Origin of the sequence: Streptomyces sp. MB09-02B, assembly GCF_033794485.1 — a bacterium.
In the GTDB taxonomy this organism is placed as follows: domain Bacteria; phylum Actinomycetota; class Actinomycetes; order Streptomycetales; family Streptomycetaceae; genus Streptomyces.
In genome coordinates this window covers 1-48,734 of sequence record NZ_JARGEE010000012.1, presented here as the reverse complement: position 1 = coordinate 48,734, position 48,734 = coordinate 1, and the positions used below count along the sequence as shown (strand labels likewise).

At 70.2% G+C, this 48,734-nt stretch carries 41 protein-coding genes; 16 read left to right on the top strand and 25 right to left on the bottom strand.

The genetic code is table 11. The annotated features are described in order from the left end of the window. Positions 1–77: 77 nt before the first annotated feature. From P1P70_RS03795 to P1P70_RS03785, 3 genes are all read right to left on the bottom strand, one after another. A complete protein-coding gene (locus tag P1P70_RS03795) occupies positions 78–248 on the bottom strand; it encodes a hypothetical protein (protein WP_319234557.1) in 171 nt (56 codons plus the stop codon). Between the two features lie 550 nt (positions 249–798). Continuing rightward, entirely contained in the window at positions 799–1,827 is a 1,029-nt protein-coding gene (locus P1P70_RS03790) for a LacI family DNA-binding transcriptional regulator (RefSeq protein ID WP_319234555.1), read from the bottom strand. A gap of 272 nt (positions 1,828–2,099) precedes the next feature. Next, a complete protein-coding gene (locus P1P70_RS03785; RefSeq protein ID WP_319234554.1) occupies positions 2,100–3,920 on the bottom strand; it encodes an RICIN domain-containing protein in 1,821 nt (606 codons plus the stop codon). Between the two features lie 470 nt (positions 3,921–4,390). Between P1P70_RS03785 and P1P70_RS03780 the strand changes: the two genes are divergently transcribed. From P1P70_RS03780 to P1P70_RS03760, 5 genes are all read left to right on the top strand, one after another. Beyond that, the gene (locus P1P70_RS03780; protein ID WP_319234552.1) at positions 4,391–6,391 is read left to right on the top strand and encodes a DUF4978 domain-containing protein; all 2,001 of its coding nucleotides are present in this window, start codon (positions 4,391–4,393) and stop codon (positions 6,389–6,391) included. 108 nt (positions 6,392–6,499) lie between these two features. Continuing rightward, the gene (locus P1P70_RS03775) at positions 6,500–8,245 is read left to right on the top strand and encodes a substrate-binding domain-containing protein (protein WP_319234551.1); all 1,746 of its coding nucleotides are present in this window, start codon (positions 6,500–6,502) and stop codon (positions 8,243–8,245) included. Between the two features lie 269 nt (positions 8,246–8,514). After that, the gene (locus P1P70_RS03770) at positions 8,515–9,642 is read left to right on the top strand and encodes a Gfo/Idh/MocA family oxidoreductase (protein WP_319234550.1); all 1,128 of its coding nucleotides are present in this window, start codon (positions 8,515–8,517) and stop codon (positions 9,640–9,642) included. Then, positions 9,635–10,558, top strand: a complete 924-nt coding sequence (locus tag P1P70_RS03765; RefSeq protein WP_319234549.1) for a PmoA family protein — start codon at positions 9,635–9,637, stop codon at positions 10,556–10,558. Before P1P70_RS03770 ends, P1P70_RS03765 begins: the two co-directional genes overlap by 8 nt. Next, positions 10,555–11,280, top strand: coding sequence for a cupin domain-containing protein (locus P1P70_RS03760; RefSeq protein ID WP_319234547.1), 726 nt, complete (start codon positions 10,555–10,557; stop codon positions 11,278–11,280). The genes P1P70_RS03765 and P1P70_RS03760 overlap by 4 nt, the downstream gene beginning before the upstream one ends. Positions 11,281–11,509: 229 nt before the next feature. Here P1P70_RS03760 and P1P70_RS03755 read toward each other — a convergent pair whose 3' ends face one another. Further along, positions 11,510–12,169, bottom strand: coding sequence for a response regulator transcription factor (locus P1P70_RS03755; protein ID WP_319234546.1), 660 nt, complete (start codon positions 12,167–12,169; stop codon positions 11,510–11,512). Beyond that, the gene (locus tag P1P70_RS03750) at positions 12,166–13,350 is read right to left on the bottom strand and encodes a sensor histidine kinase (protein WP_319234545.1); all 1,185 of its coding nucleotides are present in this window, start codon (positions 13,348–13,350) and stop codon (positions 12,166–12,168) included. The genes P1P70_RS03755 and P1P70_RS03750 overlap by 4 nt, the downstream gene beginning before the upstream one ends. Positions 13,351–13,720: 370 nt before the next feature. Between P1P70_RS03750 and P1P70_RS03745 the strand changes: the two genes are divergently transcribed. After that, the gene (locus tag P1P70_RS03745) at positions 13,721–14,155 is read left to right on the top strand and encodes a nuclear transport factor 2 family protein (protein ID WP_319234543.1); all 435 of its coding nucleotides are present in this window, start codon (positions 13,721–13,723) and stop codon (positions 14,153–14,155) included. A gap of 386 nt (positions 14,156–14,541) precedes the next feature. On the opposite strand, the gene P1P70_RS03740 is transcribed toward P1P70_RS03745, so the two are convergent. Then, positions 14,542–15,003: a nuclear transport factor 2 family protein gene (locus P1P70_RS03740; RefSeq protein ID WP_319234541.1), complete on the bottom strand. Its 462-nt coding sequence runs from the start codon at positions 15,001–15,003 to the stop codon at positions 14,542–14,544. Between the two features lie 87 nt (positions 15,004–15,090). Here P1P70_RS03740 and P1P70_RS03735 point away from each other — a divergent pair, with 87 nt between their 5' ends. The 3 genes from P1P70_RS03735 (at position 15,091) to P1P70_RS03725 (ending at position 17,330) form a co-directional block, all read left to right on the top strand. Continuing rightward, positions 15,091–15,657, top strand: coding sequence for a TetR/AcrR family transcriptional regulator (locus P1P70_RS03735; protein ID WP_319234540.1), 567 nt, complete (start codon positions 15,091–15,093; stop codon positions 15,655–15,657). A 372-nt stretch (positions 15,658–16,029) separates the two neighbouring features. After that, positions 16,030–16,260, top strand: coding sequence for a hypothetical protein (locus tag P1P70_RS03730; protein WP_319234538.1), 231 nt, complete (start codon positions 16,030–16,032; stop codon positions 16,258–16,260). A gap of 101 nt (positions 16,261–16,361) precedes the next feature. Next, positions 16,362–17,330 (top strand): hypothetical protein, encoded by a 969-nt coding sequence (locus tag P1P70_RS03725; protein ID WP_319234536.1) that lies wholly within the window; start codon positions 16,362–16,364, stop codon positions 17,328–17,330. 105 nt (positions 17,331–17,435) lie between these two features. Here the strand turns inward: P1P70_RS03725 and P1P70_RS03720 are convergent, their stop codons facing one another. Both P1P70_RS03720 and P1P70_RS03715 read right to left on the bottom strand, forming a co-directional pair. Next, positions 17,436–18,002, bottom strand: coding sequence for an NAD(P)-dependent oxidoreductase (locus tag P1P70_RS03720; protein WP_319234563.1), 567 nt, complete (start codon positions 18,000–18,002; stop codon positions 17,436–17,438). 2 nt (positions 18,003–18,004) lie between these two features. Beyond that, the gene (locus tag P1P70_RS03715; protein WP_319234534.1) at positions 18,005–18,580 is read right to left on the bottom strand and encodes a MarR family winged helix-turn-helix transcriptional regulator; all 576 of its coding nucleotides are present in this window, start codon (positions 18,578–18,580) and stop codon (positions 18,005–18,007) included. Positions 18,581–19,036: 456 nt separating this feature from the next. On the opposite strand from P1P70_RS03715, the gene P1P70_RS03710 reads away from it, so the two are divergent. Continuing rightward, a complete protein-coding gene (locus tag P1P70_RS03710; protein ID WP_319234532.1) occupies positions 19,037–20,797 on the top strand; it encodes a S8 family peptidase in 1,761 nt (586 codons plus the stop codon). Positions 20,798–20,939: 142 nt separating this feature from the next. On the opposite strand, the gene P1P70_RS03705 is transcribed toward P1P70_RS03710, so the two are convergent. Continuing rightward, complete coding sequence (locus tag P1P70_RS03705; RefSeq protein WP_319234531.1) at positions 20,940–21,665, bottom strand: alpha/beta hydrolase; 726 nt, start codon at positions 21,663–21,665, stop codon at positions 20,940–20,942. Between the two features lie 194 nt (positions 21,666–21,859). On the opposite strand from P1P70_RS03705, the gene P1P70_RS03700 reads away from it, so the two are divergent. Further along, a complete protein-coding gene (locus tag P1P70_RS03700) occupies positions 21,860–23,023 on the top strand; it encodes an ATP-binding protein (protein ID WP_319234529.1) in 1,164 nt (387 codons plus the stop codon). Between the two features lie 138 nt (positions 23,024–23,161). Here P1P70_RS03700 and P1P70_RS03695 read toward each other — a convergent pair whose 3' ends face one another. Both P1P70_RS03695 and P1P70_RS03690 read right to left on the bottom strand, forming a co-directional pair. Further along, positions 23,162–24,730, bottom strand: coding sequence for a S1 RNA-binding domain-containing protein (locus P1P70_RS03695; RefSeq protein ID WP_413471413.1), 1,569 nt, complete (start codon positions 24,728–24,730; stop codon positions 23,162–23,164). Further along, on the bottom strand, positions 24,681–25,283 hold the full coding sequence (locus P1P70_RS03690; protein WP_319234527.1) for a recombinase family protein: 603 nt from the start codon (positions 25,281–25,283) through the stop codon (positions 24,681–24,683). Before P1P70_RS03690 ends, P1P70_RS03695 begins: the two co-directional genes overlap by 50 nt. Before the next feature lie 825 nt (positions 25,284–26,108). On the opposite strand from P1P70_RS03690, the gene P1P70_RS03685 reads away from it, so the two are divergent. From P1P70_RS03685 to P1P70_RS03670, 4 genes are all read left to right on the top strand, one after another. After that, a complete protein-coding gene (locus P1P70_RS03685) occupies positions 26,109–26,759 on the top strand; it encodes a (2Fe-2S)-binding protein (protein WP_319234526.1) in 651 nt (216 codons plus the stop codon). A 12-nt stretch (positions 26,760–26,771) separates the two neighbouring features. Then, entirely contained in the window at positions 26,772–27,752 is a 981-nt protein-coding gene (locus P1P70_RS03680; protein WP_319234524.1) for a xanthine dehydrogenase family protein subunit M, read from the top strand. Further along, the gene (locus P1P70_RS03675; protein WP_319234523.1) at positions 27,749–29,962 is read left to right on the top strand and encodes a xanthine dehydrogenase family protein molybdopterin-binding subunit; all 2,214 of its coding nucleotides are present in this window, start codon (positions 27,749–27,751) and stop codon (positions 29,960–29,962) included. The genes P1P70_RS03680 and P1P70_RS03675 overlap by 4 nt, the downstream gene beginning before the upstream one ends. Before the next feature lie 133 nt (positions 29,963–30,095). Then, positions 30,096–31,322: an XdhC/CoxI family protein gene (locus P1P70_RS03670; RefSeq protein WP_319234521.1), complete on the top strand. Its 1,227-nt coding sequence runs from the start codon at positions 30,096–30,098 to the stop codon at positions 31,320–31,322. 75 nt (positions 31,323–31,397) lie between these two features. Here the strand turns inward: P1P70_RS03670 and P1P70_RS03665 are convergent, their stop codons facing one another. After that, entirely contained in the window at positions 31,398–32,285 is an 888-nt protein-coding gene (locus tag P1P70_RS03665) for a helix-turn-helix transcriptional regulator (protein WP_319234519.1), read from the bottom strand. 341 nt (positions 32,286–32,626) lie between these two features. On the opposite strand from P1P70_RS03665, the gene P1P70_RS03655 reads away from it, so the two are divergent. After that, positions 32,627–33,253, top strand: coding sequence for a TetR family transcriptional regulator (locus P1P70_RS03655; protein ID WP_319234518.1), 627 nt, complete (start codon positions 32,627–32,629; stop codon positions 33,251–33,253). 86 nt (positions 33,254–33,339) lie between these two features. Here the strand turns inward: P1P70_RS03655 and P1P70_RS03650 are convergent, their stop codons facing one another. From P1P70_RS03650 to P1P70_RS03590, 13 genes are all read right to left on the bottom strand, one after another. Further along, complete coding sequence (locus P1P70_RS03650) at positions 33,340–36,264, bottom strand: glycosyl hydrolase 115 family protein (protein ID WP_319234559.1); 2,925 nt, start codon at positions 36,262–36,264, stop codon at positions 33,340–33,342. Between the two features lie 348 nt (positions 36,265–36,612). Then, entirely contained in the window at positions 36,613–37,314 is a 702-nt protein-coding gene (locus tag P1P70_RS03645; RefSeq protein WP_319234516.1) for a FadR/GntR family transcriptional regulator, read from the bottom strand. Continuing rightward, on the bottom strand, positions 37,305–38,318 hold the full coding sequence (locus tag P1P70_RS03640; protein ID WP_319234514.1) for an aldo/keto reductase: 1,014 nt from the start codon (positions 38,316–38,318) through the stop codon (positions 37,305–37,307). Before P1P70_RS03640 ends, P1P70_RS03645 begins: the two co-directional genes overlap by 10 nt. A gap of 33 nt (positions 38,319–38,351) precedes the next feature. Further along, entirely contained in the window at positions 38,352–39,401 is a 1,050-nt protein-coding gene (locus P1P70_RS03635) for a sugar kinase (protein WP_319234513.1), read from the bottom strand. After that, positions 39,398–40,027, bottom strand: a complete 630-nt coding sequence (locus tag P1P70_RS03630) for a bifunctional 4-hydroxy-2-oxoglutarate aldolase/2-dehydro-3-deoxy-phosphogluconate aldolase (RefSeq protein WP_319234512.1) — start codon at positions 40,025–40,027, stop codon at positions 39,398–39,400. Before P1P70_RS03630 ends, P1P70_RS03635 begins: the two co-directional genes overlap by 4 nt. Then, entirely contained in the window at positions 40,024–40,785 is a 762-nt protein-coding gene (locus P1P70_RS03625) for an SDR family oxidoreductase (protein ID WP_319234510.1), read from the bottom strand. The genes P1P70_RS03630 and P1P70_RS03625 overlap by 4 nt, the downstream gene beginning before the upstream one ends. Further along, the gene (locus P1P70_RS03620) at positions 40,782–41,834 is read right to left on the bottom strand and encodes a zinc-dependent alcohol dehydrogenase (RefSeq protein WP_319234508.1); all 1,053 of its coding nucleotides are present in this window, start codon (positions 41,832–41,834) and stop codon (positions 40,782–40,784) included. The genes P1P70_RS03625 and P1P70_RS03620 overlap by 4 nt, the downstream gene beginning before the upstream one ends. Beyond that, positions 41,831–42,268: an RbsD/FucU domain-containing protein gene (locus P1P70_RS03615; RefSeq protein WP_319234506.1), complete on the bottom strand. Its 438-nt coding sequence runs from the start codon at positions 42,266–42,268 to the stop codon at positions 41,831–41,833. The genes P1P70_RS03620 and P1P70_RS03615 overlap by 4 nt, the downstream gene beginning before the upstream one ends. Next, on the bottom strand, positions 42,259–43,161 hold the full coding sequence (locus P1P70_RS03610; RefSeq protein WP_319234504.1) for an amidohydrolase family protein: 903 nt from the start codon (positions 43,159–43,161) through the stop codon (positions 42,259–42,261). The genes P1P70_RS03615 and P1P70_RS03610 overlap by 10 nt, the downstream gene beginning before the upstream one ends. Continuing rightward, complete coding sequence (locus P1P70_RS03605; protein ID WP_319234502.1) at positions 43,154–44,479, bottom strand: L-fuconate dehydratase; 1,326 nt, start codon at positions 44,477–44,479, stop codon at positions 43,154–43,156. Before P1P70_RS03605 ends, P1P70_RS03610 begins: the two co-directional genes overlap by 8 nt. Before the next feature lie 105 nt (positions 44,480–44,584). Continuing rightward, on the bottom strand, positions 44,585–45,628 hold the full coding sequence (locus P1P70_RS03600; RefSeq protein WP_319234500.1) for an ABC transporter permease: 1,044 nt from the start codon (positions 45,626–45,628) through the stop codon (positions 44,585–44,587). Next, positions 45,621–47,183, bottom strand: a complete 1,563-nt coding sequence (locus tag P1P70_RS03595; RefSeq protein ID WP_319234498.1) for a sugar ABC transporter ATP-binding protein — start codon at positions 47,181–47,183, stop codon at positions 45,621–45,623. The genes P1P70_RS03600 and P1P70_RS03595 overlap by 8 nt, the downstream gene beginning before the upstream one ends. A 46-nt stretch (positions 47,184–47,229) precedes the next feature. Then, entirely contained in the window at positions 47,230–48,294 is a 1,065-nt protein-coding gene (locus tag P1P70_RS03590; protein WP_319234496.1) for a sugar ABC transporter substrate-binding protein, read from the bottom strand. Positions 48,295–48,734 lie beyond the last annotated feature (440 nt).

Genomic DNA, 48,734 nt, shown 5'->3' with positions numbered 1-48,734 from the left:
GAGGAGGGGGGCTCGCGGCAGGGTGGTCGCCTGGCCCCAGCTGCCACTGCGCCTCGCCGGCCGCGACGGTTGTGTCGTTACTTCATTCCCGTGGTGGCGATTCCCTTGAACCGGATGACGGTCTTGCCGCCGTCGCTCCCTGAGGAGCCTCCGGCGCAGCCCGCGGACAGGACGAGCGCGAAGACCGAACAGGTCAGCCCGACCGCACGGAGTCGAGAGCGTCTGCTCGGACGGGACGAGTGGTTCATGGTGGGGCTCCTCTGCTGCCATCACTGGGCGATGCGCACAGAAGGGGGAAACGTCGTCTCAGGAAGCCGGCGTGGGCCGCCGGCCGTCTCGCCGCGTGGCTGCCGACTCACTGCTCAGCTGCTTTGCGGGCCGCGAAAGTTACCTGCGATCCAGATGTCTGCAGCCAGCCCGGTTCGTCGGGATCCCGGGTGGACTGCAGTGGCTCTGACCGGGGTTGTTGTGAACGTCCGCGGGGATCCTCGGGCTGTTGTGCCGAGCTGATCCGCGGGTTGACCGCGAGCATCGCGCCTAGTTGAGGCTGTGTGCGTCAGTAATAGTGAACGTTCACGTGGTGAGCGTAGTAACCCGCCACATCTCGGTCAAGAGTTCTCTACGTAACACTTGGGTACTTGGTGGGACCGCACCGGTACCGGACCGGCGGGGAGGCAGAACGGACCGTGCGGGAACATGCCGGGGCGGCGCGTTCCGCCCGGTGCGCACGGAACGATCGGCCGCCTGTGCCCGCCTGAACGCCCTTTGCAGGACAGCCGGTTGGTGGTGCCGACGGGGCTACAGGGTGTGGTTCGTCCTGGCCGGTCCGGACGACTCGCGCAGCACGAGGCGGCAGTCGAGGTCCAGACGCAGCTCCGGGTCGGTGTCCTCGCGGATGCGGGCGAGCAGGGCCTGCATGGCCCGTCGGCCCATGGCCTCGCGGTCCAGGTCCACGGTGGAGATGGACGGGTTGAAGTACTCGGTGAACTCCTGGTTGTCCCAGCCGAAGACGCTGACGTCCTCCGGGACCCGCCACCCGCGGTCCTGGAAGCCGCGTATGACGCCCATGGCGACGTCGTCGTTGGCCGCGAGAACCGCGGTGACACCGGAGTCCGCGGACAGGCCCTGGGCCGCGTCGTATCCGGACCGTACGGACCAGTCGCCGTCGACGACGGCGTAGTTCTCCAGGCCCCGCTCGGCGACCGTCCGCAGATAGACCTCGCGTCGCTTGCGCGCCGACATCCAGTCCGTGCTGCCGGCGACGTGGACGAACCGCCGATGGCCCAGGGAGACGAGGTGATCGATGATCATGGCAGCCGGTTCGCCGTCAGCCGTGATTCCGTGGGACCTCATCTGGTCGTCGTACTCGCCTATGACCACGGTCGGGGTATGGTCCAGCCCCAGTCGCTCCAGGTCGCCGATGGGGGTGAAGGTCAGCACTCCTTCGGCCTGACCGGAGTCGAGCAGGGAGCGGACGCGGTCGCCCCTGACCCGTTCGTCGCCCTCGAGGCCGACGATGTCCAGCAGGTAGCCGGCCGCCTGTGCCTCCGCGGACGCACCGCGCAGGATCTGCGAGGGCACGAAGGTCGTCATGGCCGGCAGGACCACGGTGACACGGTTGGACTTCCGGGTGCGCATCGACCGCGCCACCAGGTTGGGCCGGTAGTCGAGGTCGGCCACGGCCCGCTCGATGCGGGCGACCGTCTGCGGCTTCATGCCTCCGTTGCCCCGCAGAAAGCGCGAGACGGTCTGATGCGACACCCCCGCGTGTGCCGCGACGTCGAGGATGGTGGGGCGTTTCCTGGCGGGCGGCGTCGGCCGTTTCACGTCCCGCTCCGATCTCTTCGGTCCCGTGTCCGCGTCCACCGTGCCGCCCCCCGCCGCATCCCCACGCCCCGCACGCCCATCGGTACTCTACTGAGTACGTCATGGCAGGCCGGGCCTTTTCCTCTTGCCGTCTCGCCGGAGCCGAGCGCATCGGTCCGTCGATCCCCGTTGTCCCGCTGATCGTCCGGCCCGGCCGGCCGCACGGTTGCTGTCCGGGCCGTGCGGCCGGCCGGGCCGGGTCCGCCGTCGTCGGGCGGTGCGCGTTCCTCATGTCAGACCTGCACGGTCCAGTGCTGGTTGGTGTGCGACTCCTGGTTCCAGCAGGTGTACTGCAGCAGCCGGGCCCCGTCGGTCGTGAAGGCCCGGTCCACGTCGAGGCACTTGCCGGAATGACGGGCGATGATCTCGACGTAGCCGGTGCCGGTGCCGGTGTCGCTCAGCCGCCACTGCTGGCTGGTGCGGCCGTCGCAGGTCTGCTGGACGATCGCCGCCGTGTTCGCCGTCGAGGAGCCGGCCACGTCGAGGCACAGTCCCGAGTGCCGGGAGAGGATCTGGTAGTAGCCCCCGCCGACTTCGTGCAACTGCCACCTCTGTTCGTCACCGGTCGAGCAGCCGGACTGCTCGATCGCGGCCCCGGCAGCGGTCGAGGAGCCGACCGCCTCGGCGCACTTGCCCGAGTGCCGCGCCTCGATCGTCGTCGTGTCGGCGAGCCGGGACAGCCGCGACGTGAGAACGGGGACGTAGAAGTCGGTGATCCCGGCGATGTTCGGGTGCGTGCCGCTGCCGCCGCTGCCCGGGTAGCCGCTCACGAGTCCGTCGAAGGTGTACGCCACCCGCTGGGCGTCGACGCGCGTGTCGAGCGTGGTGTCCCCGAACACGTCGGCCACCGCGACGCCCCACTTCTGGGCGGCCTGCAACTGCACCTGGCGCAGGGCGAGCTGGGTGTCCCAGTCGCGCGAGCCCATCTTGTGGGCGGCCACGTAGACCAGCTGGGCGGTCGGCCATTTCTGCCGCATCGTGTGGATGGTGGTCTCGAGCGCCCCGGCGTAGGTGCCCGGGTCGAGGGTGGCGGGGTCCTGGGAACCGCTGACGGTGCCGACCCCGTAGGTGTGCAGGTCGTGGATCTCGATCGCGTCGTTGGTGCCGCCGTCGAAGACGACGAAGTCCGGCGCGACGGAGCTCGCCGACTTCACCTGGTTCAGGATCTGTCCGCCGCTGGCGGTGGGCGCCGGTCCCACGGTGGCGCCGTTGCGGGCGTACTTCGTCAGCGTCATGCCCTCGCGTTCGGCGACGAAGTTCACGAAGCTGCGCGCGTACTGGTGCCCGTAGACGATGCTGTCACCGAAGGCGTAGACGGACGAGCCGGCGAGAGACCCGTAGGCGGGGTTCGCGGGGCGGGTGAGGCGGAAGTTGTCGATCGACTGCACACCGGTGCCGTAGTAGTTGCAGGCGACGAGCTTCGCCAGGTTCTGCCCCGTGATGCTCTTCGTGGTGGAGACCAGCACCTTCGGCGCGGCCTCCTTGCTGGTGACCGTGTACTGGATCTCGCCGAGGGCGAAGTCCATGTGCAGGTCGACCGTGTACGTCTTGGCCCGGTCGAAGTTGATCTTGGTCCAGGTCGGGTTGAGCGAGTCCGGGGCGGCGGCGGAGTCCGAGTCGGGTCCGGTCGCGGCGTGGCGGAACTCCGCCCCGGTCGCGGCCATGCCGAAGACCAGGCGTCCGGCGCTGTCGCGCAGTTCCAGACCGGTCTTCATCCCGGTGCTGGAGATGGCCGTCTTCCAGTCGAACCGCAGGTCGAGCGTCTTCTCCTGGGTGATCGAGGACGCGAACGGGCGCACGGACGTCGTGTAGTTGCCCATGCCCTTCGTGACCTCCAGTACGCCGTTGCCGATGGCGGCCCCGACCGGGAAACCGAAGTTCGCGGGGGTCGTCTGGGCGTCGAACGTCTCGTTGATCAATGTCGCGTCCGGGGTTTCGGCTGCCGACGCGGCCGGGGGTACGAGTAGGGCCGAGACGACAAGGAAGCCGGCGGTGACGAGACAGCCGGCCCATCTTCGGGGCCGACGAGCCGTTCTGCGCATGACCGTATACACGTGATCTCCCTTGCTCTCTGGTGATACCGACCGGTGCCCGGCGGGGAGGAGGAGGGCCCCGGCTGCGGCTCGGCCCAGGGGGCCGTACGGAAAGCCGCGAAGTACCGGGAAGGATGAGGTGTCCGACAACAGCAGGGGAAACGTAGTGATCGTTCATCTTGGCGGTCAAGATGTCTGCAGGTGATCGTTCACTACGCGAGGACGTGCACGGGTGCGCCTCGGCTGACGCGCTCTGGGCTGCGGACCGACTCTTCCCGTCCACACCATTGACACGCAAGCGTTACAGCCAGTCTTATGTGCGCCATCGTTGGTTTCAGCCGAACCTCTGATAGTCAGGGCCCCGCCATCGCCTGTCGGCTCGATCGCGCCGCGCCCGACACCCCTGCCTCGAAGGTTCCTGACGGGCACCTTCGACCCTCAATCGTGATCGTTCACTATCTGGCAAGTCCGCCTGACACGGAGGTAGCGCAATGAAGTCGAACACCGGCCCCTGGTCGCGCCGCAGATTCCTCGCCACGAGCGGGGCGGCGGCCCTCGGGAGCATGGCGCTGAACCTCGTCGGGGGGCTCCCGCGGGCCGCCGCGGCCGGCGGTGTGGTGTCCTACGTCGACACATCGAGGTCCACGTACGACAAGATCGCCCTCATGGTCGACGGGAAGCCCTTCTACCACAGCGGCGTCCAGTTCCGGTACGAGAAGCACAAGTACACGTACGGCTGGACGGACGCCCAGCTGAAGCCGGTGCTCGGGATGATCCGGGACGACGGGTTCACCGTGGTGAACATCCCGATCTGGTGGTCGCAGATCGAGACCTCGAAGGACACCTTCGACTGGACCGACCTCGACAAGTACCTGGCCTGGTGCGAGGAGTACGGCCTGAAGCTGGAACTGCTGTGGTTCAGCCACGAATCGACCGGTGCCTCCATCGCGGCCCGGATGCCGGCCTACGTGATGAACGACTACCAGTTCGTGGTGAGGTCCGACGGCACCAGGCTGACCCTGAACGGCAACCCCCTCCTGGACAAGACCGATCCGAACCTGCTCGCCAGGGAGAAGTTCGTGCTCGGCCGGCTCATGAGCCGCCTCGCCTCCGTCGACACCGCGCACACCGTGGTCGGCATCCAGGTCCTGAACGAACCGAACGTGTCGAAGCAGCAGGGCGGCCAGTCGATCGCCCGGAGCTTCAGCACCTACAGCACCGACCTGTGGAACAGCGGCGGATACACCGACACGACGAAGTTCCGCAAGGACGTGCTGCTGAACTACCTGACCCAGCTGGGACAGGTGATCAAGCAGTCGGACTACTCGGTGTACACCCGGACCAACATCGCCGGCATCGGGGACACGGTGCCGGTCGCAGAGAACGAGGTCCTCAGGAGCCAGGGAACGGCGACCATCGACTTCTTCGGAAAGGACCCGTACACCAAGAGTTTCGACACGCTCTACAACTACGGGCAGGACGGCACGTGGGCCCAGGGGAAGAACTTCCCCATGGTCATGGAGAACTTCGGAGGATCCTCGACGGCGGACATCGAGAAGTTCAACGCCATCGCCGGCAACGCCGCCCACAATCTGTACGCCGCGCTGGACCCGGACTCCAGCACCGGCATCAGCGACCACGGCCTGTACAACTGGAGGCCCGACACCAAGGTCGTCACCCGCAAGACCCCCTCCCACAAGGTCGCCCGGCTCAACCGCGCGCTGAAGAAGATCCACCGGGACCTCGCCAGCAGGACTCCGGTGGAACGCGGGGGAACCACCCTGCAGACCTTCAACCGGAACGCGACCACGAGCGCCACGACCACCAAGCCCCTGGGCGGCGTCGACATCACCTTCACGACGTCCATCGGTGCGCAGGCATTCGGCGTCCGGCGCGGTCCGGCCGAGTTCGCCTTCACCACCACGACCGAGGCCACGTTCACGTTGCCGGGAACCATCGGCGTCGTACGGTCCGTCGAGGTGGGCCACTACGACGCGAACGACACCTGGGTGAAGTCGGGCACGAAGGCGTACAGCACCGTGTCCGGGAACACCGAGATCACGCTGGCGACCGAGGAGTGCGTACGGGTCGCGTACCTCGTCAGCGGCGCGCGGTACAAGCTGAGGAACACCTCCTCGGGCAAGTACCTCGACACCGACGCGGACGGCGCGGTCATCGTCGCGTCCGGGACCGTCTACGACGACCAGGACTGGATCGTCGCCAAGGACTCGTCCGGTGCCTGGACCATCAGGAACGTGCGAACAGGGCGTCTGTATCTGGAGGCCGTCGCCACCGACAACAACGTCATCTACAACACCGGCACCGTCGCGGACGCCTCGCTCTGGAACCTGGAAGGGGTCGCGGCAGGCGGGCTCCGTGTCAGGAACACCCACACGGGGAGGGCCTACCTCTACGGGAACTCCGCGAATGAGGCGAAGTGGAACACCGGAACGCAGGACGCGAACACGGTCTGGGAGTTCCAGCCCAGGTAGCCGCCCCGTGGCCGTCCCCTCTCCCTCGCCCGTCCCCTCTCCCGCGCCGACCGGAAGCAGTACGCCGGGGGAGGGGACGGCGCAGGGTCCCCGTGTAATGATTGCTGCATGACTCAGGCCGAGGTGTTGCGGGCTCTGGATGCCAGGGCCGCCGGTCAGTGGGGTCTGGTGACCACCGCGCAGGCGAAGCTGGACGGTGTGCAGGGCGTCCAGCTCCTGCGGCTGGAGCGGTCCGGGGCACTGGAGAGCGTCGGCCACGGCGTGTACCGCCTGGCCGCCTCCCCCTCGCCGGAGCACCTGAAGATCAAGGTCGCGTGGCTGCGGCTGGACCCGGGGATCCCCGTGCGGGACCGCCGTACCGACGGCCCCCGGTCGGGCGTCGTCTCCCACACCTCCGCGTGCGCGGTGCACGGCCTCGGCGGCCTGCCCGGCGACCCCGTGGAGCTGACGGTCTCGTCACGCCGTACCACGCGTGACGAGACCGTCGTGCTGCACCGCGCGGCCACGGACGCCGAGGATGTCACCGTCGTCGACGGGCTGCCCGTCACCACCGTGCCGCGTACCGTCGTCGACCTGCTGGCCATCGGTGCCGACGCGGCCCGTACGGGCGTGTTCGTCGCCGAGGCCGCCGCCCGCGGCCTGGTGCGCGTCGACGACCTCGCGCCCCGGGTCGTGGGCTTCGCCGACGCCTACGGGCTGCCCGCAGGGGTGTCCGGCGCGGAGCTGCTGGACTTCCTGTGCGAGCGGGCGGGGCGTCCAGTGCGGGCGCGGAAGGCCGGTCGGCCCGCTCTGAAGCCCGGTGGGGCCGCCGTGCGGGACGCCGGTCCGGGGGCGTCCTCCGGCCCGGAGAGGAAACGGCCGACCATCTGGGAGGTCGCCAAGCGGGCCGGCGTGTCGCACCAGACCGTGTCCCGGTTCCTGAAGAACGACAGCGGCATGAAGCCGGCGACGCGAGAGAGGATCGAGCGTGCCGTCGCGGAGCTGGACTACCGGCCCAACCTCATGGCGCGGTCGATGCGCACGCAGCAGTCCCACCGGATCACCGTCGTGCTGCCCGAGTTGAGCGGCTTCGTTCCGATCCCCCTGTTGAGGGGCGCCTCGGCGGCGGCGCACGAGGCCGGGTACATGACCGACGTCGTCGGGCTGGAGGGCGGCGAGTCTCGGCGCGCCCGCAGCGTGCTGTCCCTGCTGGAGACCCGGCAGGCGGACGGGGTGCTGTCACTGGTGTCGTTGGGAGACCTCGGGGACCTCGCCGGCGGCAGGGGCGCCGGGCAGTGGCCCGTGGTGGTGCTGGGCGAGTACGACGACAAGCTCCAGTCCCGGGGACGGCTGGCCGACGGACGACCCGCGGAGGAGATCCTGCGTCACCTCGCGGACCAGGGACACCGCCGGTTCCTCCACGTCGCCGGCTCGCAGGACTGGGCCTCGGCACGCAACCGGCGCGCGGTCTACGTGGAGGCCGTGGAGCGACTGGGCCTGGAGTCCTACGGCGTCGTCGACGGCGACTGGTCCGTGCGCTCCGGCTACGAGGCCGCCCGGGACCTGCCCGCCCACTCCGGCGTGACGGCCGTGCTGGCCGCCAACGACTACGTCGCCCTGGGGGTACTCCGCGGCTTCCAGGACCGCGGAATGCGGGTGCCCGAGGAGATGAGCGTCTTCGGCTGGGACGACGAGGAGTTCACCCGGTACTTCTCGCCGAGCATCTCGACGGTGCACATCAACAAGGAAGAGGTCGGCCGGCAGGCGATGCTGTCGCTGCTCGCTCTCCTGCGCGGTGAGCCCGAGCCGAAGTCCGAGGTGACGGATCTCTTCCACCTCGTGCCGCGCGGGTCGAGCGGCCCGGCCCCCCGCTGATGCCCTCGGGCGCCCCACCAGGACTTCACGCAAAAAGTGAACGATCACTGCGTAACTCTTGACCGTCCGGGTGATCGTTCACTACGTTCATGCTGCCGCCCGGTTCACATCGGCGCGAGCCGAGTTCGTCCGACAGGGCCGTTCTTCTCGACCGCACGTCAGGTGCGCACGTCCCGGGTCGAGCAGGTCGCCCCGACCTTCTTCGTCAGCGGTCAAGCCACCCCCGGTGCCGCGCCCAGGCACCGCCCGAGCTTCCCCGAAAGAGCCCCATGACTGACTACAGCCAGCCCGTGAGGGTGGCGATCGTCGGCGCCGGAAACATCGCCGACGGCTGCCACATGCCCGCCGTCCAGGCCCAGAGCGGCGAGGCGACCGTCATCGCCGTCGTCGACGTCGACCTGCGGCGTGCCGAGGCCTTCGCCGCCCGCTGGGGCATTCCCGCCGCCTACGACGACCTCGGCGGGATGCTCCAGGAGCAGCACCCGGACCTGGTCGTCGTCTGCACGCCCCCGATCGCCCACGGCAAGGCCATCACCGCCTGTCTGGACGCCGGCGCGTCGGTGTGGTGCGAGAAGCCTCCCACCCTCTCGGTGGCCGAGTACGACGCCGTCGCCGCCCACGAGCGCGAGGGCGGCCCGTACGTCTCCTACGTCTTCCAGCACCGGTTCGGATCCGCCGCCCGAGCCCTGCGGGAGCACATCCGCAGCGGCAGCCTCGGCGCTCCGCTGATCGGCGTCTGCCACACGCTGTGGTACCGGGACGACGCCTACTTCGAGGTCCCCTGGCGCGGCAAGTGGGAGACCGAGGGCGGCGGACCCACCATGGGCCACGGCATCCACCAGATGGACCTCATGCTGTCCCTGATGGGGGACTGGACCGAAGTCCGCGCCGCCATGGGCACGCTGGCCCGCGACGTGGAGACCGAGGACGTCTCCATGGCGATGGTCCGCTTCGCCGGCGGGGCCATGGTCTCCGTCATCAACAGCCTCCTGTCTCCCCGTGAGACCAGCTACCTGCGCTTCGACCTCCCCGAGGCCACCGTCGAGCTGTCCCACCTCTACGGCTACGACAACTCCGACTGGACGTGGACCCCCGCGCCCCACCGGGTCGGCGCCACGGCGGTGGAGCTGGGAGCACCGCTCGACGACGAACCCAGTTCGCACGCCGCGCAGTTGCGCGCGCTGCTGCGGTCGCTGCGCGCCGGAGAACGCCCGGAGGCCAGTGGCGACGACGGCCGCCGTGTCCTGGCCTTCATCGCGGCGCTGTACGAGTCGGCGAGGACCGGGCGCCCCGTCACTCCAGACATGATCACCCCGGCCGACCCGCACTACCACTCCATGAGCGGCCGCCCCGGCGCCGCCCAGGACAACGCCGTCAAGGAGAAGACCGGTGTCTGAGACCCCCTTGCACCTCGAGCACGACGCCGCCGGAACCCAGTTCGTGGTCTCGGCCGCGGGCTCGGACCTCGCCACGTACGTCTATCGGCCGGACGCCCCGATCGAAGAATCCCCCAAGCCCTATGTCCACCCCCTGAAAACTCTCTCCGGTGCGCCCGTGGGCGTGTACCGGCCCTGGGACCACCGCTGGCACAAGGGCCTGCAGATGACCTGGTCGCACCTGTCCGGGGAGAACTTCTGGGGTGGGCCCACCTTCGAGCAGGGCGCGCCCGGCCATGGCTACGTCTGGCGTGAGAACCACGGCCGACAGGTGCACCGCGCCTTCGACCGGCAGGACGTCGGCGCGGGCGAGGTGACGGTCGTCCAGGGCCTGGACTGGATCGCCTCCAGCGACGAGGCCTGGATCGACGAGACCCGTACCCTCCGCTTCCACAGCGCCGACACCGACGACGGGGTCTGGGCGCTGGACTTCACCACCGACCTGACCAACGTCCACCGCGAACCCCTGGAGATGGGCAGTCCCACCACCCACGGCCGTGCCAATGCCGGTTACACGGGACTGTTCTGGCGCGGGCCCCGGGCCTGGACCGGCGCGGACGTCATCGCCGACGGGGGCCATGACGGCGACGCCGTCATGGGCACCCGGGGCGCCTGGGCCGCCATCGCCGGCGAGCACGACGAGATCGACGGAGGCGCCACCGTCCTCGCCTACGCCGGCACCACCAGCGCCTCCACCCCGCTGACCTGGTTCGCCCGCAGCAGTGCCTTCGCCTGCCTCAACCCGTCACCCGCCTTCCACACCGAGATCAAGCTGGAGCCCGGTGAGACCCTCTCCCTGAGGCATCGGTTCGTGTTCATCGACCGCGTGGTGGGGCGCAGTGAACTGGAGCCGATCGTGCGGGAGTTCGCGCTGTGACCCCCCTCCCCGGCCTCCCGGGAGCCGTGGGGCTCAGCCAGCTCGAGGTGTATCCCTGGCCCACGGCGGACGACGAACACGGCGGCTCGCCCCACATGCACCTCGCCTGCGCGGAGTGCTACGTCGTCGTCAGCGGCCACGGCCGGCTGGAGACCCTCGACCACGAAGGCCCCGCGACGACCGAACTGAACCCCGGCGACACGGTCTGGTTCACCCCCGGCACGATCCACCGTGCCATCAACGACGAAGACCTGCGCGTGATCGTCGTCATGCAGAACAGCGGCCTCCCGGAGGCGGGCGACGCGGTCATGACCTTCCCACCCGAGCACCTCTCACCCACCACCTATCCGGAGGCGGCCTCGCTCCTCGGCGCCGACGGCGCTCCCAGCCCTGAACGCGCGCGGGCGCGCAGGGATCTGGCGGTCGAAGGGTTCACCGAACTGAAGCGGCAGTGGGGGAGAGGGAACCGCTCGGCGTACGAGGACTTCTGCGCGGCGGCGGTGCGGCTCGTCCAACCCCGCCTGGACACCTGGGAGAAGACGGTCAACGAGGGCGCACTGGCCGCCGCGCACACGGCACTACGGCAGATCAGCGCCCTGCGGCGGGCCGACTTCACCCACCTGTTCGACGCGGAGGTGTCGCGTATCGCCCGACCTCCCCAACAGACCCTGGGTATGTGCGGTTTCCTGCGCCCCTGCGTGCCGACCGGCACACAGAACTGACGCATGCGGCGCCACACCGCGCGCCCCCTCGCACCTTTCCAGATCCACCACGCACCGTACGAGGGCTTCGTAGGTGACGTTGCCTCCCTTGCGGCACCCGTCCACGGCCAGTTGGCGGGCCTGCGCGTGCGGAACGATATCGGCGTGGACACCGTCGGCCGTCCACGCCGGAGTGCCGGTGCTTGCGCCAAGCGGGCAGCTCTTGCCGGCCCTCGGTGTGCCGCCGGTCCTATCGTTTCCGGACCGTGCCGGACTCCCAGGCCCAGGCGGCGATCTCGACCCGGTTACGGGCGTCGATCTTCTGCTGGATGCTGGCCAGGTGCGACTTGACGGTGGACAGGGACACCACCAGCTGGGCGCAGATCTCCTGGTTGGTGCGGCCCACCGCGACGAGTCGGGCGACGTCGAGTTCGCGGTCGGTGAGCGGGCTGTCGGCGTCCGGGGCGGGCTGTGTGGCGGACAGTTGCTTCAGCAGCCGGACGGTGACGGCGGGGGAGACCAGTGCGTCGCCGCGGGCGGCGGCGCGTACCGCTTCGATGAGCAGGCTGGGCGGGGCGTCCTTGAGGAGGAAGCCGCAGGCCCCGTTGCGCAGGGCGGTGTGGACGTAGTCGTCCTGGTCGAAGGTGGTGATCACGACGACCCGCATGGGGTGGTGGACTCCGGGGCCTGCCAGGGCGCGGGTGACGTCCAGCCCGTCCAGTTTCGGCATCCGGATGTCGACCAGGCACACGTCCGGCCGCAGCCGGCGGGCGAGTTCCACGCAGGCGGCGCCGTCGGCGGCCTCGCCGACCACCTCGATGCCGGGCTGGGCGCCCAGGATCAGCCGGAAGCCCATACGGACCAGTTCCTGGTCGTCCGCGATCAGTACGCGGATCGCCGTGTCGTTCACGCCAGTGATCCTGCCACGTTGGCCAGCACGGGGAAGTCCGCGGTCACCCGCCAGCCGCCGTCGTCGGTGGGGACGGCGGTCAGCGCGCCCTCCACCGCCTCGACGCGTTCACGCAGGCCGACCAGCCCGAAACCGCCGCGCCCGCCCACCGGGCCTGGGTGGCGGACGTCGGGTGCGGTGTTGTGCACCTCGACCCGCAGCCGGTGCCCGTCCACGTCGACCCGTACGGCCACCACGGCGCCGGGCGCGTGCCGGCGCACATTGGTCAGCGCTTCCTGCACCACACGGTGCACGGACGTCTCCACCTCGGGGGCGAGACGTACTTCGAGGGCCGGGGCGGCGATGTGCAGTCGGGTGTCCGCTTCGTTGCCGGAGAAGGCGGAGACCAGCCGGCCGAGTTCTGCCCACAACTGACCGGGCCGGATGCCGTGGTGGTCGTCCTCGCGCAGGACCCGCACCAGACGGCGCATGGAGTCCAGTGTTTCCGATCCGGAGCGGCTGATGTTCTCCAGCAGCGGTCCGACCTGTTCCGGTGCGGTGTGCTGGAGGGTCAGGGCGGCGTTGGCCTGGACGATGATGCCGGTGACGTGGTGGGCGACGAAGTCGTGCAGGTCGTGGGCGAGTTCGAGGCGCTGACGCTGGCGCACGGCGGCGATGTCACGGGCCCGCTGCTCCTCCAGCAGTCGCGTGCGCAGGCCCCAGGCGAGAGCCAGGCCGACGCCGAGCGCCATCAGCAGGAACCAGCCGACGGCCTCCTGGCTGTGCGTCGTCGCCCAGCGCAGCGGGGTCACGATGGCCGCCACAGCCAGTGCGGCCGCCACAACCGCAGCGGTCCTCGGGCGCGGCACCCTCCACACGGCACGGGACAGCAGTACCAGGAGGATGACACCCTCCAGGAGGCCCCAGGTGCCGGCGCCGTCCGGGCCCGCGAACACGCCGATCCCGACCGTGAGGGCCAGGGAGCCGCCGGCGACGAGGGCGGCACGTACCTGCACGCTCGGCCGACGGCCGGACCACAGCAGCGCCGCGCAGGCAAGCGGGCCGGAGATGATCGGCAGCCAGATCGTCCAGCGATAGTGGGGCGCCCGGCCGGCGAACACGTCCAGCAGCCACAGCAGGCCGAGGAGGATCCAGCCGGCGACGATCGGCATCCGGCGGAGCAGTGGAGTCTCGGAGTTCACGCCCCGCAGGATACGGAAGCGGCGATTCTCAGCGGACTCGGCCGAATGGCCGATGCCCAGTCGTCACAGTCGGCCGTCCGGCCGAGACAGCCGACCCCGCTCCCCGAAAGTGGACGGCACGAGCGCGCTGAACACCGCTGCGCCGGGCTGGCCGCCCGATGACAACCTCCTCCGCCGTCTTTTCGCTGGCCTCCCCCCGTCAGTAGTAGGAACGGCGTGCGTATGCGCGAGCGAGGGCTGGGTGACCTTCGTGATCTCGCGGAGGCTGTGTCCGTGCCGGAGTCGTCCTGATCACAACCGACGGGTGACCCCGCCGGCACGAAGGACCGGAGCGTTTCCGGTGCGACCACGAAGTGACGGAGACACAGTGATGACCCACGCAGACACGACAATGACCCGGACGACGCAGCCGACCGGGACCACCGACACGACCGAGACGGTGATCGACCGCTACCTCAGGCTCTTCGACCGTTCGGCCCACGATCCCGCGGCGGTCGAGGAGATCCTGGCGCTCTTCGCGCCGGCCGCCACCGTGCGACTCTTCGAGGGCGGGGAGCCGGTGGTCGGTGTCCCCGAACTCAGGGAGCTCTACGGGGCCTTCGCCCAGGGCATGGTGGACAGCAAGCACGTCTGGACCACCACGGTGCTCGACGACGGCAGGCTCGAACTCCGCTGGCTCCACGCCTCCCGCAGGGTCGACGACCGCCTGGTGGCCCTCAGCGGCATCGAGTACGCCACCCTCGACGCCGACGGACTGATCACGAACCTGGACAATCGCATGGTCACCCCGGACAACCAGTACTGACCGGCCCGCGCGGAACAGGTCCGCCCGTCCGGTACGCGGTGGAGCGTGCGTGTCCGACAGACAGCGACGCCCCCGGCGCACTTCGGAGGCGGTGAACGGCCCTCCCGTCCGACAGACAGTGGACGGGAGGGCCGTTCGCGCGATGAGCAGGGTCGGCGCGGCGGCCGTCAGGGCGGTCGCCGTGCGCGACGACTCGACCTTGTTTCCGCCGTCCACCTGGCAGGACCGCCCTGCCGCTCTTGCCCGCGGCGCTGTCGGAGGCCTGCCGCAGCAGAACCGTGGCTCTGGCCGAGTCGGTGTCCTGCGGGATGGTGGGTCGCGGGGATGTCGCCGTCACCGGGCGGCGGCCCTCGAGCCGCACCACGGGGCCCGGCCCCCGGAGTGCGCTACTGGAGGGGGATGTCGATGCCGTGCTCGTCCACGGGGCGGGGACCGTGGATACGCCTGTCGGCTTCGGTGATGGCGATGTCATTGATGCTCGCCTCGCGGCGCCGCATGAGGCCGCGCTCGTCGAACTCCCACTGTTCGTTGCCGTAACTGCGCCACCACTGGCCGTCCCTGTCGTGCCACTCGTACTGGAAGCGGACGGCGATCCGGTTCTCGTGGAAGGCCCAGAGGCTTTTGCGTAGCGCGTAGTCCCGTTCGACCTCCCACTTCCGCGTCAGGAAGGCGACGATCTCCTCGCGGCCGCTGACGAACGTGTCCCGGTTCCGCCACGTCGAGTCGGCCGTGTAGGCCAGTGCCACCCGCATGGGGTCACGGGTGTTCCACGCGTCCTCGGCGGCCTGGACCTTCCGCAGGGCGGTCTCCCGGGTGAACGGGGGGTGGGGCGGGCGATCTTCCGGCACTGCTTCCTCCCAGAGTTTGAGAACGTGCGTTCTCCAGTGGTGGTGACTAAGGTAGGGAACGATCGTTCTCAACGTCAAGGAGTCCTGATGCCGGCCCCGATCACCGAGGAACAGAGCCGCCTCGACCGCGAGGCGCTGCTCGACGCGGCGGAGCGGCTCTTCTATGAGCGCGGCATCCAAGCGGTCGGAATGGACGAGGTGCGTGCGGCATCGGGGCTCCCGCTCAAGCGGATCTACCGGTTCTTCGCGGCGAAGGAGGACCTCGTCGTGGCGATGCTGCAACGTCGCGACCGGCGGTGGAGGGGAGACCTGGCCGCGCATGTGGAGCAGGTGTCGGATCCCCGCGAGCGCGTACTCGCGGTGTTCGACTGGCTCGCCGAGTGGTTCGCGCGGCCCGGCTTCCGTGGATGTGCCTGGGTCAACGCCCATGGGGAACTCGGTTCGTCCTCCGAAGCGGTACTGGCTGAAGTCCGTTCGCACAAGCGGGCGTTCCATGACCAGATCGCCATGTGGGTCCGCGCGACCGGGGTGCCGGTGGTCGAGCCGGTCTTCCTCCTCGCCGAAGGAGCCATCGTGACGGCCGGAATCAGTGGCGAGTCGGCCCCGGCTGGTCAGGCTCGCGCGGCCGTCGCGACATTGCTCGGAGCGCCTTGATCTCCGTCGCTGGAGGTGGCTGGAGGTGGCTGGAGGTGCTGGAGGCCGTGGAGGTGGTGCGGGCCGGGTGTCGCGAAGAACGGGGTGGAGAGTGGTGAGGGGTTGGTGAAGGTGCTCGACTTTTCGGTTCTCCGCATTCTCGTCCAACTGGCCATGGCTCGCCCAGGCGTTGACTGAATGTCGATCCACCCGCCAATCTTCGATCGGGTCTCGTTGAACCTTCTAAGACCCGCATGGTCTAATGCAGTTCGCGCATTGAGTCATTGAATCGGCGTGGCGTGGTGCGACTTCTAGTTTCCGCACCTTTCCGCGTTTCTCGATTCACCTCTCATGGACGCCATCACTTCCACCCCCCCACCGAAAGGTTCCCCCGTGAGGATCCCTGTGCCGGCCATTCCTGCCGCAGCCGCGAGCGCTGCGGCCATCGCGCTGTTGAGCACGCCCGCCGCCGCTTTCGCCGCCGATCAGGAAAAGGTGACGGAACGACCCGCCTCCTACGCGGCTTCCGACACCGCCTTCCGTGAAGCCCTGACCGAGGGCACCCTCGTCGGCACGATGGACTACTGCGAGCCCGGCGCCAACATCCCGGGCCGCTGCAGCTGACCCTGCCCCCTGATGCCCCTGAAGCCCGCCGGACCGATCGCCACGGTCGGCCCGGCGGGCTGCCCAACCCCGTTGAGCGGAAAGGACGGTGACGTTACGGAATGAGCGCGTCGCACGCCCTCGTGGTGTCGCTGCGGAAGTCGGGAACGCATCTGCTCAAGGAAGTGATGACCCGACTCGGCTACGCCCTCCACGGGGAGGTGTCGGCCACCGCCGACAGTCAGCCGAGGCTGAAGGGCGAGGCGCTGTGGGGGGTGCTGACGACGGTCCTCGACGAGGAGGAACTGCGTCGACTCACCACCAGCGAGGACCGGGCCGCGATCGATGCCGCCATCGCGGAGGCGGTCACCGCGTTCTACGGTGCCTGGCGAATGCGGCTCGGCATTCCCTGGCGGGGCCCGGAGGGCGAGGCCCCACCCCGGGAACTCGTCGCCAGGGTGCTGACGCGGACACCGAGCCGCTTCGCGGACACTCCCCGTGGGGTGTGCTGGTTTCTGCACCAGCTGGACCCGCACCGCGTCGACGAGGGTTTCTTGAACGAATGGCTGGACAGCGGCAACCCGCGTATCGTCTTCAACTACCGCGATCCGCGTGACGTATTGCTGTCCATGGTCAACTTCCTCTCCGGTGAAACCGGCCGCGGAATCGGTTACTTCACCGACCATCGTGTCTACAGCGGCATTCTGCGGAGCGCCGGCAGTTTCGAGGAACGCCTGACCATCGCCCTCACCGACCCCTCGTTCCCCGGTGCCGACGCATTCGAGCGTGGATTGTGGCTGTTGCGCCACCCCGCCGTCTGCAAGGTGTCGTTCGAGGAACTCGTCGGTCCGCGCGGCGGCGGCTCCCGGGAAATCCAGTCAGCGGCGGTCCTCCGGATCGCTGACTTCCTCGGCGCGGAAGGCGACGCCGACGGCGACCCCGCAGGGCTCGTCGACGAACTCTTCAACGACCGGGCGTATTCGTTCCATCGGGGACGGATCGGTGCCTGGCGCGAGCACTTCACGCCGGAGCACGAGAAGCTTTTCGAGGAGCGGTACGGAACTGTCCTGGACGCGTACGGCTACCGATAGCCGCGCGATGCGACCTCGGCTCCGAGTTCACCGCCCCGCCATGCGCTGATGGGGCCGTGTCCAGTGCTGTCAGGCCGGGGAGGTTGATGTGTCTGACCCGGCCGTTCAGTGAGCGACGGTGATGCGGCGGCGGACGGCCCGGCCGGTCTCCAGCTCGTCGATGAGGGCGACGGCGTAGTCCTCGGCGCTGATGAAGCTGCGGCCGCCTTGGTCGAAAAGGAGCTCGTCGCTGCCGAGTTGGAACCTGCCGGTACGTTCACCGGGGGCGATCTCGTCGGCCGGGGAGATGTACGTCCAGTCCAGGTCGGCCCCTTCGGCCCGCAGCAGCCGCAGGACCTCTCGCTGGGCGAGGGACTCCGTCTTGTAGATCGCGGGGAAGTCGGTTGTGTCGACGCGGTCCGCGCCGGAGGCGGTCTTCAGGCTTCCCGCGCCGCCCACGACCACGAGACGCGGCACGCCCGCCGTGCGCAGCGCTGCGGTCAGGCAGCGGTAGATCGTCAGCAGTGGGGCGGCGGGGTCGGTGGCGTCCAGGGCGATGGTGCTCATTGCGGGGTTGTGGGGCAGGGCGTCGGTGCGTCCCGAGCGGGTCGCGGCGGTGACCTGGTGATCGCGGCGCAGTGCTTCGGCGGCTATGCGGGAGCCGATCACGCCGGTGGCGCCGATGAGGAGCATCTTCACGGGGTGTTGCTCCTAGCGCTGGGGTCGGTTTCGTCCGCTTGTCCGGGCGCAGCGAGGGCAGAAGGGGGGAGAGGCTGCGGCTGGGTCGGCCGCCGCACCGTGCCGCGGGAGGAGTGGGTGAGCAGTTTGGTCACCAGCTCCCGCAGGATCAGCCGCTCGACGCGGGTGAGGGGATCGAGGAGGTCCCCGGTGAGCTGCGGGATGTGGGCGCGGAGGGCGCGTGCCAGCAGGTCGCGGCCGTGCGCGGTCGGTTGGAGCAGGACGGCCCGTCCGTCGCTGGGGTGGGGCTGCCGCGCCAGCAGTCCGGCCGCCTCCATGCGCGCGATCAAGCGGGTGAGCCCGCCGGACGTGAAGGAGAGATCCTCCGCCAGGCGGGCGCTGGTCGTCTCGTTCCCCGGGTGGCGGGCCAGCCGCAGCAACACCTCGAACTCGGAACCGCTGAGCCCTGATGCCTCACGGATGATCCGCTCGGCCCGCCCGCCGATCGCGTCCGTCAGTCGCAGCACGTCGCCGTACAGGGTGACCGCTTCGTCGTCCACCAGGCCGCGGATGGCCTCGTCTCCCACACTCATAAACCTGACACTACAGCAATAATTGAGCGTTTGTGATGCTGGATGACGCTAAAATACGGGAAAAACAGGCATAACGACTCACAGGAAACCTTCCCATGCAACTAATTACGAATCGCCCTTCGGCGGGGCTGCATGTATGGAGGGGTTCGGGCGGATTGTGGGACACCCCCGCCAGGCGTCCACGGACGGCGCCAGGCCGGCGGCGCACGCCAGGGCGTTGTCGACGTCGCCGAGCTCCCGGTGGATCCCGCCCCTCGATGCCCGGCGTACGTCGCTTTTCAGCCATGCCCCCATAACGTCCCTGCACGGAAAGGTACTTACGTACAGGGGCACGCGCCTGACATCTTGCATCCACCACTCGTTTCGTACGGCCCGGCCGGTGCCATAAGCACGTCCGGGCCGTCTCCGGAGGACGCATTGATACCCCACATATCCAGCCGACCTAGACGCACGCTGGTGCTGGCGGCCACGCTCGGCGCCGCTCTCGTGTTCGGCGCGCCGGGCGCCCTCGCGGGCACGCTCCCCGTCGCCCCCGCCACCGCGCCGGCCGCCAAGGACCACGCTCCGGCCGCCGTGCCCGCTTCCCAGAGTGCGAACTGGGTGGCCGGCACGCGTGCCTACCTCGTGATCACCGCCCCCGGTGACAGTTCGGGGGTCCGCTCCGCGGTCGAGGCCAACGGCGGCACCGTCTTCTCGCACTTCGACTCCATCGGCGTCATCGTCGCCCACTCGGCGTCCAGCGGATTCGCCGCCACCATGCGCGGTGTCGCCGGTGTGCAGCAGGTCGGCGCCACGCGCACCTCGGACGTCCCGGCCGACGCGTACAACCCGGCGCTCCCGCCCAATCCGTCCCAGGCCTCGACCCCGGCCGGAGAGCCGGTCCGGGCCGACATGAGCCAGATCAAGGCCGACCAGGCCTGGGCCGTGAACCCGGGCTCCGCCTCGGTCAAGGTCGGCATCCTGGACACCGGTGTGGACGACCGGCACCAGGACCTGGCGCCCAACTTCAACGCGGCCGACTCGGTCTCCTGCGCCTACGGCAAGCCCGACACCCGTGCCGGTGCCTGGCGGGACGTCGACACGCACGGCACCCACGTAGCGGGCACCGTCGCCGCGGCCAAGAACGGCAGGGGCGCCGTCGGTGTGGCCCCCGGGGTGACGATCGCCGCGGTCCGGGTAGCCGAGCCGGGCACCGCCTTCTTCTTCGCCGAGAACACCATCTGCGGCTTCGTCTGGGCCGGTGACCACGGCTTCAAGGTCACCAACAACAGCTATTACACGGATCCGTGGCAGTTCAACTGCCCGGACAACATCGACCAGGCCGCCATCATCGAGGGCGTCAAGCGCGCCCAGGAGTACGCCGAGAGCAAGGGCTCCCTCCAGGTCGCCGCCGCGGGCAACGAGAACTACGACCTCGCCCACAAGACGACCGACTCCGCGAGCCCGAACGACTCGACGCCGGTCACCCGCACCATCACCAACGCCTGCCTCGACATCCCGACCGAGCTGCCGGGCGTGGTCACGGTCGCGGCCAACGGCACGGGCGTCACCAAGGCCTCGTTCTCCAACTACGGGCAGGGCGTCATCGACGTCGCGGCACCGGGCAGCAACGTGTACTCCACCGTCCCCGGCGGCGGCTACGGCAGCAAGAGCGGCACCTCGATGGCCTCCCCGCACGTGGCCGGCGTGGCGGCGCTCATCGCCAGCGCCAACCCGGGCATCACCCCGGCGCAGATCCGCGCCAAGCTGGCCACCCAGGCCAACGACATCGCCTGCCCCTCGGACAGCCGCTGCACGGGCACGACCGCCAACAACGCGTTCTTCGGCGAGGGACAGGTCGACGCCCTCAAGGCCGTCGGGGCCACCCCGCCGCCCGGCAAGTACTTCGAGAACCTCGCGGACGTCGCCATCAACGACAACGCGACCGTGGAGAGCCCGATCGCCGTCACCGGCGTGACCGGCAACGCCCCGGCCACCCTCAAGGTGGGAGTGGACATCAAGCACACCTACATTGGTGACCTGAAGGTCGACCTGGTGGCGCCGGACGGCACGGTCTACACACTGCACAACCGCGCCGGCGGCAGCGCCGACAACGTCGCCCAGACCTACACCGTGAACGCCTCCTCGGAGGTCGCGAACGGCACCTGGAAGCTGCGCGCCAACGACAACGCCGCCTCCGACACAGGCAAGATCGACGCCTGGAACCTGACCTTCTAGTGTCCTGCTCCAGCAGCGGACAGTTGCTTGACGTGTGACTTCCGCTGCTGGTGTGTGCGGGACCGGAAGTACCGCCGATCGTCGCGGTCGGGGACTCCAGACAGGCTGGCGGGGGTACCGGCCTGTCGTGGAGCACTTCCGGTCAGGCGAGGTTCTTGGTGAAGAACTCGTCGAGCTTGCCGAAGGGGATGATGTCCTTGCGGTCGTACAGGTCGACGTGGTCCGCGCCGGGGGCGACCAGGAGGTCGATGGTGTCGGGCGCCATCTTCTGGACGTCCTCGGAGTAGTAGCGGGAGTGCGCCTCGGATCCGGTCACCAGAAGAGCCTTGCGGGGCGCGAGCATGTCGATGTTCGTCATCTGCTGGAAGGCGAAGAACGACATCGGCGTGGTCCCGGTCCACGCGGTGGTGGAGTTGATCGAGCGCGGGTGGTAGCCGCGCCTGGTGCGGTAGTAGTTGAAGAACATCGTCGTGATCGGGTCGGCGTCCGCCGGGAGGGTCTCGGGCAGACCGCGGTTGGAGGGGGCGACGTTGCCGTTCTCGTCGAAGGGGACCTCTGCGGAGAGCCGCGCGTAGGTGCCCCTCTCGGCGTCGATCCAGCGCTGCCGGCTGAGGTGGTCGATGACCTTCTGGCGCTGCTCACGCGTGTAGTAGTCCTGGTAGCCGCGGGACATGGCGCGCGACATGTCGTACATCGCGGCCGTGGCGACCGCCTTGATGCGACTGTCGGCGGCCGCCGCGGTGAGCGCCGTGCCGCTCAGGCCGCATATGCCCTGCGCACCGATCCGCTTGCGGTCGACGATCTTCTGCAGGCCGAGGAAGTCGACGGCGGCGCTCCAGTCCTCGGTGTTGATGTCGGGCGAGCCCACGTCGCGCACCGTGCCGCCGCTTTCGCCGGTGGCAGCGACCGCACTCCCGTGCTGATTCGCGGCCCCTGGGCCGACCGCCTCCGGACAGTCGCTCACACACCCGCCTGCGGCATTGGAGAAACGGCTCTGACCTGGTGTTTCCTGGGATTCGCCTAGCCTGGGGAGTTCTGCTGGACACCATCGGAGGGGACATCGTGAGCGAGGAAACCACCAAGTACGACGCCAGCAACATCCAGGTACTGGAAGGGTGGGAAGCCGTTCGCAAGCGGCCCGGAATGTATGTCGGCTCGACAAGTGAACGCGGCCTGCGCCACATGGTGTTCGAGGTCGCGGACCGGGCGGTGAACGAGGTTCTGGACGGCCGTGCCGCCTCCGTCGACGTCACTCTCACGCCCGACGGCGGCGTATGTGTCGTCGACGACGGGCCGGGCATTCCCATCGACGAGACGGAGGGCGCCGACGATCCCGGGCTCGAAGCCCTGCTCACCCAGATGCAGGCCGGGGCGGGAGCCGGAGGCCGCCACGACGTGACCCTCGGTTTCTGCGGGGTGGGGCCCGCTGTCGTCAATGCCTTGTCGCAACGGATGACGGCCGAGGTGCGGCGCGAGGGAGTCCGATGGGTCCAGGAGTACGCGCGCGGCGTGGCCGCCACCCCGCTCACCGAGGCGGGGACGGCCACCGGAAGCGGGACCACCATCGCCTTCTGGCCCGACGCCGACATCTTCGGAGCCGCGGAGTTCTCGTTCGACGGGCTGGAAGAGCGATTCAGGGAACTGGCTTTCCTGAACCAGGGCCTGGAAATCTCCCTGACCGACCTGCGCCGGTCGGATGAGTCCCGTTCGGTGCAGCTCCGGTTCCCGGGCGGGGCGCGGGACTTCGTTGCCTTCCTCGACGGCCACGAGGCGGCGTCCGCCCCCATGGACATCATTGCCTTCGAGCACGAGGACCCTCGGATGGCGGGGATGATGGAGGTGGCCTTCCGCTGGCGCAGCTGCCCTGAGGAGCGGGTCCGGAGCTTCGCCAACAGCCGGCCCACCGTCGACGGCACGCACACGGTGGGCTTCCGCGACGGGACGGCGGCCGCGGTCACGGCGTACGCGCGGGAGCAGGGGCTTCTGACAGCTACGGACCCCGACTTTGGCGCCGATCAGATCGGCGAGGGCCTGACGGCGGTCGTGTCGGTGAAACTGGACCGTCCAGAGTTCGAGGGCTCCACGCGGGCAGTGCTGGGCAACGCCGAAGTACGCGACTGCGTCAGGCAGGCCGTCCAGGACCGCCTCGGCAGATGGCTGAGGGAAGACCAGGCGCGGGCTGCAGTCGTCATCGACTGGATCTTCCAGGGCGCCCGGCGGGACTGACCGACAACGAACGCCCTGCCGGTCCAGGGAAATGGGACCGCCAGGGCGTCTGTCGGATTCCGAAGTCGTCTGCGCTGATGTCTGCAGTCCTCTTCCTCTGTACGCCCGCTGTGGGGCTGTATCGCGTCGAGTTCCTCGTCAGGCGTGACGGTGCCTCTCCGGGGCGACGGCGAGTGCCTGCTTGTGTGACAGTGCGATCCGGCGCCGGGTGGGGTCGACTTCGAGGATCTTGACGGTGAGTGCTTCGCCGACCTGAACGACGTCTTCGGGCCTTTCCACGTGCTCGTCGGCCAGTTCGGTGTTGTGGACCAGTCCCTCGAAACCGTACTCGGAGTCCTCGATACGAACGAAGGCGCCGAACGGTACGAGGTTCGTGACGGGGCCGGTGACGATCTGACCGACCTGCCGCGCCAGATCCAGCATCGGATCCGGCTGCAGTGCCTTCAGCGACAGCGGCACACGCTCCCGCACCATGTCGACGTCGAGGACTTCGGCGGTGACCTCCTGGCCGACGTTGACGACGTCGGACGGGTGGTTGATGTGCCGCCAGGACAGCTCCGGAAGGTTGATCATCGCGGTGAAGCCGCCGATGTCCACGAAGGTGACGCCGAAGCTTGCGATGGCGGTCACCATGCCGGTGACGACCTGTCCGCGTCGCAGGGTCTTCAGAAAGGCCCAGTCACGGTCGCTCGGCGTCGGCTCGGTCTGCCAGCGTGCTCGCAGGACGCCGTCGCTGTCCGGCAGTACAGCGGTGAACAGGGGGAGATCTTCACCGGCATACATGGATACGACGCCGGCGGCACGCGCGCCGGCGAGATGGGAGGTCACTGCCTCGAACTGGGTCTCGTCCACGACCGTGCTCGTGATCTGTCCGTCCTTGTCCTCCCAGACGACCTCCACCATGCCTTCGTCGGGCAGAGCCGCCACGGCCTTGTCGACGTCGATGAGCAGGTCCGGCCAGACCGCCAACTGGGAGCGTGGGGCCAACTGGGAGCGCACGGTCTCGATGGAGTCGGGGGTCAGGCGGTGCCACCGGGAGGCGTTCGCAGCGTAGGTCTCCTCAAGGTATGTGGCGCGGTGGGCGCTGACGCTCCAGCGCAGGCGACCCCAGAAGTCGGCGTCGGCCGGGCGCTGCTCGTGCTGTGGGTCGTCGGGGGCGAAGTCGTACGGAGATGCGTTCAGTCGTTCGGGGAACAGGCCGAGCGCACGGGTGCATGTCAGCGCTTCTTCGCAGGGCCGACTGCTGCCGAGGTACAGATACTGGTCCCAGCCGACGTGCACCGTGAACGCTCCCTCCGCCTCCAGGCGGCACCAGGCGCCGTTGTCGCGGAGCATGGCCCGGACGAGTTCCAGGCCGACACCGATCGGCACCAGCGCTCCGTCGTGAAACCCGGCAGGGCCGGCGGGGAAGAGGCCGGCCAGTCCGTAGCCATCGACCGGTGGCTTCAAACCGAAGTGGGCGAAGCCGCCGAGCTGCGGCTCGCGGATCGCCAGCTGGTCGACTCCGGTGTCCTCGGCGAAGGCGGCGACGGCCTGTAGGTAGGCGGCTTCGACCGGTCCGTGGTCGCTGGTGGCGGGCTCAGTGCCGGCGTAGTGGCCGTCCTGGTCGCGGTCGGCGGGGTCGTACTTGGTGACCCGGTAGACGTAGGGCATCACGTCACTGCCCGCCCGGGGTCGACGGCGCTGGTGCGTTCTGATGGCGCTCAAGGACGCGGTAGACGGTGGCGCGGCTGACGGAATAAAACTCGGCGAGGTCGGCGATGGTGTGCTCGCCGGACTGGTGCCGCTGGACCAAGTGGCTCTGCCGGCGGGCGGTGAGCTTGGGCTGCTTCCCCCTGAGCTTGCCCTTGGCCCGCGCCACCGCCATGCCTGCACGGGTGCGCATGTGCAGGAGGTCGACCTCGAACTCGGCGAAGGTGGGCAGGACGTTGAAGAACGTCTTGCCCATCGCGTCGGCCGGGTCGTAGAGGGTGCCGCCGAGCGAGAGCTTGGCTCCGCGGGCAATGAGCGAGTCGCCGATATCGCGGGCGTCGGGTACCGAGCGTGCGAGGCGGTCCAGCTTGGGGACAACCAGGGCGTCGCCGGCGCGCACGGCCGCAAGGGCCTGCGCCAGGCCGGGCCGGTCGCGATCGGTCCCGGTCAGTCCGTGGTCCGGGTGGATCCGGTCTTCCGGGACGTCCAGACCGAGCAGGATCTCGCGCTGAGCGGCGCGGTCCTGCTTGTCCAGACTGCATCTCGCGTAGCCGACGCTTTCACTCATGCCCGGAGCGTACGCTGTACCGCTGTGCCAAGGCCGGGACTGGTGGGGCCCCATTCGCCGCCCCGGACCTCTGCTTTCTGCCCCTCGGCGGCTGCTCGGCCCGGTGATCGTCGACAGCCGGACGGCACGCGCCTCTCAGGATTCGGCGACGGCACGCGAACCGTACGGCCACCGTGCCGGCCTGAAGACCTCCTTCGGCGGGCCGACCGCTCTGCCTGCTACTGCCAGACGTACCAACGCCAGTGGTACATCCCGGCGTCGTCCCAAAACCGTCTGCGCGTTGTATCGCGCCGCGCGCAGCACAGTGGATGCCGTACCGCACCGATGGCCCGGTGAGGCGGCTGCCGACCGTGTTCCACCCCCTGTCGCCGGGCTCCTCCCGGGCCGGCGGGCGGCCCCGTCCGCCGCGGCGCGAACCGTCTCCCAAGGCGTCGCCCCCCAACCGGCACCGCCGGGGCCGCGGCAGACCCTGACACAGCCCGGTGGGACTGCTCACACCAGCCAGTTGCCCGTGCCCCCCACCAAGGAGTTCCCCCTTGCCTCGTCGCTTCCTCTTCGTCCTCGGCGGCCACCGCAGCAACGGGAACACAGAGTTGCCCGCGCGCGGCGCCGCCTCGCAACTGCCCGTCGACGTCGAGCAGGAGTGGTTCTCGCCCGCCGGGCATCCGCTTCCCGGGCCAGGACGATCTGCGGCACGGCGTGGGGCGTACCTCGCGACCGGAGGAGGGCATCACGCAGCCGGAGTCCGACACGGGATCCGCCGTGTGACCGCCCGCGGCACCACTGGTCACCGTCACCCGTCTTTCGCCGACCGAGAGAGTGGACATGTCCGTCGAACAGCCTGAGTCAACAGCTCCACCCGAGGGGTCCGTCGAGGAATCGTCGTCCGACCCCTCGCGGCGTGCCTTCATCGCGAGCACCGCGGTTGTGGGCGGTGCGGTCGTGACGAGCGGTCTGGCAGTAGGACCGTCCGTGTTCGGCGCCGAGGCCGCGGCCGCCGCCGAGGCGGCGCCCACCAGCCGCGTCTCCCTGTCCGTCAACGGCAGGCGCCACACCGTCACGGTCGACAACCGGACCTCGCTGCTGGATCTGCTGCGCGAACACCTCGACCTGACCGGCTCGAAGAAAGGCTGCAACGCCGGGGCCTGCGGAGCGTGCACGGTCCTGGTCGACGGCCGCCGGGTCAACTCCTGCCTCACCCTCGCCGTCCGGCTGGACGGCGCCGAGATCACCACCGTCGAGGGCCTGGCGAAGGGGGAGCGGCTGCACCCGCTGCAGCAGGCGTTCATCGACCAGGACGCCTTCCAGTGCGGCTTCTGCACCCCGGGACAGATCATGTCCGGCGTCGGCTGCGTCCAGGAGGGTCACACGGGCTCACCGGAGGAGATCCGGGAGTTCAGGAGCGGCAACATCTGCCGCTGCGGCTGCTACGTGAAGATCGTGCGGGCGGTCGAGCAGGCCGCGCACGGGAAATGAGGCACGGTCCCCATGCACCCCTTCTCCTACACCAGGGCCACCACCACCCGGCAGGCCCTCGACGCCGGCCGGGCCGGCGGACGTTACATCGCCGGCGGCACCACCCTCGTCGACCTGATGCGTGAGACCGTCGAACGCCCCGAAGCCCTGGTCGACATCAGCGGCCTGCCGCTGGGGGAGATCATGGTCACCCGGCGCGGGGGCCTGCGCCTCGGCGCGCTGGTCCGGATGTCCGAGGCCGCCGCCCACCGCGGCGTACGCGCCCTGTACCCCGTCATCTCGCAGGCGCTGGAGCTGAGCGCGTCGGCACAGCTGCGCAACATGGCGACCATCGGCGGCAACATCATGCGGCGCACGCGGTGCGCCTACTTCCGCGACGTGAGCGCTGCCTGCAACAAGCGTGAGCCCGGCTCGGGTTGCGCGGCCCTCCACGGCGTCAACCGCACCCACGCGATCCTCGGCACCTCCGACGACTGTGTGGCCACCCATCCCTCCGACGCGGCCGTGGGCTTCGCGGCGCTGGAGGCGACGGTGGTCCTGCTGGGGCCGGACGGCGAGCGCACCGTGCCCTTCGCCGACTTCCTGCTCAAGCCGGGCAGGACCCCGAACCGGGAACAGGCGCTGCGTCGCGGCGAGTTGATCACCGCTGTCGAGCTTCCCCCTCTCCCACGTCCGCTGAGATCCGGCTATCTGAAGGTGCGCGACCGGCAGTCCTACGAGTTCGCGCTCACCTCGGCGGCCGTCGCCCTGCACATCGGTGGTGGGGTGATCCGCGTCGCGAAGGTCGCCGCCGGCGGTGTGGGCACGGTGCCGTGGAAGCTGCGCGCCGTCGAGCGTGAGCTCATCGGGCGGCGCCCGTCGGAAGCCCTGTGGACCAGGGCCGCCGAGCGGGCGGCGGACGGGGCCCGCCCCCTCCGGCACAACCGGTTCAAGGTCGAGTTGCTCAAACGGACCGTCGAGCGCCAACTGCGCGTCGTAGGAGGTGGCAAGTGAGCCGACAGCCACAGGCAGCCGTCGGAGCGCCGCTGTCCCGGGTGGACGGACGGCTGAAGGTCACCGGCCGGGCCAAGTACGCCGCCGACCACGACATCGACGGCGTGGTGCACGCGGTCGTCGTCGACAGCACCGTCGCGCGCGGCCGCATCACCGGCATCGACACCCGCGCCGCCGACGCCCTGCGCGGAGTTCTTGGTGTCATCAGCCATCTCGACGAACCCGCGCTGGCCTACCGTGACAACCCGGGCGCCTGGTTGGACCCGTTCGTCGGCGAAAGGCTGCATGTCTTCGAGGACGACAGGGTCCGCTTCTTCGGCCAGCCCGTCGCCGTGGTCCTCGCCCGCACGCTGGAGGTCGCCCAGCACGCCGCCGCCCTTGTGGAGGTCGCCTACGAGGCCGAGCGGTCGGCGACCGACATGACGGCGTCCGGAGTCCCGGAGAACGACCCGCAGCCCCAGCAGAACTACACCCGCGGCAACCCCGAGGAGGCGTTGGCCTCGGCGGATGTGCGGGTGGAGGGCACCTACCGGCTCGTCCGCAACCACCACAACGCGATGGAGCCGCACGCCACCGTCGCCCGCTGGGACGGCGAGAAGCTCACCGTGTGGGACAAGACCCAGTGGGTGCTGGGCGCGCGGGACGAGCTCGCCGCCGTGTTCGGCATTCCCGCGGAGGACGTGCGCGTCATCTCCCCGTTCGTGGGCGGCGCCTTCGGCAACGCGCTGCGCACCTGGCCGCACACCACCATCGCGGCCCTCGCCGCCCGGCAGATCGGTAGGCCGGTCAAACTGGTCCTGACCCGCGAGCAGCTCTACTACGGGGTGGGCTACCGGCCCGCCTACGAGTACGGTCTGCGGCTGGGCAGCACCCGCAGCGGACGGGTGACCGCGGCGGACCACCGTATACGGGCCGAGACCTCCCGGTACGAGAACTATGGCGAGGGCGCCATGGTCCCGGGGCAGGTGCTGTACGCCACGCCCCACGTCCGCCAGGCGTACCGGACCGTGCCGCTGGACGTGAACACCCCGACGTTCATGCGGGGCCCGGGCTACTCCACCGCCGCCTTCGCCATCGAGTCGGCCATGGACGAACTCGCCCACGAGCTCGGCATCGACCCGGTCGAGCTGCGGTTGCGCAACGAACCGCAGGAGGACCCTTCCAACGGGCTGCCGTTCTCCACCCGGCGGCTGCGCGAGTGCCTGCGGACGGGAGCCCGCGAGTTCGGCTGGCGCCGGCGCGGCGCCCGACCCCGCTCCCGGCGGGACGGCGACTGGCTGATCGGCATGGGCATGGCCAGCGGTGTCTACGACACCCTGCGCATGCGGTCCGAGGCGCGGATCAGGCTCGACGCCGACGGCACGGCCCTGGTCCAGACGTCGACCAGCGACATGGGCCCCGGCACCTACACCTCCATGACCCAGCTCGCCGCCGACGCCCTCGGCCTGACCATGCGTACGGTCCGCTGCGAACTCGGTGACTCCACCTTCCCGGCGGCCCCGCCGCACGGCGGCTCGCAGACCATGGCCGGCGTCGGATCCGCCGTCCAGGACGGCTGCGACAAGCTGCGACGGGAGGTGACCGATCTCGCCGTCAAGGACCGGCGGTCACCGCTGTACGGCGTCGACGCCGGCTCCGTCGTGGTCCGCGGCGGCCGGATGTACGTGAGCGGCACCCCCTCGCGCGGCGAGACCTACCGGCAACTGCTGGCCCGTAACGGCCGTACGCACCTGGAGACACGCGGCACGTTCACCCCGAGCGCCGATGACCGCTACTCCATGTACGCCTACAGCGCGGTGTTCGCAGAGGTGGCCGTCGACCGGCGGCTGGGCCTGGTGCGGATGCGTCGGATGCTCGGTGTCTACGACGTCGGGCGGATCATCAGCCCCAAGCTCGCCGACAGCCAGGCCCTCGGGGCCATGGTGGGCGGCATCGGGCAGGCCCTGCTGGAACACACGGTCACCGACCACCGCGACGGCCGGATCGTCAACGCCGGCCTCGCCGACTACCTCGTCCCCGTCAACGCCGACGTCCCCGACCTCAAGGCGGTCTATCTGGACGGGGAGGACCGTCACGCCGACCCCATCGGCGTCAAGGGCCTCGGCGAGATCGTGAAGGTCGGGGTCGCGCCGGCCATCGCCAACGCGGTCTTCAACGCCACCGGACGCCGCGTCCGCGAGCTGCCGATCACCGCGGAAGCCCTGCTCTGAGCCCCGGAACGGCCGGGCCTTCCTCCCTCCCCCGGGGGAGCCCCGTGACCGTTCCGGCCGGCCCGCCGCCGCGCAGACCATCCCCCTCCAGCGCGACGGCGGGCCTCCGCGACCACTCACCGAAGGACCTCTCATGCTGAACATCGCGGACTCGCTGTACCGCTGGTGCCGCGAGGCCCGTCCCTTCGCCCTCGCCACCGTCATCCACGTCAGCGGCAGCGCACCCATGCCCCCCGGCACCTCACTGGCCGTGGGGACCGACGGCGAAGCGGTCGGCAGTATCTCCGGAGGATGCGTGGAAGGCGCCGTCTACGAGCTGTGCACGCAAATCCTGGAGTCGGGCGAACCCCCGGTACGGGCCTCGTTCGGCTACTCCGACGACGACGCCTTCGCCGTGGGACTGACCTGTGGCGGCGAGCTGGAGGTCCTGGTCCAGCGGATCGACCCCCTCGACCAGCCCCATCTCCCCACCGCCCTGGAACAGGTCTCGACCGGGATGCCCCTCTCCGTGGCACAGGTGATCGACGGGCCGCGGCGCCTCCTCGGCCGCACCCTGTCCGTCCTCGGGGGCGGCAGCGCGTACGACGGCACACTGGGCAGCCAGCTGACGGACCGTACGGTGGCCACCCAGGTGGGCGCGCTGCTGCGGGCGGGCCGGACCACCCGCGTCGAGATCGGCGGGGACGCCGACGCCGGCCCGGAGAAACTGACCCTCCTGGTGCACACCCACGCGCCGCCGCCCCACATGCTGATCTTCGGAGCCGTCGACTTCGCCGCCGCCCTCAGCCAGGCCGGACGGTTCCTCGGCTACCGGGTCACCGTCTGCGACGCCCGCCCCGTCTTCGCCACCGCCGAGCGCTTCCCGCACGCCGACGAGGTCGTCGCCGACTGGCCCCACCGCTACCTGGAACGCGCCGAGGTCGACGCCCGCACCGCGATCTGCGTCCTCACCCACGACGCCAAGTTCGACATCCCCCTGCTCCGTGTGGCCCTCGGCCTCCCGGTCGGCTACATCGGTGCGATGGGCTCCCGCCGCACCCACGAACACCGCGTGGATCGTCTGCGCGAGGCCGGCGTGCCCGAGGAGCACCTCGCGCGCCTGCACTCACCGATCGGACTCGACCTCGGCGCCCACACCCCCGAGGAGACGGCGGTCTCCATCACCGCCGAGATCATCGCCCACACCAACAACGGCACCGGCCTGCCCCTGTCCCGTGTCCCCGGCCCCATCCACGGTCCCGTCCCTGCGGCCCGGCTGTCGTCGCCGGCTTCGGCGACGGGGAGCGAGAAGGCGGGCGCGGGCCCGGACGCCCCCTCGTGCGTACGGCCGGAGAGACCGATGTCGGCGATCGGGGGATGACACAGCGACAGGCAGGTCCGGAAGGACGCGGGGCCGACGGGACACCGCTCCGCCCGGAGGAGGTCTTCCAGGCGGTCAGCCCAGCGGCTCGACCTCCCAACTGGCCAGCACCCGCAGGGCTTCCTCCGAGCGGGAGCCGGGCTCGGCGTGGTAGGTGACCAGACGCATGGGGGCGCCCCCGGGAAGCGCCATGGGTTCGCGGACGAGGTCGAACTCTCCCACCAGGGGGTGCCGCATGCGCACGGTCTCGCCCACGGTCCCGCAGCTCACCTCGTGCCGCGCCCACTGCCGCCGGAACTCCTCGCTCTTCTGTGACAACTCCTGGATCAGTGAGGAGAAGTGCGGATCCCGTGGGCTTTTGCCGGCGTTCATGCGCAACGCTCTGGTGATTCTCAGTGCGGTGCCGTCCGGATCCACGAACCTCTTGCGTGCCTCGGACGAGAGGAAGGCCAGCCGGGCCGCATTGCGCTCCTCGGGCGACAACAGGCCCCAGTCCCCGAAGACGGCGGTGGCGAGGCGGTTCCACCCCAGGATGTTCAGGCGCCTGTCGACGACGTAGGCGGGCACCCCGAGCGTGTCGAGCAGGTGCTGCACGCTGGTCCGCAGTCGTTGCGGAGGGGGCGTGGCCCGCGTCTCGCTCTGCCGCTCGGGCTGGGCCAGCCGTACCAGATGCTCCCGCTCCTCCTCGTTCAGGCGCAGTGCGCGGGCGATGGCGTCCAGTACCTCGGCCGACATGGTCTCGCCGTATCCCTGCTCCAGGCGCGCGTAGTACGCGTACGACACCCCCGCCAGTTGCGCCAGCTCCTCGCGCCGTAGCCCGGGGACCCGCCGTCGGCCGTAGGAGGGCAGGCCCACGTCCTCGGGCCTGAGCCGGGCCCTGCGCGAGCGCAGGAACTCCTTCAACTCGGTACGCCGGTCGAGCCCGGACGTCACTCGGTCATCGGGGGCCACATGTGAAGACATCTCTGTCCTCCCGCTGTCGTACGAGCCTCGCTGGTGCGGAGCAGCGTACAACACAGAGTCCATGACTCATATTGATACTCAGTATCAGGCAGACATGGGGTCTCGCTATAACCGGTTCCTCGTGCGGTTTCGGCCGTCAGTTCGTGACGGCCGCCCTGGAGCGCGGCGACAAGGTCGGGGCCACCGCTCGCGACACCGGGGCCCTGGCGGAGTGGATGCAGAGAACCCGCCCTGCGGGCCCTCTTCGGCAGCTCCCCGCCGCAGCTCGTCCCGCGGGTCTACGCGGAACGGCCAGTGCTGATACTCAGTATCAATGTGAGTCTTTGTTGTAACCTCCCAGTATGAGTGAGACCCCCCGTACCGCCGCTCAGCCCGCCCGCAAGCCACCCGGCCTGCGTGAGCGCATGCGCGCGACGGTTCAGGCGGAAGTCGTCGAGGTGGCGCACCGGCTCTTCACCGAGCAGGGGTTCGACCGGACCACCGTCGACCAGATCGCCGCCGAGGTGGGCCTGTCGCGCGCCAGCCTGTTCAGGTACTTCGGCACCAAGGAGGACATCGTCCTGGGGCGCCTGGAGGAGACCGGCCGCCGGATCGCGGAGGAGCTCGCCGCCCGTCCCGACGACGAGCAGCCCTGGCAGGCACTGCGCCGGGCCTTCGACGCCCTCACGCGGATCAACGAGACGGCGCCGCCCGAGCGCGTACTCAGCTACCTGCGCATGCTCCAGCAGGCCCCCTCACTGCGCGCCCGTCACCACGAGAAGCAACTCGGCTGGCAGAAACTGCTGGTGCCGGAGATCGCCCGGCGGCTGGGGGCCGACCCCAGCCGGTCCGAGGACCCGCGTCCGGGCGCACTGGTCGCCGCCGCGCTCGGCTGCCTGGACGTGGCCTCGGCGGCGTGGGTGGCCTGTGAGGGCACCGTCCCCCTGGCCGTGCTGCTCGACCGGGCGATGGGAGCACTGGCGGAGTAACCCGGCCCGCCCGCACACACTCACCCTTGCCTGGTGACGACGAACGGGCGGGGCGACGAGCATGCCGTGGACCGTCGACGGGGCCGTCAGTGATCCGGCGTGTCCAGGCTCTCCAGGGTCTCCGCGGGCGTCGGATCGGGGTTGAAGACCGAGTGGTAACTCTCCGGCGGCGCGAGGTAGGTGGTGGGCAGGCCGCCGGTGTCGATGACGATCTGGTCCACGGCGATCGCCGGGTCGGCCATGAACAGCCGCAGCAGGTGTTCGCCGGGCTCGGTGACGGTCACCGTGGCGGTCAGCTTCTCGATGCCGTCCTCCACGTTGCGGGCCCACGCGTCGCCCCGGTTCCCGGTGGCGATCGCCTGACCCGACAGGACGGTGACCGGCTGGTCGTCGAGGGCCAGGGCCAGCCGGCGGTGACCGCGCTCGTCGAGGGAGGGCAGACGGAAGACGGTGACGGGGAAGGTGCCGGTGGTGGCGAAGCGCACCCGGTACCGCAACTCCGCCGCTCGGGTGCCGAAGTCCGCGGTGACCGGGACCGCCGTCGACGGCACGGCCTCCACCGCGCCCGTACGGCGGCCGAGCCCCCGCACGGTCCGCCAGCGGCAGCCGCCGCGCGCCACCCGCCGGTCGGCGTGGACGGCGTCGATCGACACATAGCCGTGCGCCTCGACGAAGCCGCGGACCCGCCGGCGGGCCCGCTCCCCGTCGTTGCGCACCCGCAACGGCACCTCGACGTGCTGACCGGCGCCGGTCACGGTGACCGTGGCGTCGTGCGTGCCCTCGGGCACGCGCGCCCAGTCGATCTCCACCCAGACCCGGGTCTGCTCGGTGAAGGAGCCGCCCGCCTCGCTCAGCCGCACCCAGGGGTGGCTGGGCTCGGCGGCCCAGTCCATCGCCAGGAAGCCGGTGTTGAAGACGTCCACGAAACGCCGGTCCCGGGTGTAGGAGGTGAAGGACAACGCGCGGTCCGCTCCCGTCTCGTTCCCCTCTCCCACCACTCCCAGGCCTGAGGTGTCCCGGCGGGCCACCCTGGTGACGCTCGGGCGGCCCGGTGCCTTCGGGATCTGCGACGGGTACGGGTTGACGATCCCGTCCCATTTCCCGCCCGCCACCTCGGTGTTGTACCGCTTGGTGATCGCCGCTTCCTCGGCGTGGGCCGCCTCGGCCAGGTCCGCGAAGCGGTTGGCCCCCGCCCCGCGTCCCTGGCGCACGGCCAGCGCGTTGCGGTCCGCCCAGTAGTACTTGAGATTCATCAGGTAGGCGCCGTGGACCGGGTACTCGACCAGTTCGTAGTAGGCGTCCCGGTAGGCCTCGGGCAGCTTGGCCCCCAACGCCCTGATCCGCTCCAACAGCCGCTCGTACGCCTCCATCCGGCGTCCCGCCTCGTCTCCGTGATGCACCACCGAGAGCAGCCCCCGGGCGACGAACTCCGGGCGCAGTTCGGCCGCCAGCCGGTAGTACTCGGTGCGGATCGCCGCCATCTCCCGTCCGTGGCGGTGCCCGAACTGCCGCCCGGCCCACTCGGCCGCGAAGTCCTCGACCTCGTCCGGGCCCCAGCGGTCCACGTCCCAGGCCATGTCCATCGAGAAGGACAGCCCGCTCTCGATCGACTTGATGTCGCCGACGTTGAAGATCCACATGCGGTCGGCGCCGTGCTCGTACACCCGCCGCAGCTCCTGCCAGACCTTGGCCGGTTGGGTGGTGTCCAGCCACAGGTAGCTCTTGGGGCGGCCCCAGTAGGAGAGGTGGTAGTAGATGCCGTTGCCGCCGGGGCGGCGGCGCTCGGCCTCGGTGGGCAGCTGCCGCATGTTGCCGTGGTTGTCGTCCGGCCAGATCAGCGTGACGTCGTCGGGGACCTGGACACCCGCGTTGTAGAGCTCCAGGACCTCCTTGTACGGGATGAAGATCTGTGGCTGAGCCGCGGTGCCGACCTCCTCGGCGAGGATCCGGCGCTGGTCGGCGATGATGTCGTTCATCACCGCGACCTTCTGCGGGACGGTGGTGGCGTGCCGGGTCTCCAGCGCGCTGTCGTGCAGCCCGCGCATACCGAGCGTCCAACTGCTCTCGTACGCCGCGTTCTGCCGGGCCCGCGCCCGCCAGTAGTCGGAGATGACACCCGGGTTGACCGTGTAGTCGTAGAGCGGCAGTGCTCCGTCCGCGCCACGGTTCTCCTCCGCCCAGGGTGCCCACTCGTGGACCCCGTTGCGCAGCAGCGCCTCCGGGTGGCTGGAGCCGACGACGATGCCGTAGCGCTCCGCCAGTTCGGGGTTCTCCCGGTGCTTGTTGAAGAAGTCGGAGTACGGGTGCATGGCCGGCCACAGGTAGTTGGCCTTCAGGCGCAGCAGCAACTCGAAGATGCGTGCGTACGTCTCGGGGCCGATGTTCTTGTCCGGCTCCTGGGTGCGGCGGGACCAAGTGGTCAGGTTCTGCTCGTCGTTGACGAAGACACCCCGGTAGCGGACGGACGGCTCCAGGCGCTTGGACGTGGCCGCCGGCACGGTCACGGTGTCGCGGTGGGCGACCGGCACGTCGGCCCACCAGTACCACGGCGAGACCCCGATCCGCTCCGAGGTGTCGTAGATGCCGTAGACGGTGCCGCGCCGGTCGCTGCCCGCGATGACGAGGGCACGGTCCACCCCGGGCACCGGGCGGTTCACCACCTGGGTCACCGAGGCCTCCCACCGCCCCTTCACCCGGGAGACGTCCAGGCGCCCCTCGGCGACCAGACGGTCGATGACGGGGCTCGCGCCGATGGTGCCCACCAGGACCAGCCGCGCGGCGCGCTCCGGCAGTGTGTGCCGCAGGACGGGGCGCACCCCGCCGACCCGCTCGACATCCGCCCGCAGATCGCCGGCCGCGCGGATCACGCAGGCGTCGTCGGCCGCGTCCACGTGGATGTCGACCGCGGCGCCGTCGCGCACGAGTGTGAAGCCGGGCCTGTCCGATGTCGTGGCACGCGCGGCCGTGGGAAGCACGGTCGGCAGCAGCGGGGCGGCGCCGACGGCCGCCATGCCCCGCAGGAACGACTTGCGCGTCCACGACGGCTGGACCGGCGGTTCGGTGTGCGACACGAGACGCTCCCTTTCCGTGTCGGCCCGACCGGAAGTCCTCGCGTGGACCGTCGGCGGGCTGAGCGCGTGGTCGGCCCGAGAAGAGGCCGAAGTGCAACGGGTGGCGCGAGAGTGCTTGGCATGAACCTGCAGGAAAGCGCTTGCTAAGTCCCGTACCTTAGGTCAGGCCCGGCCGGGGCGTCCAGACCGGTGATCGGAGCGGTTGTGACGATGCCGTCGGCGGTCACATCGGTCATGAACGGTCGACCAGGCCCGACAGGGGACGAGAAGGCCTCCGCGCATCTGCGATCAGTGCATCGCGCCCTTGCGTTCCACGTGCTCGCGCAGCCACCGTTCCGTGTTGCTGACGTGGAGCAGCGCGGCCGCCTGGCTCAGGGCGGCATCCCGGGCCGAGAGCGCGGCGAAGATCGCCTCGTGCTCCTCGAGCGTCCTGCCCGCCGCCCGCCCGTCGACCAGACCACGCCAGATACGGGCGCGCAGGGTACGACCCGATACGCCCTCCAGCAGGGTCAGCAGGGATTCGTTGCCCGCGGCCGAGACCACGGCGTGGTGGAAGGCCGCGTCGTGGGCGTTGAGCGCCTCGACGTCCTCGCGGGCATCGCGCATGGCGTCGAGGTGCTTCTTCACCTGGGCCAGTTGTCCGTCGGAGATCCGCGTGGCGGCCAGCGCGGTGGCCGCCGGTTCGAGCAGGCGCCGCACCTCCATCAGGTCGAGCAGCGCCCCCGAGTCGACCTGGAGGAGCTCCACCGCGCCACCGAGGCTCTCCAGGAGGAGACTCGGCTGGAGACTGGTGACGTAGGTGCCGTCACCCCGTCTCACCTCCAGCACCCGGGCGACGGCCAGTGCCTTCACCGCCTCCCGCGCCAGATTGCGGGACAGCCCCAGCTGCGCCGCCAGTTCCGGTTCCGGTGGCAGCTTCGAACCCGGAGGAAGGGCGCCGGTCCGGATCAGCTCACGGATCCGCTCGATGGCCTTGTCCGTCAGAGACACCGCGAACCCCCTTCCCGCGCGCGTTCCTCGCACACGTCCGACCTGATCAGACCGCGCGTGCGAAGGTCCTCCCAGAGGCCATCGGGCACGCGGCGACGGTGGAGTTCCACGTTCCGCGCGACCTGTTCCGGGCTCCGCATACCGAGAGTGACGTTGACGACACTGGGGTGCGTGAGGGGGAACGCCATGGCCGCGGCGGGGAGGCTCACGCCATGGCTCTCGCAGACCTCCGCGATCGCCAGGGCCCGGGCGACGAGTTCCGGCGGGGCGTCCTGGTAGTCGTACTTCATCCCCTCGGCGGGCCGGTCGCGGGAGAGCAGTCCGGAGTTGAACACACCCACCGCGACCACGCTCTTGCCGTGTTCCAGCGCGGCGGGCAGCACGTCGTCCAGCGCCGACTGGTCGAGCAGGCTGTAGCGACCGGCCAGCATGACCACGTCGGCGGCGGTCTCGCGCAGGAAGCGGGCGAGCATGGCCGACTGGTTCATGCCGGCGCCGATGGCCCCGACGACCCCCTGGTCGCGAAGGTCCGCGAGCGCGGGCATGGCCTCGTCGGCGGCCTGCCGCCAGTGGTCGTCGGGGTCGTGCAGGTAGACGACGTCCAGCCGGTCGAGACCGGTGCGCTCCAGCGTGTCCGCGACGGAGCGGAGCACCCCGTCGCGGCTGAAGTCCCAGCGCCGGCGCAGGTCGTCCCGCACGACGAAACCCTCGCTGTCGACGCCCCGTGGTCGCTCGTTGGGGACCAGCAGGCGGCCCACCTTGGAGGAGACGACGTACGCGTCACGCGGACGGTGCCGCAGAGCCGCGCCCAGACGCTGCTCGGAGAGGCCGAGGCCGTAGTGGGGCGCTGTGTCGAAGTACCGGATGCCCGCCTCCCAGGCCGTGTCGACGGCGGCGGCCGCGTCGGAGGCGGGGGTGACCCGGTAGAGGTTGCCGATGACCGAGGCACCGAATCCGAGTTCGGTGAGTTCGACGGGTGTGTGGTGGATCTTCCGGCGTTGCAAGACGTTCTCCTCGGGGTGTCGGTCGGCGCGTGATCAGCGTCTGACGTGGGCGGAGCCGCCGGCCAGCAGAGCCTCGACCTCGGCGAGGGAGGCCATGGACACGTCGCCGGGGGTGGTCATGGCGAGCGCGCCGTGGGCGGTGCCGTACGCGAGGGCACGCTCCAGATCGGCACCGGCCAACAGGCCGTGGATCAGCCCGGCGGCGAACGCGTCGCCGGAGCCGATACGGTCCAGGACGTGCAGTCCCGGCATGCGCGGACCGGTGACGAAGCCGCTCTCCCGTGACCAGGCCGCCGCTGACCAGTCGTTGACGCCGGCCGACGGCACGTTCCGCAGGGTCGTCGCCAGCACCCTCACCGCGGGTATCCGGCCCGCCACCTCGGACAGCGCGTCCGGGACCTCGTCGGCGTCGATCCGCATCGCACCGGGGTGCTTCCCGGCCAGACCCAGAGCCCCCACCACGACGTCGGCACACGGGGCGAGCCGCAGGTCGACCTCGCGGGCCCGGTCCGGGCCGCCCCGGCCGGCCCAGAGGCTGGGGCGGTAGTTGGGGTCGTACGAGACGGTGACGCCGTGCCGCCGGGCAGCGGCCATCGCCTCCTCCGCCACCTCCACCGTGGTGTCCGAGAGGCCGGCGAAGACACCGCCGGTGTGGAACCAGCGCACACCCGTGGTGAAGACCGCGTCCCAGTCGACGGCGCCGGGCCGCAGCTGGGAGACCGCGGTGTGCGCGCGGTCGCTCACGCCCACCGCACCCCGGATGCCGAACCCCCGCTCGACGAAGTTCAGCCCGTTGCGGGCGGTGCGGCCGACTCCGTCGTCCGGCACCCAGCGGATCAGCGAGGTGTCGACTCCACCCTGCAGGACCAGGTCCTCGGTGAGACGTCCGACCGCGTTGTCCACCAGAGCCGTCACCACGGCCGTGCGCCGGCCGAAACAGCGGCGCAGACCGCGGACGACGTTGTACTCGCCGCCGCCCTCCCACACCTGGAACGTCCGGGCGGTGCGGATCCGGCCCTCGCCCGGGTCGAAGCGGAGCATCACCTCGCCCAGGGCCACCACCTCCGGCGCGGGCCCGCTCATGTCGCACTCCTGGCCACGGCTTCGGCCGTCAACCGCCGGACCTCCGGGTAGTCGCCGCGCTCCAGGTGTTCGGCGGTGGCCATCCAGGTGCCGCCGACGGCGACGACCGCGGCGTGGGAGAGGTAGCCGGGCACGTCGGCCGGGCGGATGCCGCCGGTCGGCACGAACCGCGCCTGCGGGAAGGGTGCCGCCAGAGCGCGGAGCATCGACACGCCTCCGAGCGGCTCCGCGGGGAAGAGCTTGACGGTGTCGAGGCCGGCCCGCAGTGCGCGCATCAGCTCGGTGGCGGTGGCGATGCCCGGCACGACCGGAACACCCAACTCGCGGCATTTACCGACGACTTCGGCGTCGAAGCCGGGCGACACCACGAAGCGGGCCCCGGCCTGGACAGCCCGCTCCGCCTGCTCGGCGGTGAGGACGGTGCCCGCTCCGACGGTCAGTTCACCGTGCGCCGCCATCGCCTTCACGACCTGCTCGGCATCCGGGGTGCGGAAGGTGACCTCGGCGCACCGCGCCCCGCCCGCCGCCAGGGCATCGGCGAGCGGGGCGGCCATCGAGGCCGACGGCACGGTCAGCACCGGCAGGACACGGGCGCCGCCGAGCACGGAGGCCAGATCGGCGGTCATCGGCCGAGCCATCCGCCGTCGACGGGCAGCACGGTGCCGTGGACGTAGGCGGCCGCGTCCGAGGCGAGGAACACGGTGGCGCCCGCCAGGTCGTCGGACGTGCCCCAGCGTCCGGCCGGGATGCGGTCCAGGATGGCCCGGCTGCGCGCCGGGTCGTCCCGCAACGCCTGGGTGTTGTCGGTGGCGATGTAGCCGGGCGCCAGGGCGTTGACGTTGACGCCGTGCGGGGCCCACTCGTTGGCCAGGGCCTTGGTCAGGCCGGCGATGCCGTGCTTGGCGGCGGTGTAGCCGGGCACGGTGATACCGCCCTGGAAACTGAGCAGGGACGCCGTGAAGATGATGTTCCCCCGGCCCCGGGCCACCATGGCGGCGCCCACGGCCCTCGTCAGTGCGAACTGGGCCGTGAGGTTGACCTGGAGCACCAACTCCCAGTCCGTGTCCGCGTGTTCGGCGGCCGGGGCGCGGCGGATGGTGCCCGCGTTGTTGACCAGGATGTCCACGGGCCGCTCACGTCCGGCGAGGTCCGCGCCGAGGGCTCGTACGGCGTCGGGGTCGGCGAAGTCGGTGCGGATCGCCTCGAAGGTGCGGCCCGCGGCCACGACGTCCTTCTCGACGTCGCTGCCGGATTCCTCCAGCGAGGCGCTCACCCCGATGACGTCCGCGCCGGCCGCGGCGAGGGCGCGGGCCATGGCCCGGCCGATGCCGCGCCGGGCGCCGGTGACGACAGCGAGCCTCCCGGTGAGGTCGAAGGCGTTCATACGGTGGCCCCCTGGGCGTTGTCGGTGCTCTCGGTGCAGTCCACGAGGATCTTCATCACGTCTCCGCCGCCCTCCAGGGCATCGAAGGCGGCGGGTGCCTGGGTGAGCGGTACGACCTTGCTGATCAGCCGCTCGGCCGGGATCGTGCCGTCGGCGACCAGGGCGACCGCCCGCTCGAAGTCCGAGCGGTCGTACAACCGGGCGCCGACGAGGGTGAGTTCACGCCAGAAGAAGCGGTGCAGATTGATCTCGCGGGGCCGCGGGTGGATGGCGACGAGGCACAACCGGCCGCGCACACCCAGGACTTCGACTGCGGTGTCCACGCCGCCTGCCGCGCCGGAGACCTCGAACGCGACGTCCGCGCCCGCGTCCCCGGTCCAGGTCCGGACGAGGGTCGGGATGTCCTCCTCGGCCGGGTTCCAGGCCGTCAGGCCCAACTCCTCGGCGAGTCCGCGTCGGTGGGCGCTCAGCTCCACGACCCGGACCTCGGCGCCCGCCGCCCGGGCGACCAGCGCGATCAGGACGCCGACGGGTCCGCCGCCGACCACCACGACCTTCTCGCCCGCGGTGACCTCCGCCCGGCCCACGTCGTGCACGGCGACCGCCGTCGGCTCGACGAGTGCGGCCCGGTCGAGGGGGAGGGTGTCGGGCAGCCGGACGAGTGTGGAGGCCGGCACGGTCCAGCGCTGTTGCATCGCGCCGGGGGAGTCGATGCCGATGAAGTCCAGGTGCTGGCAGACGTGCCGGTGCCCCGACCGGCAGGCGGGGCAGGTGTCGTCCCAGCGCAGCGGCATCACCGTGACCGGGTCACCGGGGCGCCAGTCCGCCACGTCCGGGCCGACGCGTACGACGTGGCCGGACATCTCGTGTCCGAGGACGGCGGGCGTACGCACCCGGGCGTCCATGTCGCCGTGGAAGATGTGCAGGTCGGTGCCGCAGATGCCGACGTAGGCGGGGGCCAGCTCGACCTCACCGGGGCCCGGAGGCGCGTCGAGTGCGGGGGCGGTGTCCAGGGTGCGGGCCGCGGTGTAGCGGACGGCGAGTGTCATCGTGTTCTCAGGGTCCCTTCAGCGCGGACGCCGATGGTCAGCAGCAGGTTGGCGTAGGTGCGGGTGTCGGCGGTGACGATCGCCAGCGCCAGGTCGGGGGAGCGGGCGGCGTCGTAGAACTCGAAGCGGCCGAGCGACTGCACCGGGGCGGGTGCGAGAAGGGAGCGGTACTCGGCGATGGCCGGCGGTTCCGGTTCGTCCTCCGGCGGCACCATCACCTGGGCCGACTCGACGGGCACGGCGCGCAGCAGGACCTGGAGCACGGTGGTGACGTCGAGCAGACCGGGGGCCAGGTTGAGGTGGACGGTCCGGGCGCGCTCGCCGACGGCGGTGCTCGCGGGGTAGTGGCCGTCGGCGAGCAGCACGCGTGCGCCGTGGCCGGCTCCGGCCAGGGACCGGAGGATCTCGGGGTGCAGGAGTTCGGTCAGGAGCACGCTGGTGTCCTTTCGACGGGGGTGAGGCGGTAGAAGTCGCGCGCGGTTCCGGCGAGGACCGCTTCGTTCTCGCTCTCCGAGCAGCCGGTGAGGAGTTCCTCGACGGTGGCGGCCCAGCGGTTCCATCCGCCGGCGAGGACGCAGACCGGCCAGTCGGAGCCGAACATCAGCCGGTCGGGCCCGAAGACGTCCCACAGCACGTCCCACACCGGGCGGATGTCGTCGAGGGTCCACTTCTCGTGGTCGGCCTCGGTGACCAGGCCCGACACCTTGCAGCGCACCTGTGGGTGTCCGGCGAGCCGGCGTACGTCCCGCTCCCAGTCGGCCAGCTCACCGCCGACGATCGGGGGTTTGCCCGCGTGGTCGAGGACCAGGGGCAGTTCCGGGAGGCGCTCCGCCAGGCGGACCGCCTGGTCGAACTGGTGGCTGCGGATCAGCACGTCGTAGCCGAGCCCGCGCTCACCGACCGTCCGCAGCGCCCGCTCGACGGACGGTCGTCGCAGCCACTCCGGGTCCTGTTCGCCCTGGACGACGTGCCGTACGGCGCGCAGGTACGAGCCTTTCCGGCCGGCCCCCAGTTCGTCGAGGACGTCGCCGACCGCGGGGCTGGTCAGGTCGACCCAGCCGACGACCGCGCCGACCAGCGGGTCCTTGTCGGCGAGGGCGAGCAGGTCGCGTGTCTCGGGCAGGGACGCCACGCACTGGACGACCACGGAGCTCGTCAGCTGCCGCCCTGCGATCGGCCGGGTCGCGGCCGAGCGCAGGTCGTCGGTGCCGAACGAGCGGCGGATGGGTTCATGGCCGGGCCCGTCCAGCCACGGCTGCGGCCGGTCGTCCAGGTTCCACACGTGGTGGTGGGCGTCGACGAGGCCGGGGTGCGAGGCGTCAGACACGGGCCGCCCAGACGGGGCCGTCGGGGTAGGTGTACTCCTTGAGGGAGTCGGGGTGCATCTGGGCGCTCAGGCCCGGCAGGGTCGGCGCGAGGTAGTGGCCGCCGGCGATGCGGACGGGGTCGACGAAGTGTTCGTGCAGGTGGTCGACGTACTCGATGACCCGGTCCTCGGTGGTGCCGGAGACGGCGACGTAGTCGAACATCGACAGGTGCTGCACCATCTCGCACAGGCCGACCCCGCCGGCGTGCGGGCAGACCGGGATGCCGAACTTGGCGGCGAGCAGCAGGATCGCGAGGTTCTCGTTGACGCCGCCGACCCGGGCGGAGTCGATCTGCACGATGTCGACGGCGCCGGCCTGGAGCAGCTGCTTGAAGACGACGCGGTTGGCCACGTGTTCCCCGGTGGCGACCTTGATGGGGGTGACGGCATCGCGGACGGCGGCGTGGCCGAGGATGTCGTCGGGGGAGGTGGGCTCCTCGATCCAGTACGGGTCGTAGGGCGCCAGCGCCCGCATCCAGTCGATCGCGGGCTGGACGTCCCATCTCTGGTTGGCGTCGACCGCGATGCGGATGGACTCGCCTACCGTCTCGCGGGCGGTGCGCATCCGCCGTACGTCGTCGTCGAGGTCAGCGCCGACCTTCAGCTTGATCTGGGTGAAGCCGTCGGCGACGGCCTCGCGGGCGAGGCGGGCCAGCTTCTCGTCGGAGTAGCCGAGCCAGCCGGGGGTGGTGGTGTAGGCGGGGTAGCCACGCTCCAGCAGGTCGGCGATGCGCTCCTGGCGGCCCGGTTCGGCACGCCGGAGGATCTCCAGTGCCTCCTCGGGGGTGAGGGCGTCGCTGAGCCAGCGGAAGTCGACCTGGGCGACGAGCTCCTCGGGTGACATCCCGGCCAGGAAGCGCCAGACGGGCTCGCCCGCCCGCTTCGCGGCGAGGTCCCAGGCGGCGTTGACGACCGCGCCGGTCGCCATGTGGATGGCGCCCTTCTCCGGTCCCAGCCAGCGCAGTTGGGGGTCGTGGACCAGCGAGCGGGAGAACGCGCCGAGGTCACCGCAGACCTCGTCGACGGACAGGCCCACCACATGGGGGGCGAGGGCCGCGATGGCGGCGGCCTGGACATCGTTGCCCCGGCCGGTGGTGAAGGCCAGGGCGTGGCCCTCCAGCCCGTCACCGGCGTCGGTGCGCAGGACGACATAGGCCGCCGAGTAGTCGGGTTCGGGGTTCATCGCGTCCGAGCCGTCGAGGTGCTCGGACGTGGGGAAGCGTACGTCGAGGACGTCCAGGGCGGTGATACGGGCGGAGGCGGACTCAGGGGAGGACATGGCAACTCCTGTGCGAGCGGGGACGAACGGCCCCTGCGACGAGATGGGTGAAGGGGGAGTGCGGCGGCCGTGCGGGCGGTGTGGTCCGGCGACGGCCGCCGGGAGTCACTCCTGGACCTTGCCGCCCGTGATACGCGAGATCATCAGCGCGACGAGGATGATCAGGCCGTTCAGGGCGCCGATCCACTGGGCGGGCACGCCGGCCAGGGTGAGCACGTTCTGGATCATGAAGAGCAGCAGGATGCCGCTGAAGGCGCCGAACATGGTGCCCTTGCCGCCGTTGAGGCTGATGCCTCCGATGACGGCGGCGGCGAAGACGGTGAAGATGTAGCCGTTGCCCTGGGCCGAGGCCACCGAAGCGAGCCGTCCGGACAGCAGCAGGCCGGCGAGCGCGGCGAGCAGGCTGCCGGCGACGATGACGATCCACAGCACCCGGTCGGTGCGGATACCGGCCGCCTTCGCGGCGTCGACGTTGCCGCCGATGGCGTACAACGACCGCCCGAAGCTGGTCCATCCGAGGACCACGACGGCGACGGCGAACAGCGCCAGGCAGAGCCAGATGGAGGCGGGCATCCCGAACCATTCGGCGGTGCCCAGGTAGAGCATCGACTCGGGCAGTTGGAAGAAGGTCTGTCCGCCGGAGATGCCGGTCAGAACGCCTCGCAGCACGATCAGCATGCCGAGGGTGACGATGAAGCCGTTGAGGCCGAAGCGGATGATCAGCAGGGCGTTGATCACGCCGACGAGCACGCCCACGGCGAGGGTGACCGGGATCGACCAGGCTCCGGGCAGGAGCCCGAGGCCGTGTCCCGCGCCGGTCGGGACGACCAGCCAGGCCGCGACACCGGGTGCCAGGCCCATCGTGGACTCCAGCGACAGGTCCATCTTCTTGACGATCAGGACCATCGTCTGCGCCAGGACCAGAAGGGCGATCTCCGACATGGTCTGCAGGACGTTGATGAGGTTGTCCGCCTGCAGGAAGACCGGGTTGACGATCTGACCCACGATCGCGATGGCGACGATGGCGGGGACCAGGGCGAGGTCGCGCATCCGGGCCAGCGGTATCCGGCCGCCGAACAGGCCGGTCCGCCCGGGCTGCGGCTCGGTGGTCTTGGGGGCGGGCGCGTCCGCGAGGACGGTTTCAGGCATCGAGGTCCACTCCTTCCATCGCGGCGACGAGGTCGTGGTCGTGCCAGCCGCGGGCCATCTCTGAGGTGACACGGCCCTGGAACATCACCAGGATCCGGTCGCACATGCGCAGGTCGTCGAGTTCGTCGGAGGCGATGAGCACTCCGGTTCCGGTGTCCGCGGTCTCTTCGACCTTGCCGAGGAGGAACTCCTTGGAGCGCACGTCCACGCCCGCGGTCGGGTTGATCAGGACCAGCAGTTTGGGGTCGTCGGCCAGGGCGCGGGCCATGACGACCTTCTGCTGGTTGCCGCCGGACAGGGCGGAGACGGGCAGTTCCGGGCCGGGCGTCTTGATCGCGAGGTTGTCGATCATGCTCTTGGCGAGCGCGTCCCGTCGGCCGCGGTTGAGGAAACCGTTGTCACCGAGCCGGTGGGGGACGGACAGCGTGGCGTTGTCCGCGATCGACATGTCGGGGACGAAGCCCTGGTGGTGCCGGTCCTGGGGTACGAACCCGGCGCCCGCGGCGAGCGCGGCGGGGACGCTCCCCGACCGCGTGGGCGTGCCGGCGATCTCGACCCGGCCACCGTCGGCGGCCCGCAGCCCCACGACGGTCTCGGCGACCTCGGTACGGCCGCTGCCGGCCGCCCCCGCGAGCCCGACGATCTCCCCGGCGCCCACCTGGAAGGTGACGCCGTCGTAGGTGTCGCCGTTCAGGTCGCTGACGCTCAGGGCCGCCGTCGCGCCGCCGTCCCGGCTGCTCACTCGTTCCTGGCGCCGGTCGGCCGCCGCCTCACCGGTCATGGCGGCGACGAGGTCGGTGCGGGGAAGCTCCGCGACCGGGGCGGTCACGATGTGCCGGGCGTCCCGGAACACCGTCACCATGTCGCAGATCTCGTACACCTCCTGGAGGTGGTGACTGATGAACAGGAAGGTGACGCCCTGGCGTTGCAGGTCGCGGATCCGGTCGAAGAGCCGGTTGATCGCCGCGCCGTCGAGCTGGGCGGTCGGCTCGTCGAGGATGATGAACCGGGCGCCGAAGGACAGAGCGCGGGCGATCTCGACGAACTGCCGCTGTTCCACACTGAGATCGCCGGCCGGGGTCTGGGGATCGACGTCCACCGACCACGCCGACAGCAGTTCCTTCGCCCGGCCGCGGACGCCCTGCCAGCTGATCAGCCGGTTGCGTCCGTGGTCGTGCCGGTTCAGGAACAGGTTCTCCGCGACGGTCAGCGTGGGGATGATCGTCGACTTCTGGTAGACGCAGGCCACGCGCCGCCGCCAGGCGTCGCGGTCGCTGAGCCGGGGAGCCGGCTCGCCGGCGAAGGTCACCGTCCCCTCGTCGGGGGCCTGGAGCCCGGTCAGCACGGAGACCAGGGTCGACTTGCCGGCGCCGTTGCGGCCGACGAGTGCGTGGGTCTCGCCGGGCCGGATGGTGATCCGGGCGCCGTTCAGGGCCACCGTCGGACCGAATCGTTTGACTATGCCCGTCGCCTCGACGACGGGCGGGCCCGCCGGGGCCCGTCCGTCGTCCGCCGGGACGGACGCGGGGGTGACTGCTCGCTCCCCGTCGCTCATCTCAACCACCTTGTGTCCATGGGATATTGGGCCGCCTGGCGAGAAATCAGCCGAGGTTGTTGCCCCACAGGGAGGTGCTGTCGCTCTTCACGCTGGGCACGCCGCCGTAGGTGCCGCCGTCGGCGGTGACGAGCGGGGCGGAGAGCTGGTCCTCCAGCAGTCCGTCGCGGACCTTGATGATGGTGCTGTCGTGGTCGGTCTTGCCGGGCACGAACGTCTTCCCGTCGATCGCGGCCTTGAGGTAGTACAGGGCGTACTTGGCGTACTGGTCGGCCGGCTGGGAGACGGTGGCGTCGATCTTCCCCTCGGCTATGGACCTGAGCTCCTCGGGGATTCCGTCGTTGGAGACGACGAAGACGTGCTTCTTGTTCTTCGGGTCGACCAACAGGCCCTTCTGCTTGAGGACCTGGAGGGTGCCGGACAGGGCGAAGCTGGACTGCATGTAGACGCCCTTGATGTCCGGGTGCTGGGTCAGACGCGTCTGGAGCTTCTGCGCGGCGACCGCGCCGTCCCAGTTGGTGGCCTCACCGAACACGGTGATGTCCGGGTAGCTCTTCTTCATGCACTCGTTGAACGCCTCGGTGCGGTCACGGCCGTTGATGGAGTCCAGGCCGCCCTGGAGCATGACGACCTTGCCCTTGCCGCCGAGCTTGGTACCGAGGTACTGACACGCCTTCTCGCCGTACGCGCGGTTGTCGGCCCGTACGACCATGTAGACCTTGCCGCTGTCGGGACGGGTGTCCACGGTGACGACCGGGATCTTCTTGGCCTCCAGCTGCGCCAGGGTCGGCGCGATGGCGGCGGTGTCCTGCGGGGCCATCGCCAGGCCCTTGACGCCCTGGCTGATGAACGTCTGCGCGTTGGCGGTCAGCTTGGCGACGTCGTTCTGCGAGTTGGTGGTCTTGAGGGAGAGGCCCAGCTCCTTGGCGGCCTCCGGCGTGTACTTGATGTACGAGTTCCAGAAGTCGGTGTCGGAACGCGGGTAGTCGACGCCGACCAGCGGCTTGCCGCTCGTAGTGGCAGCGGTCTGCGTGTCCCCGCCGCAGGCGGTGAGCAGGGCCAGTGCGGAGAGGGTGGCGACGGCTGAGCAGGCGATGGTTCTGAGTCTCATCGGGTGTTCCTCGCGCTGAGCAGATGGGTGACGGGCGACGTTTCGCCGTGCGGCGGCTGATGCCCGCCTCAAGAGATGGGATGTTTGTAAAGGATGGTTGGGGGGCGTGTCTAGTGCCCTGGGGGATTTTCTTGTGAAGTGCCAGGTCAAGGCAGGTTGATGTTTTGCTGCGCGGCATCCGGGAGCGGTAGATCCATCCCATCAATGTGTGAGGTGGGTAGCGCGTCTCCGTCGCCGTGAGGCCTGATCTCGACGTGTCACGCCGCAGAAGACATGGCATGTCTGGCGTAAGACAAAAGGGATGATTGGCGTACATGCTGACAGATTCTCGAAGTGAGCCGGACTTTCATCCCTTGAAGTGTTGACATCGGCTGGATACGTGTCGGACCTTCGTCCGTAACACCGGGGCACCCGAGCCCCATCGGTACCCCGCCCCGGTT

Coding starts and splice junctions, on each gene's coding strand:
- P1P70_RS03795 (WP_319234557.1), bottom strand. CDS start 248: ATGAACCACTCGTCCCGTCCGAGCAGACGCTCTCGACTCCGTGCGGTC.
- P1P70_RS03780 (WP_319234552.1), top strand. CDS start 4,391: ATGAAGTCGAACACCGGCCCCTGGTCGCGCCGCAGATTCCTCGCCACG.
- P1P70_RS03775 (WP_319234551.1), top strand. CDS start 6,500: ATGACTCAGGCCGAGGTGTTGCGGGCTCTGGATGCCAGGGCCGCCGGT.
- P1P70_RS03770 (WP_319234550.1), top strand. CDS start 8,515: ATGACTGACTACAGCCAGCCCGTGAGGGTGGCGATCGTCGGCGCCGGA.
- P1P70_RS03745 (WP_319234543.1), top strand. CDS start 13,721: ATGACCCACGCAGACACGACAATGACCCGGACGACGCAGCCGACCGGG.
- P1P70_RS03735 (WP_319234540.1), top strand. CDS start 15,091: ATGCCGGCCCCGATCACCGAGGAACAGAGCCGCCTCGACCGCGAGGCG.
- P1P70_RS03725 (WP_319234536.1), top strand. CDS start 16,362: ATGAGCGCGTCGCACGCCCTCGTGGTGTCGCTGCGGAAGTCGGGAACG.
- P1P70_RS03720 (WP_319234563.1), bottom strand. CDS start 18,002: ATGCTCCTCATCGGCGCCACCGGCGTGATCGGCTCCCGCATAGCCGCC.
- P1P70_RS03715 (WP_319234534.1), bottom strand. CDS start 18,580: ATGAGTGTGGGAGACGAGGCCATCCGCGGCCTGGTGGACGACGAAGCG.
- P1P70_RS03690 (WP_319234527.1), bottom strand. CDS start 25,283: ATGAGTGAAAGCGTCGGCTACGCGAGATGCAGTCTGGACAAGCAGGAC.
- P1P70_RS03685 (WP_319234526.1), top strand. CDS start 26,109: ATGTCCGTCGAACAGCCTGAGTCAACAGCTCCACCCGAGGGGTCCGTC.
- P1P70_RS03680 (WP_319234524.1), top strand. CDS start 26,772: ATGCACCCCTTCTCCTACACCAGGGCCACCACCACCCGGCAGGCCCTC.
- P1P70_RS03670 (WP_319234521.1), top strand. CDS start 30,096: ATGCTGAACATCGCGGACTCGCTGTACCGCTGGTGCCGCGAGGCCCGT.
- P1P70_RS03665 (WP_319234519.1), bottom strand. CDS start 32,285: ATGTCTTCACATGTGGCCCCCGATGACCGAGTGACGTCCGGGCTCGAC.
- P1P70_RS03655 (WP_319234518.1), top strand. CDS start 32,627: ATGAGTGAGACCCCCCGTACCGCCGCTCAGCCCGCCCGCAAGCCACCC.
- P1P70_RS03650 (WP_319234559.1), bottom strand. CDS start 36,264: ATGGCGGCCGTCGGCGCCGCCCCGCTGCTGCCGACCGTGCTTCCCACG.
- P1P70_RS03635 (WP_319234513.1), bottom strand. CDS start 39,401: ATGAGCGGGCCCGCGCCGGAGGTGGTGGCCCTGGGCGAGGTGATGCTC.
- P1P70_RS03630 (WP_319234512.1), bottom strand. CDS start 40,027: ATGACCGCCGATCTGGCCTCCGTGCTCGGCGGCGCCCGTGTCCTGCCG.
- P1P70_RS03625 (WP_319234510.1), bottom strand. CDS start 40,785: ATGAACGCCTTCGACCTCACCGGGAGGCTCGCTGTCGTCACCGGCGCC.
- P1P70_RS03620 (WP_319234508.1), bottom strand. CDS start 41,834: ATGACACTCGCCGTCCGCTACACCGCGGCCCGCACCCTGGACACCGCC.
- P1P70_RS03605 (WP_319234502.1), bottom strand. CDS start 44,479: ATGTCCTCCCCTGAGTCCGCCTCCGCCCGTATCACCGCCCTGGACGTC.
- P1P70_RS03600 (WP_319234500.1), bottom strand. CDS start 45,628: ATGCCTGAAACCGTCCTCGCGGACGCGCCCGCCCCCAAGACCACCGAG.
- P1P70_RS03595 (WP_319234498.1), bottom strand. CDS start 47,183: ATGAGCGACGGGGAGCGAGCAGTCACCCCCGCGTCCGTCCCGGCGGAC.
- P1P70_RS03590 (WP_319234496.1), bottom strand. CDS start 48,294: ATGAGACTCAGAACCATCGCCTGCTCAGCCGTCGCCACCCTCTCCGCA.